Here is a 57,186-nt window from a genome sequence, read left to right as displayed (position 1 = left end):
GACGTTCGGCGGCCCGCAGGTGCGGCCGGTCGAGCATCTGCCCGTCCAGACTGGCGACGCCGGAGCCCGCGGCCTCCAGGGTTGCGATCACCTTGCGCGCCCAGGCGATCTCTTCCGCATCCGGTGTGAACTGTGTGTGGATCTCCGCGATCTGATCGGGATGGATCGCCATCTTGCCTTCGAAACCGACGGCGGCTGCCTGCCCGGCTTCCACGGCCAGCCCCTCCCCGTCCCTGAAATTCGTATAGACGGAGTCGATCGCCAGAACCCCGGACGCCTTTGCGGCAAAGAGCGTGAGATCGCGGGCAAGCGCGAACGGAGACAAATACGCGCCGTCCTGCGACCGGTTGCGCGACGCCCCCAGCTCCGCCTTCAGGTCTTCCCCGCCCCAGGTCAGCCCCACGAGTTGCGGATGCGACCAGTCCAGCCGCATCAGATTGCACACGCCCCGGACCGTTTCCGTTGCAATCGCCAGGATGCCGGGTTGCCGGTCCGCGGCATGCGATCTGATCATTGCCGCAAGGCGCTCGATATCGTCCGGCCCTTCGCATTTGGGCAGGACATAACCGTCCGGGCGCACTCCACACGTGCTTTCCACGTCCTGCCCGGTCAGCCCCGTCGTCAGATCGTTGACCCGGATATAGACCGCCGGTTCCCGAAGGCCCGACAAGCTTTCCGCAACAAGTGCGCGGGCCGTTTCCTTCCGGTCCGCGGCAACCGAGTCCTCCAGATCCAGAATGACCACATCGGCACCCGATTTGGACGCCTTGGCAATTTTTCTTGGATCGTCGGCCGGCACGAACAGCCACGAGCGGCAGGGATGAGCAGGCAACGGCATCAGGACGGCTCGATGTCGGGAAGCAGGCGGGCGACGGAAACGATGTAGTCCGAAACGCTGTCGCGCTTCGGGTCGAACCACTCAAGCGACCAGTTCAGCGCGCCGACCAGCGCATAGCGCAGATACCGCACCTGCCGGTCATCCGCGTCCTCGCCCAGATAGGCGCGAATGATGCCGTTCCAGACCCTGTCGTAGTCCCGGCGAACGCCTTTCAGTTCCGCTTGAACCGTATCGGGCACGAAGGGATAACAGCGGATATGGGCGGAGGAGAAGTCGCTTGCAGACAGCAGGGTTTCCAGATGGATCTGCAGTGCCTTGACCAGTTGCTCCTTCGGCGACAGGCCGCCCGCCCGTTTCAGGCCGTCGGTGACCGCATCCGACACGATCTCGACCCCGAGCCGCATTACTTCGGTTGCCAGAACCTCCTTCGAGGCGAAGTGGTAGTAAAGGCTTCCGGCCTTCATACCCACTTCCGCCGCCAGATCCCTAAGGGACGTTTCCGCATAGCCCCGCTCGCGCATCATCCGCGCGGCGACCATGAGGATCTCCTGACGGGAAACCGCAGCTTTGGGCTTTTGCTCGGCTTTCGGAGAGGAAACGGTCTTGCTCAACGGCCGGCCTCCTGCGCACAGGAAATGCAGGCATTGCCGAAACCGCCGCCCCTTTCGAGCACGCGGAAGGCGTCCGGCGCCTGATCGAAGGGGAAAACGGTATCCACGACTGGCCTGATCCGATGATGATCCAAGGCTCGATTAAGCGCCACGAAGGCCTGGCGAGAGCCGACCGAAACCGAATGCAGGGTCAGCCGGCGGGTCAGCAGCAAGGGCAGAAACACCTCCGCCGTGTTACCGGTCACGTTGCCGACCACAATGATCGTCCCGCCGGTTTTCGCCGCCTTGACCGACTCCATGAGGGTCGCCGCCCCGCCGAGTTCCACAACACGGTCGCACCCTGCGCCACCGGTAACCTCCCGAACCATTTTCGACCAATTGGGAACCTCGTTCCGATCGATCGCCAGATCCGCGCCAAGCTTTCGGACCTGCGCGGCCCTTTCCGCCGAAGAGGTGGTCACGATCACCCGCGCGCCGGCTGCCTTGGCAAGTGAGATTGCCAATAGCGCAACGCCACCGGTCCCGAGGATCAGTACGGTCTCTCCGGGACGTACAGGCGCGGGCTCGCTGAGAGCGCTCCAGGCGGTAACGCCGGCACACGGCAAGGTCGCCGCTTCCGCGTCCGTCAGGTATTCGGGTACGCGCACGAGCGCCCTCGCAGGAAAAACCCCGTGCGAGGTGAGCACGCCGTCCAGCGGACCACCGAGACGTCCGCTTTCCAGGCTCTGAGGCGGCGCGCCGCCCTCCCAGTGCTGGAAGAACGCAGGCGAGACGCGATCACCAACGGAGAAATCCCGGACCGCAGAGCCGGTTTCGATGATCTTGCCGACGCCGTCCGACAGCGGAATGAGCGGCGTTGTCACGGCCTTGCCGTGTTGCCCGCGCATGACCACGAGATCGCGGTAATTCAGGGAGGCCATGCTTAGTTCCAGCAAAACCTCATCCGGCCCCGGCTGGGACGCCTCGCCCTCGCAAGCCACCAGATTTTCCAGACCGAACCCGTCCCTGAACGACCAGTACCGCATGTCCCTCACATCCGCTTGGCGACTTCTTCCAGCATGACTTCCGTCGCACCGCCGCCGATCGCCTGCACCCGCGCGTCGCGCGACATGCGTTCGATCGTGCTCTCACTCATGAAGCCCATCCCGCCATGGAACTGGACACAGGCGTACATCACCTCGTTCACCAGTTCGCCGCAGTAGGCCTTGATCATCGATACCTCACGCACGAGCTGTTCGCCAGCCGCCGACCGCGCTGCGGTCGCATAGATCATCTGCCGGCCCATCTCCACCTTCGTCGTCAGCTCCGCAAGCCGCTGCCGGATCACCTGCTTGTCCCAGAGCGGCGCGCCGAATGCCTTGCGGTCCTTGACGTAATCGACCGTCAGTTCGAGGGCGGCCTGGGCCTCGCCCATGGACATGGCGCCCAGGACCAGCCGTTCGTTCTGGAAATTCTTCATGATTTCGTAGAAGCCGCGTCCTTCCTGCCCCAGAACCGCGTCCGCCGGCAGGCGCACGTCGACAAAGGACAGTTCCGCCGTATCCGAACTGCGCCAGCCATGCTTGTCCAGCGACCGCGACACGGAAAACCCGGGCGTTCCCTTTTCCACGATGAACATGGTCACAGACTGGCTCGCGGGACCGGAGGTATCCGTCTTGGCCGCCACGCAATAAACATCGCCCAGCACGCCATTGGTGATGAACATCTTGGAGCCGTTCAGCACGTAGTGACTGCCATCCCATCGTGCTGTGGTGCGGATGCCTTTCACATCAGACCCGGCATCCGGCTCGGTGACGCCGACCGCCGTGACGATCTCGCCGGAAATCACCTTGGGCAGATATTTCGCCTTCTGGGCGTCGTTGCCGGCATTGAAGATATGGACCGAGGCCATGTCGGTATGCACCAGCACGGTGATCGCGACCCCGGCATAGGTGGACCGACCCAGTTCCTCCGCCAGAACCACGGTCGCCAGTTCGTCCATGGCCGAACCGCCATATTCCTCCGGATAGCGAATGCCGAAGAAGCCGAGTTCCCCCATCTTGCGCAGGACATCGCGCGGGGTTGAGCCTTCTTTTTCCCATGCATCGGCGTAAGGCTTGATCTCCTCTTCGACGAACCGGCGGACCTGGTCCCGCAGCAAATGATGCTCTTCGCTGAAAAAGAAGTTGCTCGACGTGGTCGCGTCAAATCCCGAGCTTGCCATATTCCCTCCCACTGCTTTCTGCCTGCTACGGCTTATGGCCTGTAAACTTCGGACTGCGTTTTTCAACGAAGGCGGACGTGCCTTCGGTAAAATCCGCCCCGGCGCACAGGCGGCCGTTCGTATCCCGCTCATAGTCCAGCTGGCCTCCGAGATCCGAGACCAGGCTTCGGTCAACGGCGGCGCGAATTTCCGCGAAGGCTGCGACCGGACCGTCGGCCAGTTGGCGCGCCAATGCCATGGTTTCTTCGATCAGGGCATCGTCATCGACGCAGTGCGCGATCAGTCCCCAGGCCTCCGCGGTTTCCGCATCGAGGGGCTTTCCGGTCAGCATCAGCGACATGGCCCGCGCCCGGCCGATGGCCCGGGGCACGAACCATGTGCTGCCCACATCCGGCACCACGCCGAGCTTCGGACCGAATACCTGGATGAATTGCGCCGAGCGCGCCGCGAGTACGACATCCGCGGCCAGGGCCAGTCCGACGCCGCCGCCGGCGGCAATCCCCTGAACCGCAGCAATCACCGGCTTGGGCATGTCGCGGATCAGCCGCACCACCCGGTTCCAACCCTGGTCGAGCAACAGGGCAATCTCGCGCCCCTTGTCTTCAAAGCCGGCCATCTCACCGACATGGGCGCCCGTGCAAAAGGCCCGCCCGTTCGCGGCGATCACCAGGGCGCGGCAGGAGGAATCCGCCTGAACATCTTCAAGCACGCCGATCAGCTCGGTCATCATCTCGGCATGGATTGAATTGAGCTGCTTCGGCGCATTCAGCGTCACGACACAAACGGACCCTGAGCGTTCGAGGCAGATCCACGTCTCGCTGTCGCCCTGACTTCGCATGTTCCGGTCCGCATCGTTTTTGTTGACATATTTTCTAACGGTCGTTAGTCAGAATGTCAAACCGGATTTCCGACGAAGGAAACGCCATGACAGACATTGACGCATTGGTTTCAACGCTGCGCGAAACGCTGAGGGACGCATCTCAAGGCGGCGGCGAGAAGTTCCGCACCCGCCATACCGAACGTGGCAAGCTGTTCGTGCGGGACCGGATCGACCTCATCCTCGATGCGGAAACCGCCTTTCTGGAACTGTCCCCGCTCGCGGCCCATGATCTCTACGGTGGCGAAGTACCCGGCGCCGGCATCGTCACCGGCATCGGCATGATCCACGGCCACCCCTGCATGATCATCGCCAATGACGCGACGGTCAAAGGCGGCTCGTTCTTCGCCGAAACGGTGCGCAAGCATTCCCGCGCCCAGGAAATCGCCCAGGAACACCGCCTGCCCTGCATCTATCTCGTCGACTGCGGCGGAGCATTCCTCCCCGAGCAGGACCGGGTCTTTCCCGACAAGGACCACTTCGGCGGCGCCTTCTGGCGCCAGTGCCAGATGTCCGCCGAAGGCATTCCGCAGTTATCCGTCGTCTTCGGCGGCTGCACGGCCGGCGGGGCCTATATTCCCGCCCTCAGCGACCAGGTGATCATGGTGCGCGGCACGGGCCGCATCCATCTCGGCGGTCCGCCTATCGTCAAGGCCGCCATCAATGAAGTCGTCGACGGCGAGACCCTCGGCGGTGCCGACATGCAGACGACCGTTTCCGGCGTCAGCGACCATGCCGCACCGGACGAGATCACGGCACTTCAGAAGCTGCGAGAGATCGTCGCCAATCTGGGAGACGGCCGCCGGATCACCCCGCCGTTGAATGAACCTGTCCCGCCCAAGGCCGATCACGGCACGCCCCAGGATCACGCCCCCGTTGATCTCAAGCGGCCTACCAACATGCGCGCCCTGATCCGTTCCATGGTCGACGGCTCGGAGCTTTCGGAGTTCAAGCCCGACTACGGCTCCACGCTGATCACCGGGTTTGCCCGCATTCACGGCTACCCGGTCGGGATCCTCGCCAATGACGGCGCGCTGTTTTCCGAAAGCTCGGTCAAGGGCGCCCATTTCATTGAACTCTGTGACCAGCGCCAGATCCCGCTGATCTTCCTGCAGAACATTACCGGCTTCATGGTCGGCACCGAGGCGGAGCGCGGCGGCATCGCCAAACATTCCGCCAAGCTCGTCTATGCGGTCGCCAATGCCCGTGTGCCGAAATACACCGTCATCGTCGGCGGCTCTTACGGCGCCGGTAACTACGGCATGTGCGGCCGGGGCTTCCGCCCCCGTTTCCTGTTCTCCTGGCCCAACGCCCGAATTGCCACCATGAGCCCGGACGTCGCCTCGACGGTCGTAACCGAATTGCGCCGCGCCAGCCTCAAGGGCTCCGCCTCGGAACAGGACATCGCCGATCTCGACGCGAAAACCCGCGCGCAGTTCGAGGAGCAGTCCGACCCCTATTACGCAACCGCCCGGCTGTGGGACGACGGCATCATCGAGCCGAACCAGACCCGCGACGTGCTCGGCCTCTGCATCTCGCTCGGCGCGGGCCTGCAACAGGACAACGGCCCGCGCCCGGTCTACAGGATGTGAGATATGGCCATGTTCGACAGCGTTCTCATTGCAAACCGGGGCGAAATCGCCTGCCGCATCATCCGGACCGCGCGCCGCATGGGCCTGCGGACGATTGCCGTCTATTCGGATGCCGACCGTGACGCCCTTCACGTGCAAATGGCGGATCAGGCCGTTCCTATCGGCCCCGCCCCGGCAACGGAGAGCTACCTGCGTCCGGACCGGATCCTGGAAGCGGCAAAAGCGACGGGTGCCGCCGCCATCCATCCGGGCTACGGCTTTTTGTCCGAACAGCCCGATCTCGTCAACGGCTGCACGAAAAACGGCATCGTCTGGATCGGCCCGCACCTGGACGCGATCCTTTCCATGGGATCGAAGATCGAGGCCAAGGCAATTGCCGAGCGAAACGGCGTTCCCTGCATCCCGGGCTATTCCGGAGCGGACCAGTCCGATGAGGCTCTTATCGCCGCAGCCAGGGAGATCGGCTTCCCGGTCATGGTCAAGGCCAGCGCCGGCGGCGGCGGCAAGGGCATGCGCGCCGTCTTCGATCCGATCGACCTTGCCGGTGCGATTACCTCCGCCCGCACCGAGGCCGAAAGGTCTTTCGGCGACGGCCGCCTGCTGATCGAAAAACTGATCCTCAATCCGCGTCACATCGAGCTCCAGTTGCTGGGCGATAAACACGGCAACCTGATCCACCTGTTCGAGCGCGACTGTTCGGTTCAGCGCAATCATCAGAAGCTTCTGGAAGAGGCGCCAGCCCCCAATCTCGATGACGAGACCCGAACGCGCCTGTTCCGCTCGGCCATCAGTCTCGGCAAGGCGATCGGCTACGACAGTGCCGGCACGGTCGAATTCGTCATGAACGCCGAAACCGGGGACTTCTATTTCCTGGAAATGAACACCCGCCTCCAGGTGGAACACACGGTGACGGAGGAGATCACCGGCATCGACCTGGTGGAGATGCAGTTACGTATGGCGGCGGGCGAGACACTTCCTTTTTCGCAGGATGAGATCGCCTGCACCGGCCATGCCATCGAGGCGCGCCTGACGGCGGAAGACGCTGCCGACGGCTTCAGGCCGGAAACCGGCGAGGTCCTGCATTGGCGCATCGATCCCGGCTTAAGGTGCGATACCGGCATTCAGGCCGGCTCGACCATCGGCGCTTCCTATGATTCCATGATCGCCAAGCTGATCGCCCATGGGCCGGACCGTGAGGCCGCCTGCCGGAAACTGGTGTCCGGCCTCAACGGGCTCGAGATCGCCGGCCTGACCACGAACCGCCTGTTCCTGCGCGATGCGATCCGGAGTGAGCGGTTTGCATCCGGACGCGCCACCACGAATTTCCTCGTGCAGGAATGGCCGAACGGCTGGTCCCCGGAAACGACCGTGGACAGCCTCCCCTATGCGGCCCTTGCCTGCCATCTGCGTGACCGGCCGGCCGCATCTCCCTGGCAGAGCCTTGCCGGATTCCGCCTGCTGTCGCAGGCAGGCCATCCGGCAAGAACGACCTATGTCGATGCCGAAGCCCCCGAGCACCGCGTCGAAATCACTGGGCAATCCGGCGCGTACACTGTCACCTGCAACGGCACGACCGAAACCGTCTCGGCCGCTTGGCAGGACCCGGTCACCCTTCGCCTGACCCGCAACGGCGTCAGCGAAACGGTCGGCGCGATCCACCGTGACGGTGCGACATATGTCTGGGGCCCTGGTTTCGATGCCAAACATCGCATCGTTCCCGCCGGCGACTTCAACCCTGCCCATCACAACGGCACCGCGGCCGCGCCGGACCGCATCACCGCGCCGATCCCGGGACTGCTGGTCAACGTCAACGTCCGGCCGGGTGACACGGTTGCCGAAGGCGACACGCTTGTCGTGATGGAATCCATGAAACTGCTGATGGATCTCAAGGCCGCCGCCACAGGCACCGTCGCCACCGTCGGAGCGGTCCCGGGCACCACGGTCGAGGCCGGCGCCCTGCTCGTTCAACTCGATCTCACCGAGAGCTGAAAGGAGCCGACCCATGGCAGGTCTCTGGTTCGAAGAGTTCACCAAGGGCATGGTCATCGATCACGCCATCACCCGTACGATCACCGAAGCGGACAACACCTTCTTCTGCGCCCTGACGTTCAATTCCCAGCCGCTGCATATCGATCATCATTTCGCGGCGAAGACCGAATTCGGCCGGCCGCTGGTGAATTCGCTGTTCACACTGGGAGCGATGATCGGCATGAGTGTCAACGAGACGACGCTCGGCACCACCATCGCCAATCTCGGCATGTCCGAAGTCAATTTTCCCGCACCTGTCTTTCACGGAGATACCTTGCGTATCAGGACCACGGTCAAGGAGTGCCGCGAAAGCCGGTCGCGACCCGATGCCGGGATCGTCCATTTCCTGCACGAGGCGTTCAATCAGGACGGCACCCTCGTCGCCACGTGCAAACGCGCAGCGTTCATGCACAAGCGACCGGAGGAAGAGCGAACCCGATAATCTACGGCCCTGGAAACGCTCCGCGCCAGAGGCGGATGAACTGATCCCGTTTCTGCCGGTCCAGAGCAACGAGGAGAGAAGGCGACAGGCCGATAGGCCGCAGCGCCGTTTCGCTGATCCCTTCCCCGGCGTCCCCTGAGTCGTCGTCGAGACCCGGCGCGATCAGCAGCGCCTGACGCAGTTCCGTCCGGCCCTGCTGGGACAGGAGGAAGTCCAGGAACGCGCGCGCATCCGCGCTATTATGGGCCTGTTTCGGGATCATGAGTGCCCTTGAGAGGACAAGCGTATAATCCTGCGGCAGGACAATGCCGATCCGGTCGTCCTCGCGGGCGAAGCCCTCCGCGTAGGATCCGAGCACATTGTAGGCGAGCAGGTATTTCCCCGTCGCCACGCCCTCGATGATCTCCGCCGAACAGCAGGTCGCATCCGCACCGGTTCGGCCGAGGGATTCCAGCAGGGCGCCGAAGGTGGACGCTTCCTGGGAATCCATGAAAGCGAATAGAAACCCAAGACCGGAGGCTTCGATGTCGTAGGTCGCGACCTTCCCCGCGTAGGGCGTGTCTGCGGGACGCAGCAGATCGAGAAGATCGAAACGCGTCCTCGGCACGTCCGCCGGCGGCACGCTGGCCCGATTATAGACGATCACCGCCGGTTCCCGCGTGATCCCCCACACCTCATCGCGCCAGCGCAAGGCCTGCGGCAAAGCCCGGGTCAGGGTCGATTCGTATTTCGCCGCGCACGCGTCGTTGACGAGCTTGACCATCTGATGAACGCCGGAGCTGATCACCGCATCCGCCCCGACCTGTCCCGAGCGGCAATCCTGCAACGTGAGTGCGTAAAGGTCGTTCGATCCCCATTGCTCATAAAGGACCGAAACGCCCGCCCGCTCCGCCAGGAAAGCCTCCACCACGCCGGCGAAGACATCCGTGTCGGTGGTCGAGCGAATGACCAGACGCCGCGGCGCGTCTTCCGGCCCGAACAGATGGGTCATTTCCTGGGCGCTGACGGGGCTCATCTGCCAGAAGACCGAAACAAACAGCGCGCAAAACCTGACCATCGTCATGACACGCCCTCGACCAACGGAAACACAAGCGCGACCCGGAACCCCGACGGTTGGCCCTTTTGGAACGCGAGACGGCCGTTGAAGGCTTCGGCGACCGACTTGGCGATCGACAATCCAAGGCCGGCGCTTTTCCCATCCGAAGCAGCCGAGCGGACGAAGCGTTCGCCAAGAGAATTACGCACGGCCGCCGGCGGCCCCTCTCCCTGATCCTCAACCCAGAGCAATGCCGTTTCCCCGTCGCGGGACGCCCCGAGACGCACCGGGCCCCGGCCATGGCGAACCGCGTTGGTAAGAAGGTTCTTCGCTGCTTCGCAAAGGGAAGGGCTGTCGGCCAGAACCGGAACCGGCACGTCGCCGATCTCAAGCTGGATATCCGTTTCTGGCGCCAGCAGTTGCAGGTCGCCACTATCGAGCACTTCCAGCGCGACATCCCTCAGGTCGACCACCTCGCGCCGGGCGCTGTCGGTCCGGTGCAGCACAAGCGCGCGGCTGAGCATCTGGTCCAGCAGCTCTCCGAGACTGACGGAGCGGCGGTGGATCCGTTCCACGATGGCCCGCCGGCGCTCTTCGTCGGTTTCCTCCGCCGCGAGGTCCGCCTGCGCCCGAAGGGCCGCCACGGGCGTGCGCAACTGATGGGCCGTATCGGAGATCAGGTTCTGCATGGAGGAAAACTGCCGTTCCAGCCGCGCCATGAACCCATTCAGGGCCTGGATCATGACCGCGGCCTCCCGCGGCACCTGTGTGTCCATCGGCGTCAGGTCGTGCGGATCCCGCCTCGCGAACGCCTCGCCGATACGCCCCAGCGGCTTCAGGGCCGACCGGACAACGAGAACGGCGAGCAGCAGAAGCAGGGTTCCGGAAATGATCAGTCCGAACAGGACATTCCGCGTGATGTCCAGCGCCAGCGCGTTACGGGCGAGCAGCGTCTGGCCGACGATCACATGCACCGTGCCGTTCAGGCTGCGTTCGGCGAACCGGCGCGTGACGACCGCATAGCGGGCCGGCTCATCGAAAAACGCCGCGTTGAAGAAGGACGTATCGCCCCGGCCGCGCTTGTCCGGCAAGGCCAGATCGTCATATCCGGTCAGCGTCTCGCCGTTCACGCCGACGACCCGGTAGGCAATGCGGTCGTCGGGGGCAAGGGCAAGGAGCTGGAACGCGGACATGGGCAGATCGACCACCGGCGCACCGTCGACAATCGTGATCGATGCGGCGATGGCGTTTGCCGCGCCGACCAGCAGGCGATCGTAAGTCTCCCGCGCCGCCTCCCGGCCATAGGCAAAGGCGGCAAGCGACACCACAACGCCACCGATCAGAAGCAGGGACCCGACCGCGAGCGCGACACGCGCGGTCAAGGACAGGGCCGCCGTCGCTTCCCTTATTTTACGCATCGACGTCAAGCTTGTACCCCAGGCCTCTGAGCGTCTCGATATGCACCTTTGAACCGGCGAGCTTCTTGCGCAACCTGCCGATATAGAGCTCGATGGCATTGAGGCCGACCTCGGCATCGTTGAAGGAAAACAGCCCCTCGTAGAGCCGGTCCTTGCTCATCACGGACCCCCGGTTGCGGATCAGGAGTTCCAGCAGAGAAAATTCCCGCCGGGTCAATGTGACTGGCACGCCGTCCTTGCGCAGCACCTTGGCGGTCGGGTTGAATGTAAGCGTACCGAGCGTGATCTCGTTGCCCTTGTCGCCCTGCTCACGCCGGTAGAGTGCGCGCACCCGCGCTTCCAGCTCGCGCTGGTCGAAAGGTTTGACCAGGTAATCGTCGGCGCCGAGATTGAGCGTCGAGACCCGGTCGTCCACGGAAAACTGCGCCGTCAGCATCATGACCGGGGTGCGGTCGCCTTTGGCGCGCATGTCCCGCAGCAGATCAGTGCCGAGTCCGTCCGGCAGGTTGATATCGAGGACAATGACGTCATAGGGCTGCGCATCCAGAAAGCCCCTCGCCTCCTCGACGGTCCGGGCCAGATCGCAGGCGATCCCGGACCGTTCCAGCCGGATGATGACGGCCTCGGCCACATCGAGCGTGTCTTCCACCAGCAAGAGCCGCAAGTGCGCTTCCTCCAGGATTTTTTTGTCTTGTTGCCGTCCTCGATCGGACGGACCGCCACCGTGTGACAGGTCAGTGACAGATTCAAGGGCTAAGACTGCCGGGAGCCGCTCGGAGGACCTTGGGGGAGCCCGAAATTCCGGGAGAGCGGACGAACAAACCGGCGCAAATCCGAACCCGGTTTCATATTGGAGGAGATAAACTCATGGCGTTCAAAGCGACACGTCTTGCCCTTGCTGCCGCCTTCCTGGGCCTTTCGGCCCTCGGTGCGCAGGCACAGGGCTTCACCCCTGAAAATCCCGAATGCATCGCTCCGGCCAACCCCGGCGGCGGCTGGGATTTCACCTGCCGTCAGGTCGGTAAATCGCTTCAGGATCTTGGCCTTCTGAACAAGACCGTGCAGGTCGTCAATCTGGCCGGCGGCGGCGGAGGGGTCGCCTTTGCCGAAGTGGTCAACAAGCGCAATGACGACAACGATCTCATTGTTGCGGCCTCGTCGGCCACTGCAACCCGCCTCGCGCAGGGCGCCTATCCCGGCAACACCATGGATCAGGTCCGCTGGGTCGCCTCCGTAGGCGCCGACTACGGCGTGATCGCGGTGGCTGCCGACAGCCCGATCAAGACGCTTCCCGAACTGCTCGACAAGATCAAGAATGACCCGACGACGGTCTCCGTCGCAGGCGGGTCCGCGGTCGGCGGCTGGGACCACCTGAAGGTTCTGATTGCCGCAAATGCCTACGGCATCACGGATGTCCGCTCGGTGAAATACATCGCCTTCAACGGCGGCGGCGAGGCGGTCACCCAGCTTCTAGCCGGTTCGGTCCAGGCCTTCACCGGCGACATTTCCGAAGCCAAGGGATTTGTCGATAGCGGCGATATCCGGGTACTCGCGGTGCTGGCTCCCGAACGGCTGCCCGGCGAATTCTCCAAGTTCCCGACCGCCAAGGAACAGGGCGTCGATGCCATCGGCGCGAACTGGCGCGGCTTCTACGCACCGGGCGGCATGTCCGATGAGGCCTACAACACCTGGGTATCGAAGATCTCCGATCTCTACGCCTCCGACGAATGGAAGCAGGTGATGGCCAACAACGGCCTCGCACCGCTCGCCCTTCAGGGTGAGGACTTCCAGGCCTTCGTCGCAAAGTCGGTCGCCCAGATCCAGCAGATCTCCCGCGACATCGGCATCATCAAGTAAGCCCGACCGGATCGGCAACAGGCCGGAACGCATTTCACCTGCGTTCCGGCCTGCTCCGTTCCAGAACAATAAAGGCAGGCGCAAGCCTGTATCCGGGGAGGAATTAACGTCATGAGCGACCGTATTTTCGGGGTCGTCGGCCTGTTGCTGTCCATCGGCTACGCCTGGTCCGCCCTGATCATCCAGGAAAGCTTCTTGTCCGACGCGGTCGGGCCGAAGGCCTTTCCATTGATCATTGCCGGCGTCCTCGCGCTGGCCTCCATCGCCATCTTCCTGAAGCCCGATGCGGAACCGCACTGGCCGCCGCTCGGCCGGTTTCTGGAAATCGCCGCAGCCATTGGCGTCATGGTCGTCTACGCACTGGCCTTGCCCGAGATCGGCTTCGTGATCGCGACCGCCGTTGCCGCAAGCTACCTCACCTGGCGCCTGGGCACGTCACCGCTCGGATCGCTGGTGACAGGCACCCTGACCTCGCTCGGGATCTATGCCGTCTTCCATCTGGCCCTCGGCCTGTCCCTCGCCCGCGGACCGCTCGGGTTTTAACGGAGCACCGTCATGGATACCCTTTCTTCTCTCGCAGACGGTTTCGCGATTGCCCTGACGTGGCAGAACCTGCTGCTCGCCCTGCTCGGCTGCTTTCTCGGCACCATCATGGGCGCCCTCCCCGGCCTCGGGCCCTCCAACGGGGTCGCAATCCTGATCCCGCTCGCCTTCACGCTCGGGCTCGGCGCAACCCCGTCCCTGATCCTGCTGACGTCCGTCTATTACGGCGCCATGTACGGCGGCCGGATTTCCTCGATCCTCCTGAACATTCCCGGCGACGAACCCGCCATGATGACCTGTCTCGACGGCTATCCCATGGCCCAGAAGGGGCGCGCCGGCGAAGCTCTGTCGCTATCGGGTATCGCCTCCTTCGTCGGTGCGTTTCTGGCGACCTGGGGCCTGATCCTGCTGGCGCCGCAGCTCGTGAAGATCGCTCTGCTGTTCGGACCGGCGGAATATTTCGCCCTGTTCACGCTGGCCTTTGCGACACTCGGCGGCGTCGCCTCGACCAACCAGGCCAAGACCGCCTTCGCCGCCGCTCTCGGCCTCGGGCTCGCCATGGTCGGTGTCGACACCCAGACCGGCGTGCCGCGCTTCACATACGGCGAAGTCCATCTTTATGACGGCATCGACTTCCTGGTCGCCATCGTCGGCCTGTTCGCCCTGTCGGAAGTCTTCATCTTCCTGGAACACCGGCACGGCTCGGCGGATGCGGAAGGCAAGAAAATCGTGATCGGCCGGCTGGTCCCGTCGTTCGCGCTTTTGAAGCAATGCACGCCGACGATGCTGCGCAGCAGCGCGCTCGGCTTTCTTGCGGGCGTCCTGCCTGGTGCCGGCGCGTCGCTCGGATCGTTCATTTCCTATTCCATGGAAAAGAGGCTGGTCGACAAGGAAGGCACCTTCGGCACCGGTGATCCCCGCGGCGTCGCGGCTCCGGAAGCCGGCAACAATGCAGCGGCCGGCGGCGCGCTGGTGCCCATGCTTGCGCTCGGTGTGCCCGGCTCCGGCACCACCGCCGTTTTGCTCGCCGTCCTCCTGTCGCTGAACATCACACCCGGCCCGCTGCTCTTTGCCCAGCAGCCGGATGTGGTCTGGGGCCTCATCGCGGCGCTCTTCATCGCGAACTTCATGCTGCTCGCCATGAACATTCCGATGATCGGCCTGTTCACCCGCGTCCTGATGGTGCCGCCGCGCATCCTCATGCCGATTGTCGCCATGGTCAGCTTCGTCGGCATCTACGGCATCTCCGGCTCGTCCTTCGACCTGCTGGTGATGGTCGGCTTCGGCGTGATGGGCTGGGTGCTGCGCAAGCTGGACGTGCCGCTTGTCCCGGTGATCCTCGGAACGCTGCTCGGCAACGCCATGGAAAGCAACATGCGCCGGGCAATCACCATCGACAACGGCAACTGGCTGACCCTGATCGACAGTCCGCTATCGATCGCGCTGTGGAGCCTCGCCGTCATCGGCTTCGTGCTGCCCATGGTCTTGGGCAAGGTCCTCAAGGGCCGCATGAAAATGGCCAAGGAAGAAGAAGGCGCGGTCATAGACTGACGCCCGCAAGATGAGGGGCTTGAGGGACCACATCCCTCAGACCCTTTCTCAATTTTTTACCTGGACAGGCCTCAGCTGTGCGGCGCCGGATGCAGGAACGGCCAGGGCGACGTTTCCGAGCCGCGCTGAACGGGAACCTCGATCAGCGCCGGGCCACCCGAGGCAAGCGCCCTGGCAACAGCCGTCTCCAGCGCCTCCGGCGTTTCGGCCTTTTCCGCCGCCATGCCGAAGCTGCGCGCCAGCGCGACGAAATCCGGGTTGGTCAGGTCCGCACCCAGAAGCCTTCCATCGAAGACATTCATCTGGTCGCGGCGCACATTGCCGTAGGCGCTGTTGTTGAAGACGACCGCGACCACGCCGATGCCGTGATGCATCGCCGTCGCCAGCTCCTGGACGCCGAACATGAAACCACCGTCGCCGGAGACCGAAACCACCGGCTTGTCCGGATTGGCGATCTTGACGCCGAGCGCGGTGTTGTAGCCAAAGCCGAGATTGTCCTGGTAACCACAGGTCACATACTGGCGCGGCGCGTAGACCGGAAAGCCGAAGCGGGCGGTGAAACCCATCTGGCTGACTTCCTCGACGAAAAAGCCGTCGCGCGGCAGGGCGCGGCGGATTGCATCGAGATAGTCCATCTGTGGTTGGATCGCCTCCGAAGCTTCCCGGGCACGCTTGCTGATCGCCTGAAATTTCGCCGTCCGGTTCTCTGCTTTGTGCCCGGTCAGCGCCGCGGTCAGCGCTGCAGCCCCCTCGGCGGCATCCGCCACGATGCCGAGATCCGGCTTCAGGCGCACCATTTCGGTCGGGTCGATATCCAGCCGGATCACCTTCAGCCCCTGCGGCCGCCATTGCCAGCGCATGTACTGCAGCTCCAGGCGGCTACCGATCCCGATCAGCAGGTCGCATTCCCTGAAATAGTCATAAGCTGCAATCAGGTTGATCGCGTGGGGATTGTCGTCGGAGACAATGCCGCGGCCGCTGCGGTGGGAGGCGACCGGCGCCTGGATCTTTTCCGCAAGCGCAAGCACCTCGGCTGCGGCCTCAAGTGCGCCGCCGCCGACCATGATCATCGGGTTCTTTGCCGTCGCGATCATTTCCGCCGCAGCCTCGATGCTGTCCGGATCGACCGGCGGGCGGTGCGGCTCGGCCGGTTCGATTTCCGATGCCGGTCCCTTTTGGCCAAAGACATCCCAGGGCACTTCGACTGCGACCGGGCGCTGCCGGTCGGAGAGCATCTCCCGGAAGGCCCGGGTCATGATATCTCCAGCGCCGGACGGATGGTCGATCCGCTCCGTCCATTTCGTCAGCCCGCGCAGCGTCGCCAGCTGATCGGGAAGCTCGTGAAGCTGCCCGCGCCCCTGGCCGATCAGGTGGGACATGATATTGCCGGTGAGACACATCACCGGCGCATTGCCGCCATAGGCGGTGCACAGGGCCGCCCCGGCATTGAGAACCCCCGGCCCCGGCACGACGGAGAACACCCCCGGCTTGCCCGTCGACTTGGCGTAACCGTAGGCCATGTAGCCCGAGCCCTGCTCGTGGCGGGAATGGACAAAGCGGATATCGTTCGAGCGCCGTGCCAGCGCATCCGAAAGCTCGTAGCAATGGGCGCCGGGAATTCCGAACATGGTGTCGACACCATGGGCGACGAGTGCGTCCACCATGATGTCAGCGGTCGTCTTTCTCACGTCTATGTCCTCCGGGCTCGCCGCTCTCGGCGGAGTGGCTGCAGATGCATTTCAATTCGGATTACCGGCGGGCGGTCCGGCGCGGCGGCTCCGCCTCCTGATCGGCAAGTGCCGCGCGAAAGGCGTCGACCAGATGGCTCACATGCTCTTCGAGCAGCCGCACGGCCTCATCCGCATCGCCGGATCGGCAGGCATCCACGAGGCCCGCATGTTCCTCCATCGACCTGCCGAGCGTGGCATCCATGATCGTGAACAGATGGGTGCGCAAAGCCATCACCGGGCTGATGGTGCGTTCATAGGCCTGAGCGATAGACCGGTTTCCGCATGTCTCGATGATCGCCTTGTGAAACTGCAGGTCGCCGCGGGTGTAGCGGCGCACATCCTGCTTCTCCAGGGCCGCCCGCATCTCCGCGACACTCTTTGACATGCCCGAAACCAGCGCTTCCGGGTTGCGGGCAAGCGCCATGCGCAGGGCGGCCGCTTCCAGAACGGCGCGATATTCGCACAGATCGTCCACGTCCTTCAGGTCGGGCGTGAACACGAAAGACCCGCGCTTGGCGGAAATATTCACCAGCCCCTCGGTCTGAAGGGAGGCGAGCGCGTCCCTCACCGGTGACCGGCTGACGCCCAGGATATCGGCAAGGCGCTGCTCGGACAGCTTGGATCCGAGCGGCAATTCACCGGACACGATCGCTTCGCGGATCTGGTCGGCGGTGGCTTCCATCAGGGATTTCGGCTGCTCGATCGGTTTCAAGGTTCAGACACCTCTTTCTTCACTCGCCATCAAAACTAGTATGTTACATGGTTCTTGACAAGGCAATCTGACATGTTGAATGTTAGTTTTGATTTTCGAACGGCTCCGTCCGTACCCCCTTTCACCCCGGACAATGCATGGAGTGCGTTCCGACCATGTCGAACCCAACGGATTCAGCCACCTCGGACCTCCTGATTTTCCGGCTCCGGGATATCGTCGGAGCAGAAAATGTCCTGACGCAAGCGTCGGACACCGCCACCTACACCACGGATTGGACGCAGCAGCACACAGGTGACACCATCGCCGTTGTGCGTCCCGCAAGCACGAATGACGTTTCCGCCATCGTCAAACTGTGTGCGGCGGCGGGCGTCGCTGTCGTGCCGCAAGGCGGCCGGACGGGTCTGTGTGGCGGCGGCGTGCCGATTGCCGGTCAGCCTTCGGTTATCCTGTCTCTCACCCGCATGAACGCCATCCGCTCGCTCGACCCGGAAGGCCGCACTGTCGTAGCGGAAGCCGGCGTCGTCCTGGAAACCCTGCACGAACGCGCGCTGGAGCACGGCCTGATCTTCCCGCTCATGTTCGGCGCCAAGGGCAGCTGCACCATCGGCGGCAATCTTTCCACCAACGCGGGCGGCTCCAACGTCGTGCGCTACGGCAATACGCGCGAACTGTGTCTCGGCATCGAAGCCGTCCTGCCGGACGGGTCGGTCATCAACGCTCTGACGGGCCTGCGCAAGGACAACACCGGTTACGATCTCAAGGACCTGCTGATCGGCGCGGAAGGAACCCTCGGCATCATAACGGCGGCGGTGTTCAAACTGTTTCCCGAACCCGGCGCCCGCGCCACCGCCTTCCTGTCGGTCGCCTCGATGGAAGCCGCGATCAGGATCCTGAACACCATCCAGGACCGGACCGGCAGCGCGGTCGAAGCCTTCGAATACATGCCCAAGCAAACGGTCGACGCGATCCTGGCGGCCTTTCCCGACATGCGTCCGCCGCTTCAGGAGCCTGCGGAAACCGGAATTCTGCTGGAAGTGGCCTCCAGCCGGCCGGCCGATGCACAGGTCATGGAAGACGGCTCGATCCGCTTTCAGAACGACCTGATGGACATCCTTGCAGACCTGATCGAGGAAGGTCATGTCCTCGACGCCATGCTTGCGCGCTCAGAACAGCAGCGCCGGGACCTGTGGCGCATGCGCGAATCGACCCTTGAGGCGATTACCAGGTTCGGTCCGTCCTACCATCTCGACATTTCCCTGCCGCTGGCCAAGATCGCGGCCTTCGTCGAGGAGATCGACACGGCGACCCGGGAGATGGGCTTTCTGCCGCTGACCGTCGGCCATCTGGGCGACGGCAACCTGCACTACGCGCTGGCGGCGGCCGAAGGCTCCGTCTGGGAAGAGCTCCCGCTGGAAAAAGCCAGTACCATTGCCTACGCCGCCCTGAGCCGTCTGAACGGGTCCTTCAGCGCCGAACATGGAATCGGCCAGAGCAAGCTGAAAGTGATGAAAAAGCTCAAGGAACCCGCCCAGGTTTCCGTCATGCATGCGATAAAAAAGGCGCTAGATCCGCAAAATATTATGAATCCGGGAAAACTTCTTCCTCCGGAGATCTGACAATATTGCGCCGCAATACCGCAGAACTCCGCCATTGAACGCCGAAACGAAAATTTTCCGGCCGGGACCGCCACTGGCATGGCGGTTATTACTTCAGTATAGATTTCTTGTTTAAAATTGCGTTGGGATGGTTATCACGCCGGTAGGAAGCCGATTATCGGGCTTTGGCGAGATCAACGCATGTGTTTGGAGTTGCGTGTTCGACGGCATGAAACGTCTGCAGAGGCGTGCGCGTAAAAGCCGCGCCGACAAAACCTCTTCGGCGATTTTGGCCATCGCAGTGATTTTCTGCGGCGGATGGATAAGTGCGCCCTCCGCCCAGGCCTTCGAACTCTTCGGTTTCCGCTTCTTTGAGGGCGACAAGCCAGAAGTGGTCAACGAGGTTCCAGATCCGCTGCCCTATGCGGCCACGCTGACGGTTTCCGGCGGCGACAAGGACCTGGAAAAGGCCCTCATGGAAACCTCCCAGCTGATCCAGCAGCAGGACACGCCTCCATCGGGCTCGCCGGGCCTCATTTCCAGGGCTTTGGGCGACCAGCAACAGCTGATCGCGCTGCTTTACGTGAAGGGCCTCTACGGCGGCACTGTGAATATCGACATCGCCGGCAAGCCGCTTCAGGCGGCGGTCGAAGCGGGAGAGGTCAACCGGCGCGCGGGCACCCCGGTTCCGGTCGTCATCCATGTCATGACCGGACCGCAGTTCCATTTCGGCACCGTCTCCATCCGCCAGTTGGCCTCCGATGGCACCCCGGCGGCAACGCTCGATCCGACCAACTATGGTCTTGTGCCCGGCGCACCCGCCCTGTCGGACAAGATTCTTCAGGCCGAAAGCAGGATCGTTGCCGACCTGAAGGATCAGGGCTATCCGCTGGCGAAAATCGCCGACCGCTCCGTGATCGCCGACCACGCCAGCAACCGGCTCGACGTGACGATTTCGGCCAACCCCGGTTCGGCCGCGACCTTTGGCCATATCACGGTCCAGGGACAGAAAAAAACCAAGACGGATTTCATCATTCGCCAGGCGGAAATCGAACCGGGAAGCCGCTACGACCCGGCGATCCTGCGCCGGGCCGCCAAGCGCCTGCGCGATCTCGGCATCTTTGCCAGCGTCCGGGTGATCGAGGCGGACCGTCTCGACAGTGCCGGCAACCTGCCGATCACGATCGAGGTCGCCGAACGCAAACGCCACGTCATCGGCGGTGGCGGCACCATCTCGAGCGTTGACGGGATCGGCCTTGAAGCCTACTGGCGGCACAGAAACCTGTTCGGCGCCGGAGAAACGCTCAGCCTCGAGGGCTCCGTCGGGCGTATCGTCAACGGCGACTACGGCGACATGGAATATTCCACGCAGGTCGTCTTCACCAAGCCCGGCGTCTTTGGTCCGACCACCAGCTTCAGCGCAACCGTCGGCGCCAAGCGGGAAAATCCCGAGGCGTATGAAAGCCGCGCCGTCTTCGGCAGTATGAAACTGACGAACAGGCCGACCGACAAACTGACCTACGCTGTCGGAACGGAGTTCGAATACAGCCGGGAAACCGATGTGCTCGGGCCGAACCATTACGCCCTGTTCGGAGTTTTCGGAGACATTGCCTACGACAGCCGCGACAACATCCTGAACCCTACACGCGGCCTTCGCGCCACTTTCCATGCCGAACCTGCTTATGATGCGGAAACCGGCGGTTTCATGGCCTTCACCAAGGCGAGCCTGTCGACCTACTGGTCGTTCAACGGATCCGACCGCTTCGTCCTCGCCAACCGTATCGCCGGCGGCAGCATCCTGACGCCGAGCCTTTCCGATGTTGCACCGTCACGCCGCTACTATGTCGGTGGCGGCGGTTCCGTTCGCGGCTACGCCTATCGCAACGTCGGTCCGCGCGTTTCCGGCGAGGTCATCGGCGGACGCAGTTTCTTCGAAACATCCACCGAGATCAGAACCCGGATCACGGAAAGCTTCGGCGCCGTCGGTTTCGTTGATGCCGGGGCTGCCTACAGCAGCCAGTTCCCGGACTTTTCCGAAGAACTCAAGGTCGGAGTCGGCGTCGGCCTCCGGTACTTCTCGCCGATCGGGCCGTTGCGTCTCGACGTCGCCGTGCCGCTTGCGCCGGACAAGGACGATCCGGATTTCGCGATCTACGTGGGCCTGAGCCAGGCGTTTTGAACGGAATCCTTCAAGTACACGCTTTTTAACCGCAATTCTGGTTCAAACTTCAGGTCATGCGCCGATTCTTGAAAATCCTTGTCTGGAGCGTTGCCGGCATTGTCGTGTTGGCCATGGCAGCCGTTGCGTTTCTGCACACAGCCCCCGGCGGCCGTCTGATCGCCTCTGTAGCGAACAGCGCGCTCTCCGGTCCCGATATGACCGTCGAGCTCAGCCCGCCCAAGCTCGGCTGGGGCGGAGACCTGCGCCTGGACAGCGTCCGCGTCTCCGATAGCGAAGGTCCGTGGCTTCAGGTGACCGGCATCGATGCCAAGTGGCATCCGCTGGCGCTGCTGGGCGGGCGCCTCTCCATCGACAGCATCGGCATCGCCGGCGTGGCGGTCGACCGCAAACCCCGGCCTGCAACCTCTGAAACGGAGAAGGAGACATCCTCGGCCTCCGTGCCGGCCCTTCCCATCGACATCACACTGGGCAAGCTGCAGGTCCGGGAAATCAGCCTTGGTTCGGATATCGCCGGAACGCCGGTGCGCCTGACCGCCGACGGGTCCTTCGCGTTCGATGCCGCGACCATGAGCCTTGCAGCAAACGCGAACATCCGGCGAGACGACGATAAGGCAGGAAATCTGACGGCCACAGTCGGGTACCTGCCCGAAACGCAAAGCTTCAAACTGGACTTTTCCGCAAGCGAACCACGCGGCGGCCTGCTCGCGCGATTGCTAGACGTCAGCGAACTGCCGGCCCTTGACGTCTCCCTGAAAGGAGACGGTCCGCTTCAGAACTGGGCGGCGGATCTCGCCATTGCCCTGGATGGCGTTCAGACCGTAACCGGCAAGGCCGGGCTCACGGAAACCACAACCAACGGCGCCGTCACCCGCCACCTGGACTTCGACCTGAGCGGTCAACTGGAACCTTTGACGCCCGAAGCTGTCCGGCCGCTTTTTGCCGGCGCCGCGCAGGCGAAGGGAACCGTGGCCTTCGACCGGGATTTCAAGCCGCTGAACCTGCGTGTGAATGCCGAGACCGCGGCCTTCGCCCTGTCGGCGGATGGTTGGGAAACACCGGAAACCCTGTCCGCCAATGTCTCGGCCCGGTTGAAAACACCGGTGTCTCTGACGTTCGACGGCGATACGCTCTCCGCATCCGAACTGACCCTGACGGCCAAGGCGAGCGGCAAGCCGGAGAACGCCGACTGGAGCGCGGAGATCGACGGACGGAACCTCGCCAGCCGGCACGGCACCATGGCATCGCTAAGCCTCGACGCCAGAGGCCAGGAAGCCAACCTGGTCATGGAGACGCTGAAGGTTCCCGCCACCCTCGATCTTGTCGCCGACATCAGCTCCGTGAGCGATCCCCGCTTCGAGGCGTTCACCGGCTCGACCCGGGCAACGGCGGAACTCATAGCCGGGGCAGGCAACTGGGTCGACGTCCGCGCTCTCGCCATAAACAACCCGGCGCTGCAGGCCTCCCTGACCGGCCTCTTCGCACCCGAGGAAGCCAATGCGGACGCCAAGTTGATGCTCGGTGATATCGCCGCTTTGTCCGCGCTCGCTGGCCGGGATCTGTCAGGCTCCTTGTCGGCAGGTTTCAAGGTCCAGGCCGTACCGGAAGACGGATCCGCGACCGTGAAGATCGACGGCACCGGAATGGATCTCGCCCTTGGCGATCCCCGCGCAGACAAACTCCTGCAGGGACGCTCGTCCCTGACCGGCAGCCTCTCCAGGGACAAGGACGGCACGCTGTCCGCCGACGACCTGCATCTTGTTGCGACCGGGCTGGACCTAACCATCACCGGCACGTCCGATCTCAAGGACATCGAAGCGACGACCACCGCCGCCCTGGCAGACCTTGCCCTGATCGACCCCGCGCTGACCGGCAGCGCAAATCTCGAGGCTTCCGCCAACGGACCGATCGAGGCGCCGAAGGTGACCGCGCACCTGACAGCCAGGCAGCTCACCATGCAGGGCGAGCCTGTGAAGGAGCTGACAGTCTCCGCCGACCTGACCGCGTCGCTCACCAAACCGGCCGGCACCATCGACATCGGCGCGACCTTCCGGGATCAGCCGCTGACCGGCCATGCCGGATTTTCCTCCGATGAAACCGGCACCCGCCGCATCGAAGACATCCAACTCACGACCGGTCAGAGCCGGATTACCGGCGCGCTTGCCCTTGACGGCGATGGAAAGCCATCCGGATCGCTCGCGATCACCTTGCCGGATCTTGCCGAAATCGCGCCCCTGCTCCTGCAGAAGCTCGCAGGTGCGCTTGACGCGACCATCGATTTTTCCAGCGAAAGCGGTGTGCCGGTTGCCCGTGTGAGCGCCACCGGCAGGAAGATCGTCAGCGATGCCGCAACCCTCGGACAAGCGGATCTCAAGGCAACGATCGCCGACTTCCTGAACACACCGCATATCGGCGGCACGCTGACCGCCTCCAATATCGTTGCCGGCGGAACCACGGTGGAACAGCTCACCGCCAAGGCCTCCGGCACGGCCGACGGCACCGACTTCGAGACCGACGCCCTGCTGGACGGCGGCAAGCTGTCGCTCGCAGGACAGGTCGCCCAGATGCCGGATGGCATCGCCGTGACCCTGAACAAGGCCAAGGGCGTCTACCAGGGCCAGGAAACAAGCCTGGCATCGCCCGCGCGCGTGGTCCTGCCGAACGACGGTCCGATCACCCTGGACAAGGTGACGCTGCTGCTCGGCTCCGGCAAGGCGACCGTCGCCGGAACCGTCGGCGACAAGCTGGATATCAAGGTCGGCCTTGAGAAGGTCCCCGCCGAACTTGTGGACCTGGCGGCACCCGGCATGCGCTTTGGCGGCACGATCACCGGCAAGGTGGATGTCTCCGGCACGACCGCCGCCCCCGTCGCCGCGTGGTCGATGGCCTGGAACGGCCTCGAAACCTCCGCCCTCTCCGGCTTTGGCCTGCCGAATGCCGATCTCAAGAGCGACGGCCGATTTGCCAATTCGGCCGTGACCCATAAAAGTATCCTGAGCGTCGGTGCCGACGGCCGGCTGACCGCGGAAGGATCGGTTCAGATCGCCGGCTCAAAGGCCATGAATATGAGCGTGACCGGCAACCTGCCTTTCGCGCTTGCCCAGCGCGCCCTCACCCAATCGGGATTGCGCCTCGACGGCGCAGCAGCCGTCGACCTGAAGATCGGCGGCACGACCGCCAAGCCCGCGTTCAGCGGCCAGGTCACCACCCGCGACGCCACCGCGGTGAGCCTGAACACAGGCCTGGTGGTCAAGTCGATCGAGACCACGGCAAAGATCGACACGACCCGGATCGAGATCACCAGCCTCACCGGCACCATCGGCGCGGGCGGCACTCTGTCCGCCTCCGGCAGCATCGGGCTGGGAGGATCACTTCCGGCAAACCTCAACCTGAAAATCAACGACGGCACCTACACCGACGGCCGGATTGTCACCGCCAAACTGACCGCCGACCTGACCCTGAGCGGCGACCTCGCGGTCATGCCGAAAATCGGCGGCAGCATCCTCATCCAAAGGGCCGACGTCACCATCCCCAGTTCGCTCGCAACCACACTTGCCCCGGTCGACGTCAAGCATATCAACGCACCTCGGGACGTCGCCCGGCAGACGGCAAGCCTGACGGCCGACAACGGTAGCAAGTCTTCAGGCGGCGGCGTTGCGCTCGACCTCGACGTCAATGCACCGGGGCAGATCTTCGTACGCGGCCGCGGTCTTCAGGTGGAACTTGGTGGTCGCATCCGGATTTCGGGCACGTCCGCCAATCCGGTCACGACCGGTGCCTTCACGCTGAAGAACGGCACGCTTTCCATCCTGTCCCGCCTGCTGACGCTGACCAAAGGCCGGATCACCTTCCTCGGTAGCTTCGATCCGTTGCTCGATTTCGCCGCCACGACGACGGCAAGCAGTACGACGATCACGGTCGGCATCGAGGGGAACGCCTCCAATCCTGACGTCTCGTTCACATCCTCACCCGCCTATCCGCAGGAGGAGGTCCTGGCCCTGCTCCTCTTCGGCCAGAACCTCTCAAGCCTGTCGGCGGCGCAGGTGGCCCAGCTTGCAGGCGCGGTGGCGACCCTGGGAGGCGCGAGCCCGCTGGAAAACCTGCGCAAGAGCCTCGGGGTCGACAGCATCAACATCACCACCGATGAAGACAACAACACCACCGCTGAAGTGAGCAAGCGGCTTGGCGAGAAGGTCTCCGTCGGCGTCCAGCAGGGCACCCAGGAAGGGTCCAGCAGGGTGACCATCGACATCGACGTCACCAAGCATCTCCGCGCCCGCGGCGAGGCAGGCGCCGACGGCTCGTCCAAGGCCGGCATTTTCTTCGAAAAGGAATACTGACGGGTCGGACAGGCCGGACCGGTCGGACCTGTTACAGAAGCTTCCGGGTGGCGAGATTGCGCATCAGCGCCCGCGCACCGAAAGTCCATTCCGGACACTCCGTCGACAGCCGCACGGTGTTTTCCAGACAGCCGAGGCCCCGCGATGAAATCCGGACCACGTCGCCGAGCTTGTGGGTGAAGCCGCCACCCGGCTCGTTCCGGTCCTTGGTCGGCGCGAACAGGGTCCCGAGGAACAGCACCAGCCCGTCCGGATACTGGTGATGGCGGCCGATCGCCTGCGCCACCAGCTCCTCCGGATCCCGGCTGATTTCCTTCATCGACGAATAGCCATCCAGCACGAAACCGTCCTCACCGGTCACCGTCAGCTCCAGTTCCGCGGCGCGAACGTCGTCGAGGCTGAAACCCTGGTCGAACAGGCGGATCATCGGCCCGATGGCACAGCTCGCATTGTTGTCCTTGGCCTTGGACAGGAGCAGCGCGGAACGCCCCTCCACATCGCGCAGGTTGACGTCATTGCCAAGGGTCGCGCCTACGATCCGGCCGCGCGAGGAGACCGCCAGCACGATTTCCGGTTCCGGGTTGTTCCAGCGTGAGATCGGGTGCAGGCCGACATCGGCGCCTGGCCCCATGGACGACAGGGCCTGCGCCTTGGAGAACACCTCTGCATCCGGCCCGATGCCGACCTCCAGATACTGGCTCCACAGGCCCTCGGCGATCAGTGCCTCCTTGACCTTCGCCGCTTCTTCGGAGCCCGCCCTGACATCACGGAGGGAAACGCCGATCGCATTGCCGACGCGGTTGCGGATGTTGAGCGCCTTCGCCGGATCCCCGGCGGCCTTTTCCTCGATCACCCGTTCCACCATGGAGGAGGCAAAGGTCACGCCGCAGGCCTTGACCGCCTGCAGGTCGCACGGGGCGAGGAAATGCGGGCTCGACAGATCGCCCGGCCTGTTCGCCGCGATCTCGTCCAGTGCCCCAACGGCGGCACCTTTCGCCTGCCTAACATAAGTTGCCGGGTCCGCCATATCGCAGATATCGGAAACGAGCGGCGCCGCTTTCGACGTGATGTCCAGCACCATGCCGTCCCGGCTCGTCACGACGGAAGGCCCTTGGGCGTCCGGCGACCAGATACGCCCGACAAAGGTCCCGCCCTTGTCCTGCTCATGCGGAAAGAAAGTCATTCAGTTCTCCATAACACGCAGCCGGCCGGCTGCCGTAACCCGCATGATGGCTGCAGGCTGTACGGATCGGCGATGGCCTTGCTTCATTTGGTCGGACAAATAAGCGCAATTCAAAGTACCGGTCAACCGGTTCAACTTTAACAGGAATCCCCTCCTTCAGACATTTAAATGGATTTATATGTCTGAATTTCGAGATTTTGCACCGCATCAGAACTGTAATGTTCCAGAGTGTTGACAGGCTTGGGAAGCAGTCTTACGAATCTTGGTCCAACAAATAGGCTGAACTGGCCCAACAAGGGCAGCAAGGTATCGGGATGGCACTGAATACGGACGAGAGCATCGTGTCGCTGGGAACGACCCCGGAAAACGGGTCTGCCGTCGATGCCGTGGTCCGGCAAATACGCGGACTCATCGCGGAGGCCGGGCTGAAGGTTGGCGACAACCTGCCGACGGAGCGCGAACTCTGTGCGCAGTTCAACGCCAGCCGAAACACGGTGCGCGAGGCCATGCGCATCCTGAAGGCCTACGGCCTTGTGGACGTGCGTCCGAAAATCGGCGCGACCATCACCGACAACCGGATGTCGCGGGCTTTTGAGCTGTTTTCCTTCAACACCATGGAAGTGTCCCGCAAGACCTTCCGGGACGTCCAGGCGTTTCGCGATCTGCTGGAAGTCGGATCCGCGGAACAGATCTTCGACCGGCTGACAGATCTCGATCTCGAAGACCTGCACCGGATCAACGGGCAACTCGCCGAAAATCACGATCTGCAGGAAGCGTCCGAGATCGATTTCGCTTTTCATGTGCGGCTCGTTTCGATCCTCGACAATACCGCGATCCTGGATGTCTACACGGTCATGAAACCGGTCATTTTGAGGATCATGCAGAAGGGCAAGACCCGGCGGACGTTCAAGACCGAAACCTTTGCCGAACATGAGGGTGTTCTGGAGGCTCTGAGCACCCGGGACCGCCTGGCGTTCCAGTACCGGCTGCGGGGCCACCTCATGACCGGCTTCAGGAATTTCAACGACGAGATGGAGGCAACCGCCTGACGGTCGCGGAAGGCGGCCGAACTCACAACAGACTTGCAAACGCGGAAGCGGGTGGCGCCGGCCCCGCTGGAGGAAACCGCGAAACGGCGCGACACGTGGGAGGAATAGCGATGAAAGCACTACTGAAACTGTCCACGGCAGTGGCTGTGTTTGCCCTGTCTGCACATATGGCGTTTGCCGGTCCGAAGTCCGTCTCCGGCCCGGGCGCCGATCCGCAATGCTTCAAGCCCTGGTCCAGCGAGACGAAATTCTTTCAGTGGGATGCCAAGCCCGGTCCCTACCGTATCGCCGTGGTCAACGGCTTCGTCGGCAACACCTGGCGCATCCAGATGATCAAGACCGCGAAGGCTTTCGCGGAAGACCCCTCGATCAAGGACAAGATCAAGGAATTCAAGGTCGTCTCCACCGGCACCGATGCCCCGGCACAGCTCGGCGCCATCGAGGATTTCATCAACCAGGGCTACGACGCCATCGTCACCATCGCCGTCTCGCCTGACGGTTTCGACCGCGTCATCCGTCTGGCCGACAAGAACAACGTGGTCATCGTGCCCTTCGACAACGTGCTCGACACGGACAAGGTCATGCAGGTGAACGAGGACCAGCTGGCCATGGGTCACACCTGGGCGGAATTCGTGCTGAAGGAACTGAAGGCGGAAGGCAAGACTTCCGGCAAGATCCTGGAAGTCCGCGGCCTGCCGGGCAACTCGGTCGACCGGGACCGGTCGATCGGTATCCATGAAGCCCTCGATGCGTCCGGCGGCGACTGGGAAGTGATCCAGGTGGTCGGCAACTGGGACGACGGCACCGCGCAGAAAGTCAGCGCCGACGCCATTGCCGTCCATGGCAAGTTCGACGCGGTGATCGCCCAGGGCGGCACGACCGGCGTGGTCCAGGCGATGCTCGATGCGGAACATCCGATGGTGCCGATTGCCGGGGAATCTGAAAACGGCTACCGCAAGCTGGTCGCCAAATACGCCGACAAGGGCCTGAAGGGCATCTCCATCGGGCAGTCCCCGGGACTGGTGGCGATCTCCATGAAGGCGGCCATCTCCGCGCTGGAAGGCAACGTCATGCCGCAGCTCATCTCCGTGCCCCTGCCCGTTGCCGATTACACGGAACTCAAGGACGGCGTGAACTACTGGACCGACCTGCCGGACAACTTCTTCACCGTCAACGAATTCCCGCCCTGCGGCGTGAACATCTCCGGACCGGCGATCATGTCCCAGTCCGAAGCGGACGTGAAGTAAGCGGCGTTCCAGCCCAACCCGGCCCCGGAGTCATTCCCGGGGCCGTTTCTTCTCAAAGATCGGGAACCGGATCTGATCCGGTGAGAACGCACGCATGAGCGACGCCATTGTCGAATACCGCGGCATTTCGAAATTCTTCGCCGGAATCCGGGCGCTGGAGAATGTCGATTTCGCCTGCGCGCCCGGATCCATCCACGCCATCCTCGGCGAGAACGGAGCCGGAAAATCCACCCTCATCAAGATCATGTCGGGTGTGCTCCAGCCCGATGCGGGCGAGATCCGGCTGGACGGAAAGCCTGTCACCTTTCCAACGCCCGATACCGCAAACCGCGCCGGCATCGTCTGCATGTTTCAGGAACTGTCTTTGATCCCCGACCTGTCGGTGGCCGACAACATCTCCATTTCCGATCCTCCGCGCCGGTTCGGGCTGATCGACGGCCGCGCCCAGATCGCCCGCGCTGAGGAGCTGCTCGCCCGGGTTCGCTGCGAGGATGTCGATCCGCGTTCCCTCGTGCGCGAACTGTCCCTGTCGCGGCGCCAGATGGTGGAGATCGCCAAGGCGCTCGGGCGCAAGCCGAAGGTCCTGATCCTGGACGAGGCCACGTCGGCCCTTACCTCCCGCGACGTCCAGACCGTTTACGACCTGCTGGCGCAGCTCAGGGAAGAAGGCGTGGCGAGCCTGTTCATCTCCCACCGGATGCATGAGGTGGATGCGCTGTGCGACACCCTGTCCGTGTTCCGAAACGGACAGCACATCGAAACTTTCGCCAAGGGCGAAAAGACCGAACGCGAGATCGTCCACCTGATGATCGGCCGCGACGTCGAAGCCCAGTTCCCGCCCAAACCGCCGCTCAAGCCGGCGCAAGAGCGCGGCATCCCCCTGTTGAAGGTGCAAGGCCTCAAGTGGGAGAACAAGCTGAACGGCGTCGACCTCTCTGTCTGCAGGGGCGAGATCGTCGGCCTGGGCGGCCTCGACGGCCAGGGCCAGAAGGAACTGCTGCTCGCGCTCTTCGGCGCGCTCCGGGATGTGGACGGCGAGGTTACCATCGGCGATCGCAAGGGAATTCCCTCCTCTCCGGCCGGCGCCAAATCCGCGGCGACGCGCATGGCGCTCGTGCCCGAGGACCGCAAGACGGAGGGCCTGATGCTCGGCATGCCGATCTCGGACAATCTCCTTGCCGCGTCTTACGGGAAAATCTCGCGCGGACCGTTCATCGATCCCGCCCTTGCCCGCCACGCTGTCGAGGACGGTCTCAAGAAACTCCAGATCAAGATCGGATCCGCAGATGATCCGGTGATGACGCTGTCCGGCGGCAACCAGCAGAAAGTCGTCATCGCCAAGTGGCTGATGATCGATCCGGACATCATCCTGCTCAACGATCCGACCCGGGGCATCGATGTCGGCACCAAACAGGAGATCTACCGGCTGATGCGTGAGCTTGCGAATGAAGGCAAGGCGATCCTGTTCTACTCGTCCGACTACGCGGAACTGATCGGCTGCTGCGACCGGGTCTCCGTCCTCTACGGCGGGCGCGTCGTCAGCGAACAGGAAGGCGACAACATCACCGAGGAAAGCCTGGTCGCCGCCTCCCTCAACATCGACGTCGAGGCCGCATGATGGGCGTTGCGAACTGGAAAAGATGGCTGCTGCAGAATGTCGGTTTCGCCAGCGCATTGCTGCTGCTTGCCGTTCTGTTCATCAGCTACAACATGATGCACCCGCGGGGATTTTCCTCCGCCGTCGCGGTACAGAATGCCAACGAGACGGCGGCCATTGCCTTCGTCGCCATGGCGCAGACCCTGCCCGTGCTTCTGGGCGGGCTGGATCTTTCCGTCGGCGCGGTCATGACGCTGACGAGTTGCATTGCCTCGCATCTGGTTAGCGGCTCGCCGGCCGAAATCCTGTTCGGCATGATCGTGACGCTGCTGTCGGGAACCGCCTTCGGCCTGATGAACGGCCTGATCGTCGTCTACGGCCGCATTCAGCCGATCATCGCGACCCTTGCGACCGGCGCGATTGCCATCGGCCTCGCGCTTCTGGTGCGACCTAAACCGGGCGGCGACGTGGACGGCGATCTCAACTGGGCGCTGACCAACTCGGTCTTCGATTTTGCCGAAACCTATGGCCTTGCTGATGGCGGCAATGCGTGGTGGCTGCGCCCCATCGCGAATATCCCCGTGCCCGTCATCCTGGTGGCGCTGATCGCGATCCTGGTCTGGGTGCCGTTCCGCCGCTCCGTGACCGGGCGGACGGTCTATGCCATCGGTTCGGCGGAGGGCCCCGCCTTCATGTCCGGCCTCCCCATCCACCGCGCCAAGATCGCGGCCTTCACCATGGGCGGGTTCTTCGCCGCCTGCGGCGGTCTTTATCTCGCGATCCAGACGTCATCGGGCAATGCCGATATCCAGCAGGCCGGCGCCTATACGTTGAACTCGATCGCCGCTGTCGTGCTCGGAGGCACGTCCCTGCTCGGCGGTGTCGGCAGCGCCATCGGCAGCATCGTCGGCGCGATGATCCTGCGTATCATCTCGTTCTATTTCCGCATCCTCGACATCGATCCGCTGCTGCAGCCGCTGATCGAGGGGGTTGTCCTGCTTGTCGCCGTCTCCTTCGGTGCGTTCCGCACGCTGAGGGTGAAGAACAAGCTCGATCTGTTCAGGTAGGCTCGTCATGCGCATCTCCATCTCGGCCGAAAACCGCCCCATCGTGATCGCGTCGTTGTTCATCGGCGTCATCCTGCTGGCGGGCACCGCCTATACCCTGTCGACGACCGGCACCGCGCCACTGTTGTCGCCGAGATATCTGCTGCAGCTGCTGCAGACCGGATCCTTCCTCGGCATCTGCGCGGCGGGAATGATGATGGTCATTCTGCTCGGCCATATCGACCTGTCGATCCCCTGGACCCTGACGGCGGCCGCCATGACGGCCACCGCGGTCGGCGGCGACATGGCCCTGCCCACGGCCCTTGCCGTCGGGCTTGCCGTCGGCCTGCTGAATGGCTTCGGTGTCGCCTATCTGCGCATTCCCTCGATGATCTTCACCCTCGGCGTCGATACGGTGCTGCGCGGGCTGATGGTGGCGCAGACCGGTGGCTTCGCGCCGCAGGATTCAGCCACGCCCCTGATGCTGTTTCTGGCCAAGGAGCGGCTACTCGGCATTCCGGTGGCAATCTTTGTCTGGGCGGCTGTCTCCATCGCCATCGCGCTCATCCTGACCAGAACCGGTTTCGGCCGGTCGATCTACGCCACCGGCTCGCGGGAGGGAGCAGCCTTTCTATCGGGCATCCGCACAAGGTTCGTGATTGTCGGCGCCTTCGTCATGTCCAGCCTGTGCGCGTCGCTCGCCGGCGTTCTCCTGACCGGCTATTCCGCCAAGGCCTATCAGGGCATGGGCAATGCCTTCCTGTTGCCGGCGATTGCCGCCGTCGTGCTCGGCGGAACCCATATTCTCGGCGGGCGCGGGCGCTATGCGGGCACGCTGATCGGCGTGATCCTGATCGTCCTGCTCAACTCGGTCCTGTCGATCATGCAGATGCCGGAAGCCGGCCGACAGATCATCTACGGTGCCGTCATCATCGGCATGCTGCTGGTCTATGGCCGCAACCAGCGCGTCACGTCGTAAGGGAGGAAACGATGTCCGGAGAACTCTACGACATCCGCGACGACCGCTTCGCCAAGCTGATCCATCGCAACGCCAGGATGGACACGCTCTGGACCGGGGGCCGCTGGACCGAGGGTCCGGCCTATTTCGCAGCCGGTCGCTATCTGATCTGGTCCGACATTCCCAACGACAGGATCCTGCGCTGGGACGAAATGAACGGCGAGGTCTCCACCTTCGAACAGCCCTGCCGCAACCACAACGGCCACACGGTCGACCATGCGGGCCGATTGATTGCCTGCGAGCATCGCGGGCGCTGCGTCAGCCGATACGAGATCGACGGCACGAAGACGATCCTGGCGGACAGCTATGACGGCAAGCCTCTCAATTCCCCCAACGACGTTGTGGTGAAATCGGACGGGTCGATCTGGTTTACCGATCCCTCCTACGGCATCGACAGCGACTACGAGGGTGACGCCGCTCCGATGGAACAGGACGGCCGCCATGTCTACCGGATCGCGCCGGACAGCGGCATCACCCGCGTCATCGACGACATGAAACAGCCGAACGGCCTGGCCTTTTCCGCCGATGAAACCACGCTTTACGTGGCCGACACGGGCAAGACCCATTATCCCGATTGCAAGCCGAAAATCCGAAAGTACCCGGTGTCTGCGGACGGGAAGTCGGTCGGTTCGGGCGCTGATTTCATTTTCTGCGACACCGGCCTTTTTGACGGCTTCCGCCTGGACACCAATGGCAACATCTGGTCGTCGGCCGGCGACGGCGTCCACTGCTTTGCCGCCGACGGCACCCTCATCGGCAAGATCCGGATCGACGAGGTCGTCTCCAACCTCTGCTTCGGCGGCCCCAAACGCAACCGCCTGTTTATCTGCGCCACGACCTCGTTGCGATCCATCTACGTGAACGCGCGGGGACTCTAGAGGCTTCTAGTTTCGCACTTAGGGTATTGCAGTTTTGGGAGAAGCAGCCGTTTTCGCTCCCTCTCCCATGGGGAGAGGGACGGGGTGAGGGGAACCAAATTCTCGAGGATACGGATAGCCTGTAACCCCTCACCCGGGCCATTCGGCCCGACCTCTCCCCATGGGAGAGGTAACTTATGGCCAATGCTTTCGCACCGACCAAAGCCTTATTAACTCTTCGTGATCTTCGCCGTGGCCTCGATTTCCACCAGGGCTTCATCCTCGATGAGATCGGCGACGACGAGCATGGACATGGCCGGGAAGTGTTTGCCGAAGACGCGGCGGTAGGCTTCGCCGACCTCACGCTGGTGCGCCATATATTCCTTCTTGTCCTTCACGAACCAGGTCAGGCGGACCACGTCGGAAGCGGTACCGCCTGCCGCCTCGACGATGTCGAGAATGTTGCGCAGCACCTGCTCCATCTGACCGATGAAATCCTTGGCGACGAAAACCTGATCCTTGTTCCAGCCGATCTGGCCGCCGGTATAAAGCGTTCCGTCCTCGGTCAGGACCCCGTTGGCATAGCCTTTGGCTTGCACCCAGCCGTCCGGTTGAATGATCTGATGGGTCATGTCTGGCCTTTCTTGAATTCTTCTTATGTCGTGCGGGCCCCCTGCCGGGCCGTGTTAATCCGCCTTCAGCTTGAACCGCTGGATCTTGCCCGTTTCCGTCTTCGGCAAGGCATCGGTGAAGATGATCGACCGCGGATATTTGTAGGGAGCGATCTTCGCCTTCACATGGGCTTGCAGCTCTTCCGTGGTCTTGTCGTCCGCCTCGAAGCCTTCGGCCAGCACCACATGGGCCTGGACGATATGCCCACGGGCTTCGTCCGGCGCGCCGATGACCGCACATTCGGCAACGGCCGGATGGGCAAGCAAGGCCGCCTCGACCTCCGGTCCGGCGATGTTGTAGCCGGCGGAAATGATCATGTCGTCGTTGCGCGCGGCGAAGTGAAAATAGCCGTTATCGTCTTCGGAGAAGCTGTCGCCGGTGACGTTCCAGCCGTCCATGACGTAGTTCTTCTGCCGGTCGTCGTTGAGATAGCGGCAGCCGGTCGGACCGCGCACCGCCAGCCGGCCGACCGTGCCCTTCGGCACTTCGTTGCCGTCCTCGCCGATCACCTTGGCTTCGTAGCCGGTCACCGGCTTGCCGGTACAGGCCGGCCGGTGATCGGTGAAGCGATTGGAGATGAAGATATGCAGCATCTCGGTCGCGCCGATACCATCGAGCATCGGCTTGCCGGTCTTCTTCTGCCAGGCGTCATAGACCGGTGCCGGTAGCGTCTCGCCGGCCGAAACGGCGGCGCGCAGGCTGGAGAGATCCGCCCCGTCCTCCATCGCCTGCAGCATCACCCGATAGGCGGTGGGCGCGGTGAAGCATACGGTCGCCCGGTATTTCTCGATGATCTCGATCATGTTCTGCGGCGTGGCGCTTTCCAGAAGCGTCGCTGCGGCGCCGAAGCGTAGCGGGAAGATCGCAAGCCCGCCGAGCCCGAAGGTGAAGGCAAGCGGCGGCGAACCGATGAAGATATCCTCCGGCGTCACGCCCAGGACTTCCTTGGCATAACCGTCGGCGATAATCAGCAGGTCCCGGTGGAAATGCATCGTCGCCTTCGGCGTGCCGGTCGAACCTGATGTGAAACCGAGCAGTGCCACGTCGTCCCGGCCGGTCGGCACCGCCTCGAACTGCACGGTCTTTTCCAGCGCCAGCCGGTCGAGCTCGGCGTCGTGGTTGGAGGTGCCGTCAAAGCCGACGACCCGTTTCAGGAACGGGCTGTCCTTGGCGCAGAGTTCCATTTCCTCCATCAGCCGCGTGTCGCACAGGGCGAACTGGATCTCGGCCTTCTCGACGTATTTCGCCAGTTCGCCGGCGCGCAGCATCGGCATGGTATTGACGACCACGGCACCCGCCTTGGTCGCGGCCAGCCAGCAGGCGACCATCGCCGGGTTGTTGGCGGAGCGGATCAGGACCCGGTTGCCCGGCTTTACGCCCAGATCGTCGACCAGCACGTTTGCCAGCCGGTTGGTCCAGTCCGCCAGTTCCTTGTAGGTGCGCCGCCGTCCGTTGCCGATCAGCGCCGTATGATCGCCGAAGCCCTTGGCCACCATGCCGTCAGTCAGTTCGACACCGGCATTCAGCCGCTCCGGATACTCGAACCCGTCGAGCAGGAAATCCGGCCACTGGCTTTCCGGCGGGAGATTATCCCGGGAAAACGTATCAGTATGTGCGGAAGGGCTGAGCATCACGAACCTCCTTGGAATTCGGCAAGAGCCTGCCGTGCGATGACGACGCGCTGAACATCGGAAGCGCCTTCGTAAATGCGAAGGGCTCGGATTTCGCGGTAAAGCTTTTCGACGGTTTCACCCGACCTCACCCCGTCCCCGCCATGCAGCTGCACCGCCTTGTCGATCACGGCCTGGGCCTGGTCGGTGGCGAAGAGCTTGGCCATGGCGGCCTCGCGGGTGACACGGGGCGCGCCGCTGTCCTTGGTCCAGGCGGCGCGGTAGACGAGCAGCGCGCTGGCATCCACGTCCAGCGCCATGTCGGCGATATGTCCCTGCACCATCTGCAGGTCGAAGAGCGGCGCACCCTGGACCTTGCGCGAGGTGACCCGGGCAAGCGCCTCGTCGAGCGCGCGGCGGGCGAAGCCGAGTGCGGCCGCAGCGACCGAAGCGCGGAAAACGTCGAGCACGGACATGGCGATCTTGAAGCCCTGTCCCGGATCGCCGAGCATCGCGGAAGCCGGAAGGCGGCAATCGGTAAAGCGCAGTGTGGCGAGCGGATGCGGCGCGATCGTTTCCAGACGTTCGACCACCTCGAAACCCGGCAGTCCCGCCGGAAGGATGAAGGCCGACAGGCCCCTTGCCCCCGGCGCCTCGCCGGTTCGGGCGAACAGGGTGTAAACGTCGGCGATGCCGCCGTTGGAAATCCAGGTCTTCTCGCCGTTCAGAACATAGCTGTCGCCGTCGCGCGTGGCGGTCATGGTCGAGTTGGCGACATCGGAGCCCGATTGCGGTTCGGTCAGGGCGAAGGCGGAGATGGCCTGACCGGATCGGGTCAACGGCAACCACTCGGCCTTCTGTTCGGGCGTGCCGAAGAGCGAAATCGCACCGGTACCCAGCCCCTGCATGGCGAAAGCGAAATCCGCAAGGCCATCATGACGCGCAAGGGTTTCGCGCATCAGGCAGAGCGTGCGCACGTCGAGCCGTCCGTCTTCGGCGCCCGTGTGCTGCAGGTAACCGGCCTCGCCCATTGCCGCGACCAGCGCCCGGCAGGCGGCATCCGTATCGGAATGATCGATCGCCGCAAGCTTGACTTCGGCCCAGGCATCGGCCTGCTCCGCCAGCAAGCGGTGCCGCGCCTCGAAGAACGGCCAGTTCAGGAAGCTGCGGTCAGCCATCTCAATCTCCTTCGAACACCGGCTTCTGTTTGGCGACGAACGCCTCGTAGGCGCGGCGGAAGTCGTTGCCCTGCATGCAGATCGCCTGGGCCTGCGCCTCGGCCTCAATCGCCTGCTCCAGCGTCATCGACCATTCCTGCGCCAGCATGGTCTTGGTCATGGAATTGGCGAAGGTCGGCCCGGAAACGATCCGGCTTGCGAAGTCCATTGCGGTTTCTTCCAAAGCTGCCGCATCGACGACCCGGTTGAAGAAGCCCCAGTTCAGGCCTTCATCGGCGCTCATGGAGCGGCCCAGATAGAGAAGTTCCGACGCGCGGCCCTGACCGATGATCCGGGGCAGGATCGCGCAAGCGCCCATATCGCAGCCGGCAAGGCCGACCCGGTTGAACAGGAAGGCGACCTTTGCCTCCGGGGTCGCGACACGCAGATCCGATGCCATGGCCAGGATTGCGCCCGCACCGGCGCAGATACCGTCAACGGCAGACACGATCGGCTTGCCGCAATTGATCATCGCCTTGACCAGATCCCCGGTCATGCGGGTGAAGGCAAGCAGCTCCTTCATGTTCATCCGTGTCAGCGGGCCGATGATGTCGTGCACGTCGCCGCCGGAACTGAAATTGCCGCCGTTCGGCAGGATCACCACTGCGTGGACATCGTCCGCATAATGCAGGTCGCGGAACCAGTCGCGCATCTCCGCATAGCTGTCGAAGGTCAGCGGGTTCTTCCGCTCCGGACGGTCGAGCGAAATCCGGGCGATACCGCCTTCGATCTCGCATTTGAAATGGTTCACATCACTCCGCATTGGCTGCGCTCCCGGATTTTTCGTTTTTTTCGGCAGGGTGAAGTACCGCCTCCAGCAGATCGCTCAGGGTCTCGATCTGCTCGGGGCCGAACTCTCCCAGCATTTCGTTGATCCAGCCTTCGTGCTCGGCGGCCAGATCGGCAAAGGCCTTCGATCCGGCCGCCGTCAGCTTGACCCGGTTGGCCCGCCGGTCGCCGGGAACGGCCAGGCGCAGGGCGTGACCGTCTTCGACGAGGCGCTCGACAATGCCGGTGACATTGCCGTTCGAGACCTTCAGCAGGCTGGATATCTCGCTCATCTTCAGTCCCTCGGGCGTGCGTGCCAGCGCCGACATGACGTCGAAACGCGGCAGGGTCGAGCCGAACTGATCCCTGAGCCGGCGGCGCAGTTCCGCCTCGATGGACGACGAGGTCTTGAGCAGTTTCAGCCAGAGCCTCAACCGGTCCTTGGACAGGGAAGACGGGGGCGTCTCTTTCGTCATATCTCTCCTCCGGTCAGGCTGAGCGCGTGGCCGTTGACCGACCGGGCGGCATCCGAACACAGCCAGAGTGCGCTTCCGGCGACTTCGTCCGGCTGGATGAAACGGTCCTGCGGATTGCCGGCGCGCAACTGGGCGGCCGCCTCTTCGGCACTCATGCCGGTCTTGGCGATGATATTGTCGATAGACCGCTGCAGCATCGGCGTTTCGATATAGCCGGGACAGATCGCGTTGACGGTGATGCCGGTGCGCGCCAGTTCCTGGGCGAGCGACCGGGTCAGGCCGATCACGCCATGCTTGGCGGCGCAATAGGCGCTGACATAGGCAAAGCCCTTCAGCCCGGCGGTCGAGGCAACGGCAATCATCCGGCCCCAGCCTTCGGCCTTCATGTCGGCGAGTGCCGCCTGCCAGCAATTGACCACGCCGCCCAGATTGACCGCCAGCATGGAATTGAACATGTCCGGCGTCATTTTCGCGAAGGGAACGCTTTCCGCCGCCCCGGCATTGGCGACCACGACAGTGACCGGTCCGCGGGCAGAACGCGCCGCTTCGAACGCGGCAAAGACCGCATCCCGGTCGGTCACGTCGCAGGTCTCATACGGCAGTCCTTGCGCGGCAAGGGGCGCTTCGGAGCGCCCCATGATCGTGACCGTGGCGCCGGCGGACGCAAAGGCCTGCGCCGTCGCCGCCCCGACGCCGGTGCCGCCTCCGGTTACGACGATATGCTTGCCGGCGAGTGACGTCATACCTTGTCCACCGTTTCCGCTTCCCGGTCGGCCAGCCGCCAGAGCTGGTCCCGTCCGGCGAGATAAGGCAGGGGCCAGTCGGGTGCGTTCCGGTCGCCGATCTTTGCCGCCTCATGCAGCGTCCAGTAGGGATCCGACAGATGCGGACGGCCGACGGCCACCAGATCCGCGCGGCCCGCGAGCAGGATCGAGTTGGCGTGGTCAGCCTCGTAGATGTTGCCGACCGCCATGGTGCGGATGCCCGCATCGTTGCGGATCCGGTCGGAGAAAGGCGTCTGGAACATGCGGCCATAGACCGGTTTCGCGTCGATCGAGGTCTGCCCGGCGGACACGTCGATCAGGTCGGCACCAGCCTCCCAGAACAGGCGTGCGATCTCGACCGCTTCTTCCGGGGTGACGCCGTCGTCGCCGACCCAGTCGTTCGCGGAAATACGCACCGACATCGGCTTGTTCGCGGGCCAGACGGCACGCATGGCGGCAAACACCTCCAGCGGATAGCGCATCCGGTTTTCCAGGCTGCCGCCGTAGTCGTCGGTGCGCTGGTTCGACGTCGGCGAAATGAACGAGGAGATCAGATAGCCGTGGGCGGCATGCAGCTCGATCATGTCGAAGCCCGCACGTTCCGCCATTTCCGCGGATGCGACGAACTCGGCCTTCACCTGATCCATCTCGGCGCGCGTGATCTCGCGCGGCGTGTCGTTTTGTTCCGACCACGGAATGGCCGAAGCCGAAACCAGTTCCCAGTTGCCGTGGGCCAGAGGCTTGTCCATCCCCTCCCAGCCGATGTTGGTCGAGCCTTTGCGGCCGGAATGGCCGATCTGGCAACAGATCCGGGCATCGGTCTCGCCATGGACGAAATCGGTCAGCCGCTTCCAGGCCGCCTCGTGTTCCGGCGCATAGAGCCCCGGACAGCCCGGCGTGATCCGGCCCTCGGCGCTGACACAGGTCATTTCGGTATAGACCAGACCCGCGCCGCCCTTGGCCCGCTCGCCGTAATGGATGAAATGCCAGTCTGTCGGACAGCCATCGACGGCTTTATACTGGGCCATCGGCGAGACGACAGTGCGGTTCTTCAGCTCCATGTCGCGCAGCTTGAACGGCGCGAACATGGGCGCGCGCGTCGGCGCGGCTGCCAGCGCGCCGGCCTGATCCATGAACCAGCGCTCGGCGGAAGCCAGCCACTTCGCGTCGCGCAGGCGCAGGTTCTCATGGCTGATGCGCTGGGAGCGGGTGAGCAGGGAATAGTTGAACTGGACCGGATCCAGATCGAGATAGCGCTCGACCTCCTCGAACCACTCCAGCGAGTTGCGGGCGGCCGACTGCAGCCGCAGCACTTCCAGACGCCGCTCTTCCTGGTAGCGGCTGAAGGCGGCCTGCATGTCCGGCTCGGATTGGAGGTAATCGGCCAGCGCGATCGCGCTGTCGAATGCGAGACGCGAACCGGAGCCGATGGAAAAATGCGCCGTTGCCGAGGCATCGCCCAGCAGCACGACATTGTCGTGATACCAGCGCTCGCACAGCACCCGCGGGAAATTCATCCAGACGGCAGAACCGCGCAGATGGGCGGCATTCGACATGAGCTCGTGACCGCCCAGGTGATCGGCGAAGACCTTTTCGCAGGTCTCGATGATCTCTTCCTTGGACATACCCTCGAAACCGAAGTTGTTCCAGGTGTCCTCGGAGCACTCCACGATGAACGTCGCGGTATCGGCATCGAACTGGTAGACATGCGCCCAGATCCAGCCGTGCTCCGTCTTCTCGAAGATGAAGGTGAAGGCGTCGTTGAATTTCTGATGCGTGCCGAGCCAGATGAACTTGCACTTGCGGATGTCGATCTGCGGCTTGAAATAGTCTTCGTACTGGCTACGGACCCGGGAGTTGATGCCGTCGCAGGCGACCACGAGGTCGTAGTTCTTGCGGTATTCCTCTACATCGTCGAATTCGGTCTCAAAACGCAGATCCACGCCGAGTTCGCGTGCCCGCTCCTGCAGCAGGACGAGCATCTTCTTGCGGCCGATACCGGCGAAGCCATGACCGCCGGAAACGGTGCGCACGCCCTTGTGGACGACGGCGATGTCGTCCCAGTAGGCGAAGTTGCCGCGGATCGCCTCGGCGCTTTTCGGATCGTTCTTCTGGAGGTTTTCCAGAGCATCGTCGGAGAGCACCACACCCCAGCCGAACGTGTCGTTCGCTCGGTTGCGCTCGATCACGACGATCTCATGCGACGGATCCCGAAGTTTCATCGAGATCGCGAAATAGAGCCCTGCCGGCCCGCCTCCCAGACACGCAATCCGCACGGCGACAATCTCCTCTTGGTTTGTTGCAAAGATGGTCGCGCGTTCCGCAAACTATTTCAAGCTTAAAATTTCAGGCTTAAAGTTTTTTTCAGTCGGACTTCAGGCCATTGAGAATTTGCGACGGGCCTTTGCGCCTGTGCCCGCTCCATGATCTAGTGCGCTGCAACGCGTCGTCACGTCTTTCGGAAGGTCTTCATGCGGATTTGTATTTTCGGCGCCGGTGCCATCGGCAGTCATTTTGCCGTCAAGCTGGCCGGAGCCGGGCACGATGTCTCTGTAATCGCCCGCGGCCCGCAGCTTGAGGCGATTCGCACAAGAGGACTGACCCTCAAGGTCGGTGACCAGTCCTGGAGCGTCGACCTGCCGGCCCATTCGGATGCGGCCGAACCGGGACCGCAGGACCTCGTCATCGTCACCGCAAAAGCAACCGGACTGGCGGCCATCGTGGACCCGCTAAAGCCGCTGATCGGACCGGAAACCGGCGTCGTCTTCCCGCAAAACGGCATGCCCTGGTGGTATCCGCTCGGGCTGACCGACAAGCCGGAACCGCCGGTATTGCCGTTCTTCCGGTTGGCCGACAGGTTCCTGTCCTATCTGGCGCCGGAACAGATCATCGGCGGCAGCGTCTATTCCGCCAACGCCATCCTTGAGCCTGGCGTCGTGCAGAACAATTCGCCCAACCGAAACCAGATGTCCATCGACGGCGTCACGCCGGATTGCCGGTTCGATGTCACCGGTTTACGCGCCCTGCTGGAGGAAGCCGGAATCTCCTCCCCGACACCGGAAGGCGGCATTCGTTCCGTCATGTGGTCGAAGCTCCTGCTCAATATGAGCATCTCCGGCCTTGCGCTCGTGACCCGGAACGAAGCGTCGATTTCGCGGGTGGATCCGGATCTCAAGGTGGTTCTGCGCCGCATTCTGGCAGAAGGCCTGTCGATATCCAAAGCCCACGGCTACCCGCTCGACGACAAGATCGACCCGGAGGCCACCATTGCCCAGATCCCGGATCACAAGCCGTCCATCCTGCAGGACTACGAACTGGGCCGGCCTATGGAAATCGACGAGATCATCCGCGCACCCCAGGCGTTCGCCCGCGCCGCCGGAGTGGACACCCCCTCCCTCGACGTGCTCGGCGCCATCGCCACGCGTCAGGCACGGGACCGGGGGCTTTATACCGGTTAAGCACGCCGGTGCAGCGCGATCGGCGCGACTAAGTAGTTCGGCTATGTTGTCGCAGAACCTTGATCCTTTAGGGTTATGGGTGTGAACTGTGCATTGCACCAAAACGATCTTCCAATGTCTTAGCGGGATAGCCGGACATGACAGCACGTACTGGAGGCAGCTTCGTTCTCGATGATCCGGCACCGATCGTCGACGCGCTGCGCGCGGACGGCTGGCGCGTGATCGGCCCACGCCTGGGCGACGGCGCAATCGTCTATGACGAGATCGAGACGGCGGACGATCTGCCGCGCGGGGTCGTCGACGAACAGGACGGCGGTCACTACCGGCTGCGGGAAAGCGGAAACGACCGCTGGTTCGACTATGTGGTCGGGCCGCAGAACTGGAAGAAATGGCTGTTCCCGGCCCGGCAGAAACTCTGGTCCGCATCCCGGACCGAGGACGGCTTTGCCATCGAACCGCATCGGGTCGATTTCCCGAAAACGGCGATCTTCGGTGCGCGCGCCTGCGAGATCGCCGCCATCGAAATTCAGGACCGCGTCTTCGACAACGGCGACTTCGCCGACGCCGGTTACAGGCACCGGCGGGACAACACGCTCATCGTCGCCGTCCAATGCGCCCGATCGGCACCGACCTGCTTCTGTTCGTCCATGAACACGGGACCGCGCGCCGAGGCAGGTTTCGACATCGCTCTGACCGAACTTGAAGACGGCGGATTTCTTGTCGAATGCGGCAGCGACCGAGGGGCTGAAATTCTGGAGCGGATCGATGCGCCAGCAGCCGGTACGGCGGCCGTTGCAGCGGCCAAAGAGGCGGCCCGGGCGGTCACCGAACAAGCCGCCCGGATGCAGATGCGGTCGATGCCGGAGAACATTGCCGGCCTGTTGAAGGACAATCTCGAACACCCCCGCTGGGCGGAGGTCGCGGACCGGTGCCTCTCCTGCGCCAATTGCACGCTCGCCTGCCCGACCTGCTTCTGTTCCGACGTAGAAGACGTCAACGATCTGTCCGGCGACCACACCGAGCGCTGGCGTGTCTGGGACAGCTGTTTCAGCCTCGACTTCAGCTACATTCACGGCGGGGCGGTGCGCCGCTCCACCCTGTCGCGCTACCGCCAGTGGATGACCCACAAGCTGTCAAGCTGGCACGACCAGTTCGACACATCCGGCTGCGTCGGCTGCGGCCGCTGCATCACCTGGTGCCCGGTCGGCATCGATATCACCGAAGAAGCCGCCGCCTTCGCGGCGGAACCCGCTGACGCAGGAGGGGTGGAAACATGAAAATTCATGGCTTTGAGGAAATCCTGGCTCAGCACCCGGTCTTCAAGGATTGCGGCCAGGACACGGTCGATCTGCTGTCCGGCTGCGCGCGCAACGAGCATTTCCGCGCCGGCGAAACGATCTTCTCCGAAGGAGACGATGCGGAAAAGGTCTTCCTCCTCCGCGAGGGCGATGTCGCCATCGAGATCTCCGCACCGCAGCACGAGCCGCTGATCGTCGAGACCCTGCATGCCGGCGATGTGCTCGGCTGGTCCTGGCTGATGCCGCCGTTCAAACACATGTCGGATGCCCGCGCCCTGAACAGCGTGCGCGCCGTCAGTCTCGACGCCAACTGCCTGCGCACCAAATGCGGACAGAACCCCGAACTCGGCTATCAGATGTACCAGCATTTCGTGCCGCACCTGGCCGCGCGCTTCCGCGCGCTCCGGATGCAGCTGCTCGATGTCTACGGAACGCGGAAGGGCTGACCGGTGGAGGCTCTGCTCGCCCAGGACCCGATGCTGCCGCGCCGCTACCGCGTCAAACGCGTGTGGAAGGAGCTTGGCGACGTCGCCACGATGGAACTGGAACCCCTCGATGGCTACCCGGTGCCGTTTCAGCCCGGCCAGTTCAACATGCTCTACGTCTTCGGCATCGGCGAGGTGGCGATCTCCATTTCCGGCGATCCGGCCGACGGCACGAACCTGGTGCACACCATCCGTAATGTCGGAGCCGTGTCGAAAGCTTTGACGAGCGTTTCCGAAGGCGATGTCATCGGCGTGCGCGGCCCGTTCGGCACCGCCTGGCCGGTGGCGCAGGAAACCGGCCGCAACATCGTCTTCGTCGCTGGCGGCCTCGGCCTAGCGCCGCTACGTCCGGCGATCTATCACGTGCTGGAAAACCGCGCAGATTATTCCGGCATGACGCTGATCTATGGCGCACGCTCGCCCGAGGATCTGCTCTTTGCAGACGAAATCAAGTCCTGGAAATCGCGATTCGACACGGAAGTCGAAGTCACCGTCGACCATGCCGCTCCCGGCTGGACCGGTCAGGTCGGCGTGGTCACCATCGGTCTCGACCGGGCGCTGGCCGGGATCGACAAGGCGGATGTCTCCGCCTTCCTGTGCGGACCGGAAATCATGATGCGGTTTTCGGTGATGAGCCTGACCGCCGCCGGTGTTCCGGAAGAGCGCATCTGGATCTCCATGGAGCGCAACATGAAATGCGCCGTCGGCTTTTGCGGCCATTGCCAGTTCGGGCCCGATTTCATCTGCCGCAACGGCCCGGTGTTCCGCCACGACCAGGTCTCGCGGCTGATTTCCAAGAAGGAGGTGTGACGATGGCCAAGCCGAAACTCGCCGTCTGGAAATTCGCCTCCTGCGACGGCTGCCAGCTCACCCTGCTCGATTGCGAGGACGAGCTTCTGGAAATCGCCGGCGCGCTGGAAATCGCCCAGTTCCTGGAAGCGACCAGCGCCATCGACGACGGGCCTTACGACATCTCGCTGGTGGAAGGCTCGATCACCACCGCCCATGATGCCGAGCGTATCCGCGCGATCCGCGAGAAATCGGATGTGCTGATCACCATCGGCGCCTGCGCGACGGCGGGCGGCATCCAATCCTTACGCAACTTCGCCGACGTGGAAGCCTTCACCAGCGCGGTTTATGCCCATCCGGAATTCATCTCCACGCTGGAAACCTCGACGGCGATCTCCGATCATGTCACGGTCGACTTCGAACTGCGCGGCTGCCCGGTCTCCAAGCACCAGCTTCTGGAACTGATCACGGCGACACTCGCCGGACGCGTGCCCCGGGTGCCGAAGGTTTCCCAATGCACCGAATGCAAGCTCAATGGCACGGTCTGCGTCATGGTCGCCAAGGGCACGCCCTGCCTCGGCCCGGTGACCCAGGCAGGCTGCGGCAACCTGTGTCCGTCCCATGGGCGCGGTTGCTACGGCTGTTTCGGACCGAAGGAAAATCCGAACCCGCAAGCGCTTTCCGCGCAGCTTGCCGATCTCGGCATGGAGCCACGCGAATTGCGCGACATCTACCGCACCTTCAACGCCGGCGCGCCGGCCTTTGCCGAGGAGAGCAAGTCGCATGAGTGAGCGCATTCTCCAGGTCGACGCACTGGCTCGCGTGGAAGGCGAAGGCGCGCTATACGTGCGTCTCAAGGGCGATGAGATCGAGAAGGTCGAGTTCCGCATCTTCGAACCGCCCCGTTTTTTCGAGGCCTTCCTGCAAGGCCGCGACGCCCACGAAACGCCCGACATCACCTCACGCATCTGCGGCATCTGCCCGATCGCCTACATCATGAGCGCAAGCCAGGCGGTGGAACAGGCGGCCGGCGTTTCGGTAACGCCCGAAATCCATGAGCTGCGCCGGCTGATCTATTGCGGAGAATGGATCCAGAGCCATGTGCTCCACGCCGCCATGCTGCACGCGCCGGACTTTCTCGGCCTGCACGACGCGATCAAGATCGCCGAAGTCAATCCGGACCTGGTCAAGACCGCGCTCCGGCTGAAGAAGATCGGCAACAGCCTGATGGAGGTGGTCGGCGGACGTTCGGTCCATCCGGTCAATACCCGTGTCGGCGGCTTCTATTCCGCACCGGACAAAGCCAAGATCAAGGCGCTGCTGCCCGAGCTGGAATGGGGCATTGCCGCCGCCCGCGAGGTCGCCGTCGCGTTCTCGAAATTCGATTTCCCCGACGACGAATACGACTACCACTTCGTCTCGCTGAAGGATCCCGACACCTACGCCATCTGCGAAGGCCGGCTTGCTTCCAACCGCGGGCTCGATATCGCCGTGTCGGAGTTCAACGACCACTTCTTCGAAGAGCACGTGGCCCGGTCCAATGCCCTGCACGGGCGCATGCGCGATGGCTCAGCCTATCTGGTCGGGCCCCTGGCCCGTTATGCCAACAACTACGCGCAACTGACCGACGGCGCCAAGGAAACGGCGGCCCTTAGCGGCCTCGGCGAAGTGGTGCGCAATCCGTTCAAGTCGATCCTGGTGCGCATGGTCGAGACCCAATACGCCCTCGAGGAAGCCGCCCGGATCGTGCGCGGCTACGACGAACCGCGTCCCGCCTTCGTGCCCGTCCCGCCGAAAGCCGGCGAAGGCCACGGCTGCACGGAAGCGCCACGCGGCATCTGCTATCACACCTACAAGGTGGACGACGATGGCCGCATCACCCATGCCCAGATCGTGCCGCCGACCTCGCAGAACCAGCCGCAGATCGAGGAAGACCTGACCCGCGTCGTCGCCGCGAACATGGGCATGACCGACGCGGACCTGAAATGGCGCTGCGAACAGACCATCCGCAACTACGACCCCTGCATCTCCTGCGCGACCCACTTCCTCAAACTGACGGTGGAACGTGTCTGACGTGGGATTTTCCTATGGCAATGCCCGGCCCCCTCTTCCATGGGGAGAGGGAACCTTGAGCCTATCTGAGGCTCTTTTTCATCCGACGGTCTGCCCCATGCTCCCGTCTCCCCGACTGAAACGCAGCAAGAGACCGGGATCCAGGCCCCCCGGTATCGATTTAAACCGCAGAGGCATGTGTCAACCATGTCTCCGAACACCTGTCAGCTATGTCCCCGGTCTGTGTACTGGCAGGGATGACACAGAGGGACTGGCAAGGCCTTCCCCATACACGCCGGGAACGTAACAAGTGCCCGGCACCTCTCAGCCGCTGATCGTCGGCGTCGGAAATGACTTGCGCGGGGACGACGGTGTCGGACCGTTCGTCGCCGAGGCACTCGCCGCAGAAGGTCTTGCCGCACACGTCCATGCCGGTGACGGCACGGGGATAATGGATCTGTTCGAGGCCCATGACGCGATTATCCTGATCGATGCGACGCGGAGCGGTTCCGCCCCCGGAACGCTGATCGTCCTCGATGCGATCGCGGACAGGTTACCGGCCGACCTGTTTCACTATTCCACCCACCGTTTCGGACTGGCGGAAGCGGTCGAGACGGCCCGCGCCCTCAGCACCCTGCCGAAGAGCCTCCAAGTCTACGGCATCGAAGGTGCGGATTTCAGCGCCGGCGACCGCCTGTCTCCGGCCGTGCGGGAAACGGCGGAAAAGCTCATCGCCCGGATCGCCGAAACGCTTCCGAAAAACTGCTGAGATCCCGTTCCAGCCTGGAAGCACGCTTTCCAGTTCGGCTGGAAAGCTGCCAGCCGGCTTCCGCCCGCCATCGGCCCGCATCAGTCTAAAAACCTCATAACCCACTGAAATATCACAAATCAAACCGTCTGGCACAGCGGTTGCTTTGTTCCTTCCGGACGCGTGCGAGCTCATCGCACATTTTTGGGGCCAAAAGAGGCGAGCGCCCGAAAGGCCAGTGCCGGAAGAGGCAAGTGGAGGAGATGCCCGAATGACAGAAACCTTTTACGACGTGATGCGTCGGCAGGGGATTACCCGCCGAAGTTTCCTGAAATTCTGTTCGCTGACGGCGGCAGCACTCGGGCTGGGCCCGAGCTTCGCGCCAAAGATCGCCGAGGCGATGGAAACCAAGCCGCGCATTCCGGTGCTGTGGCTGCACGGGCTGGAATGCACCTGCTGCTCGGAGAGCTTCATCCGCTCCGCCCATCCGCTGGCCAAGGACGTCATCCTGTCGATGATCTCGCTCGACTATGACGACACGATCATGGCGGCCGCCGGTCATCAGGCGGAAGCGATCATCGACGAAACAATCGAGAAATACAACGGCAACTACATTCTCGCCTGCGAGGGCAACCCGCCGCTCAACCAGGACGGCATGAGCTGCATCATCGCCGGCAAGCCTTATCTGGAACAGCTGAAGAAGGCCGCCGACCACTGCAAGGCGATCATCTCCTGGGGTTCCTGCGCCTCCTGGGGCTGCGTCCAGGCGGCCCGGCCGAACCCGACCCAGGCGACCCCGATCCACAAGGTGCCGGGACTGGCGCCGAAGCCGATCATCAAGGTGCCCGGCTGCCCGCCGATCGCCGAGGTGATGACCGCGGTGATCACCTACATCCTGACCTTCGAACGGTTCCCGGAACTCGACCGGCAGGGCCGGCCGAAAATGTTCTATTCCCAGCGTATCCACGACAAGTGCTACCGCCGGCCCCATTTCGACGCCGGCCAGTTCGTGGAAGCCTTCGACGACGAAGGCGCACGCAAGGGCTACTGCCTCTACAAGGTCGGCTGCAAGGGACCGACCACCTACAACGCCTGCTCCACCGTGCGCTGGAACGGCGGCCTGTCCTTCCCGATCCAGTCCGGCCATCCCTGCTTCGGCTGTTCGGAAGACGGCTTCTGGGACAAGGGCTCCTTCTATGACCGCCTGACCGATATCCACGGCTTCGGCATCGAGGCCAACGCCGACAAGATCGGCGGCACCGCCGCTGTTGTCGTCGGTGCGGCCGCAGCCGCTCATGCCGGGATCAGCGCCATCAAGCGCGCGCGTCACAAGGGGGGAGACGAATAATGACGACCATGCAGACACCCAACGGGTTCAATCTCGACACCTCCGGACAGCGCGTCGTCGTCGATCCGGTAACCCGCATCGAAGGTCACATGCGGTGCGAGGTGAACATCGACGAGGAAAACATCATCCGCAACGCGGTCTCGACCGGCACCATGTGGCGCGGTCTGGAAGTGATCCTGAAGGGCCGCGACCCGCGTGATGCCTGGGCCTTCACCCAGCGCATCTGCGGCGTGTGCACCGGCACCCACGCGCTCACCTCGGTGCGCGCCGTGGAGGATGCGCTCAAGATCGACATCCCGGAAAACGCCAACTCGATCCGCAACATCATGCAGCTGTCGCTGCAAGTGCACGATCACCTGGTCCACTTCTATCACCTGCACGCGCTCGACTGGGTCAACCCGGTCAACGCGCTCAAGGCCGATCCGAAGGCAACCTCGCAGCTGCAGCAGACGATTTCGCCGCATCATCCCAAGTCGTCGCCGGGCTATTTCCGCGACGTCCAGAACCGGCTGAAGAAATTCGTCGAATCCGGCCAGCTCGGTCCGTTCAAGAACGGCTACTGGACCAATCCGGCCTATCTCTTACCGCCGGAAGCCGACCTGATGGCCGTGACCCATTACCTGGAAGCCCTCGACTTCCAGAAGGAGATCATGACCACGCGCACGATCTTCGGCGGCAAGGACACCCATCCGAACTGGCTCGTCGGCGGCGTGCCCTGCGCCATCAACATGGACGGCGACATGGCCGCCGGAGCGCCGATCAATATGGACCGGCTGAACTATGTCTCCGGGGTCATCGACCGCACCCTGGACTTCGTGAAGAACGTCTACCTCCCCGACCTGTTCGCCATCGCCCAGTTCTATAAGGGCTGGCTCTACGGCGGCGGCCTGTCGGGCCAGAGCGTGCTCGCCTATGGCGACATCCCGGACAAGGCCAACGACTATTCGGCCGGCAACCTGATGATGCCGCAAGGCGCGATCATCGACGGCAACCTCAAGGAAGTGCACGAGATCGATCTCCGCGATCCGGACCAGATCCAGGAATTCGTGCCCCACTCCTGGTACGCCTATCCGGACGAAAAGAAGGGTCTGCACCCCTGGGACGGTATCACCGAGCCGAACTACGCGCTCGGGCCCAACCTGATCGGCACGAAGACCAATATCGTCAACATCGACGAGAGCGCGAAATATTCCTGGATCAAGGCGCCGCGCTGGCGCGGTCACGCGATGGAAGTCGGGCCGCTCGCCCGGTACGTCGTCGGCTACGCCCAGGGCCACGAATATTTCACCGATCAGATCAACCGGACGCTGAAGACGCTCGACGTGCCGGTCACCGCCCTGTTCTCCACCCTCGGCCGCACCGCGGCCCGGGCGCTGGAATGCGAGTGGGCTGCGGAAATGCAACGCTACTTCATGGACAAGCTGATCGCCAACATCAAGGCCGGCGACTCCGCCACCGCCAACGTGGAGAAGTTCGATCCCGCAACCTGGCCGACAGAGGTCAAGGGCGTCGGCTTCACCGAAGCGCCGCGCGGCGCCCTGGCGCACTGGATCAAGATCAAGGACACCAAGATCGACAATTACCAGTGCGTCGTGCCGACCACGTGGAACGGCAGCCCGCGCGACAACGACGGCAACATCGGCGCCTTCGAGGCCTCGCTCATGAACACCAAGGTGGAGCGGCCGGAAGAACCCGTCGAAATCCTGCGCACGTTGCATTCCTTCGACCCGTGCCTTGCCTGCTCAACCCATGTCATGGGTCCGGACGGCGAGGAACTGGCCGAGGTCAAGGTCCGTTGAGGGAGGAAAATCCATGTCGAACACAATGAAAACAGCACTCGCCTCCCTCGGGATCGCCGCGGCCGCCGTTTCGCCGGCGCTGGCGCATACCGGAGGTGTCGTCACGGGCTTCGGGGCCGGGGTGTCTCACCCCGTCCTCGGCGCCGATCACCTGCTGGCCATGGTCGCCGTCGGGCTCTGGTCGGCGGCACAGCCAAGGGAAAAGGCCTGGCAGGCTCCGGTCCTGTTCATGCTCCTGCTCGCCGCCGGTGCGGGCCTCGGCCTTGCCGCCATACCGCTCCCGTTTGTCGAGCCGGGTATCCTCGTCTCGATCTTCGGGCTCTCGGTCCTGCTCATAGCCGGCCGCAGGATTCCGTCGGCACTCGCGCTGACAGTCATCGGCATCTTCGCGCTGCTTCACGGCCATGCCCATGGCTCTGAAGCGGCCGGTGCGATCGGCGCCTATATGTCCGGTTTCCTGGTCGCAAGCGCCACCCTGCACCTGACCGGCTATGGCATCGGGCGCATCGTCTCCACCACACGGCACGGCCTCGCCGCATCGGGCCTGGCGGTTCTCACCGCCGGCCTCGTGCTCGCCGGCGGATAGGAGGGCGCGATGACCGTTGAGACCACCGCCCACAAGGAAGAGGCCGTCTATGTCTATGAGGCCCCGGTGCGCATCTGGCACTGGGTCAATGCCCTGGCGATCCTCGTCCTCGGCGTCACCGGCTATCTGATCGGATCGCCGCTGCCGTCGATCCATGGCGAACCCTCGTTTCACTACCTGTTCGGCTGGATCCGGTTCCTTCATTTTGCGGCCGGCTACATCCTGGCCGTCGGCATTCTGCTCCGGATCTACTGGGCCTTCGTCGGCAACAAACATGCCCGCCAGATCTTCCTGCCGCCGGTCTGGCGTAGGAGCTTCTGGAAGGAACTCGTCCACGAGGTCAAGTGGTACGCCATGATCACCCGAGCGCCGATGAAATACGCCGGCCACAACCCGCTCGCGACCATCGTCATGCACGTCATGTTCGTCTGGACGATCGTCTTCATGATCGTCACCGGCTTCGCGCTTTATGGCGAAGGCACAGGCATGGGATCCTGGCAGTACACGATGTTTTCAAGCTGGGTCATTCCCCTGTTCGGCCAGAGCCAGGACGTCCATACCTGGCATCACCTGGGCCTGTGGGTGATCGTGAGCTTCGTGATCGTTCATATCTATGCCGCGGTCCGCGAGGACATCATGTCCCGGCAGTCGATTATCTCGTCTATGTTCTCCGGCTGGCGGACCTTCCGGGACGACAAACCGGCAGACGATCGACACTAGTTTCATCAGACTGTGCACATCACAGTTCACCTCGGCGGGACCTGACCGGTTCCGCCTTTTTTATTCCGAATTGGCTTCTCCGCTTCCAGTCGGAACCCTCGAGCCGGCTCCGCACCTTTGACCGGAAATAAGGAATGGAAACTTACTTTCCATTTTTTATCCATTTCGGATGTTATATGATCATATAAGTACTGCCACTTAATAAAAGACCTCGTAAAAACAAGAACATACGCGCTTCAGAAATCTGGCACGGCTCTTGCGAAACCAATTCCAACCCGCACACCGACAAAGCGCTCGGACCACGCGGCGGGACTGAGAATTGCATCGCTCCTTGGAGGGACGCGACTGCAAGAGGGAGGAATGCATTGTGACGTCTGACGCTCCGGCCGTGCTCGTGCTCGGCATTGGCAACCTGTTGTGGGCCGACGAAGGTTTCGGCGTACGCGCGGTCGAGGAATTCCATCGCCGCTACGAAGCTTCCGAAAATGTCCGCGTCATGGACGGCGGCACGCAAGGGGTCTATCTCGTCCAGCACATCCGCGACGCCGACATCCTGATCGTCTTCGACGCGGTTGACTACGGCTTAGCCCCTGGAACCCTGAAGCGGGTGGAAGGCTCGGAAGTTCCGAAATTCCTCGGCGCGAAGAAGATCTCCCTGCACCAGACCGGTTTCCAGGAAGTGCTCGCCATGGCGGAGATGCTGGGCGACTACCCCGACCATCTGCTGCTCATCGGCGTCCAGCCGGTGGAGCTGGAGGATTACGGCGGCAGTCTCAGGCCCGCGGTTAAGGCGCAGATCGATCCTGCCATCGATCTTGCCCTTTCCTTCCTCAAGGAACACGGCGTTTCCGTTTCCCCGCGCAGCCGCCCGCTTGACGAAGACGACACCATCGCCTCCCTTGAAATGACCCTTGGCCGCTACGAGACCGGGCGCCCGGACGAAACCCTGGCCGTCCGTCATGGAGACAGCCGCGTGCTCGCCGATGACCGCTGGCGCGGACCGGAGGATTTCGAGGCGGAAATGGAACGGCTCGTCAACACCACGGCGGGATCGAACGGATGTGCATAGGCGTCCCCATGCAGGTGCTTTCCGTGTCCGGGCTGACCGCCCGGTGCCGGAGCCGGACGGCGGAACAGGTGATCGACCTCAGCCTCGTCGGTGAAGTTGCGCCCGGCACGTGGCTGATGGTGTTTCTGGGCGCCGCCCGCGAGATTCTCACCGAGGAAGCGGCCCGGCAGTCTGCCGACGCACTGGAAGCACTGGAAATGGCCATGCGCGGAGAAACGGATTTCGACCATCTCTTCGCCGACCTGATCGACCGGGAACCGACCCTGCCCGACTTCCTTCAGCCTGCCGGCGCAAAACCCTCCAACCCTTGAGGCAAACCCCATGTTTTCACCGCTTTTGCAATCGATCATCGACCGGGAAGGCTATGAGGTCGTCACCCATGACACCCTGGACGAAGTGGCCCGGGCCCGTGACTTCGTCATGCTGTTCTTCGCCGGCGATGCGGCGCGTCTTGCTGAAAGCAACGATGTCGCCGTCGTCCTGCCGGAACTCGACAAGGCGCTCGGCGGGAATGTCACACCCCTGATCGTCTCCCGCGACAGCGAGCGGGAACTGCAGCGCCGTTACCTGTTCAACGCCTTTCCGGCGATCGTGTTCCTGCGCCGCGGCGACTATCTCGGCGTCCTGCAAGGCATTCTCGACTGGGCGGACTACCAGATCCAGATCCCGGAAATCCTCGCGCGCGAGCCGAGCGACCCGCCGCCGTTCAAATTCCCCGACGGCTGCGGCGCGGCGCCCGAGGGCCTGACCCACTGATCTGTAGGCGCACAATTTTATTTTGAGGGAGAGGACGGAAAATGAGCAATCCAATCGGATCGATGGTCGGACCGGGCAGCCAGCCGGCGGATGAGGACGGCGGCGTTCTGGATTACATGTCCATGCCGTCCGGCATGATGATTTTCGCGGCGCCCGACCTGCCGGAGCCGGAAGACACGGAAGATCTCGCCGCGAGCAAGGCCGCTTTGGAGGACTTGCTGCAACGGCTCGAAGGCTATGACCCGTCCGCCGCGGCCGGCCGTGCGGACTTCAGCAAGCTCGATGCCGCCAATCTCGAACTGGTCAACCAGGTGCTTGGCGAAGGCGAGGTGTCGGTGATCGACGGCGCGGCCCTGCAGGCGCAGGAAGCCGTTCTCGCAGGCGTCTGGCGGGTCCGCGAAGCCGATGCGGACGGACGACTCGTCGCTGATTACGCGGAAGTCTCGCCCTTCCCCGAAGCCGTTCTGAAAAGAGCCTTCGACGGCGCGCAGGCGCAGATCGCAATGCCCGACCGCTTCGGCCCCAACATCTTCAATGCCCCGCCGCTGCTGCCGGAAATCAACGACTATGTCGCCCGCTCCGACGAGGCGACCCTGCCGCACGTCATCAACCTGTCGCTGCTGCCCCATACGGAAGAGGATCTCGGTCTTCTCAACGACCTTCTCGGCCGGGGTGAAATCACCATCCTGTCGCGCGGCTACGGCAACTGCCGGATCACGGCGACAGCCACGAAGAACGCATGGTGGGTCCAGTTCTACAATTCGCAGGACACGCTGATCCTGAACACGATCGAGATCTGCCGCATTCCGGAAGTGGCCTGCGCCGCGCCGGAGGACATCGCCGACTCAGCAGACCGCCTGAACGAGATTCTCGAGGTCTACCGATGACAGCCGGCTTTTTCGCAGGCTCCTACGGGGGCGATGCCAGCAAGATCGGGCCGAAGACGAAGCTCGAATGCAAGATCTGCTGGCACGTCTACGATCCGGTCGAAGGCGACGACTACTGGCAGATCCCGGCTGGTACGCCCTTCGCCGCCCTTCCGGATCACTGGACCTGCCCGGAATGCGATGCCGGCAAGGACGGCTTCATGGTGATCGGGGAAAGCTGACATGGGTGATGCCGCAGCCATTTCTGAGCATCTGGAAGCCTGCTTCCGGCTGGTGCACACCGAGCGCATGGACGGGGTCCCGATCCTGAACGATGCGCTGGAAGTGCGCGCCGTCGGGACGCATGCCTGGAACGGCTTCTGGCTGAGCATCCTGATCACGCCCTGGTTCATCAACGTGGTGCTGTTGCCGCAGGAACCGGACGGCGAGGCGATCCGCACCGGTGAAAAGCGGATGTTCGGCTTTCCCGCCGGTTCCTTCGAATTCATCCGCGGTCATGAGCACAATCTCGGCCCCTTCTGGATGTGCTCGCTGTTCTCGCCGGTGTTCGAGTTCGTTGACATGGAAACGGCGGAAGCCGCCGCCCACGCCGCCCTGACGGAATTGTTCGAAGCCGAGGAAGAAAACACCGAAGCCGACCGGGATATGCAGACAATCTGGCGCGGCGAATGGCCGGATGCCGAAACCGATGTCCAGGAGGAGATCGATGCGGACGCCGAACCTGTGGCGGCCTTGGAAGATGAAGACGAAGCCGCCGCGCCATCCGCCTTCAGCCGGCGCGGCCTTTTGACCGGAAAACTCCGGGAGACGAACTTGTGAGCGCCGAAGGGAAAGTCCTGATCGAGCTTCCGGCCAGGCCCGGCACACCGGTTGGCGTGACTTTCCGCCCTCCCGCCGATGTCACACGTCTCTTTATCGGCAAGACGCCGGAAGAGGTGCTGACGCTGGTGCCCGCGCTTCACGGCGTTTGCGCGACCGCCCAGACTCATGCCGCGGTTCTGGCCCTGGAAGGCGCGCTCGATATAACGGTGACTGACGAGACGGCCCGTGCACGGCAGGCGTTGACGATGATGGAGTGTCTGCGGGAACATGGGCTTCGGGCAATCATGGACTGGCCAAGGCTCATGGGAGAGACGGCGGACAATCTGGCGGCACGGCAGGCAATGACCTTCCTGCCAGGGTTTCAAGCCGCACTGTCGGGAGCATCGGCCCCGTTTTCAGTAGGGGCGAAGGTCTCCATGCCCATGGAGCCGCTGGTCCGGATCATTGCGGAAACCGCGGAGTTCCTGAAGACGACGGTCTTCGGCGAGCCGCTCGAGTGCTGGCTGTCACGCCGTGGCGCGGACGCGCTCCGCGACTGGGCGGAAAACGCGAAAACCGCGGCCGGTCGGTTCATCTCGTGGCTGTTTGCGACCGACCGCTTCGCCGTCGCCGCCTTCCCGCCGGTCCGCCTTCCGGAGTTCGACCCCGGCACACTGCCGGCCTGGCTTTCAAGCGAGAGCCAAAACGGACTGGCGGAAGCGACATCCTACATCCGCCGCGCCGGCGATCCGCTTCTGACCGGTCTCGGCACGCCGGGTCTAGGTGTCCGCTTTGCCGCCCGCCTGGTCGAACTGGCGCGGCTTCCGGGCGAAATGCTCGCCGTCCTGACCGGCGAAACCCGGCCGCCGTCGGCAATCCGGGACGAAACCGGCACGGGATACGGAACAGTGCAGGCCGCGCGCGGCGCGCTGATCCATACCGCAAAGGTCGAGCAGGATCGTGTCTCGGCCTATCGGATGCTGCCGCCAACGGAGCGGAATTTCGCGAGCCGCGGCATCGCCGCCCGGTGCCTGGATGACCTTCATACCGCGAACGAAGCCGAACGGCGCCTGCGCGCCAACCTGGTCGTCAACGCCATCGACCCCTGCGTCGCCTGTGAAGTGAGGGCAGGCTGATGCATGAGATGTCCATATGTGAGAGTATCCTCGGGCTTCTTAGGGACCAGGCGCAGGCTCAGAGCTTTTCAAAGGTGAAGCGCGTTTGCCTCGAGATCGGGCCCCTGTCCGGCGTGGAAATCGAGGCTCTGAAATTCGGCTTCGACGTGGTGATGCGCGACACGCTTGCCGACGGTGCCCGACTGGAAATTATCGAAA

Annotated in this window: 51 protein-coding genes and 1 pseudogene (2 of these 52 only partly in view); 34 read left to right on the top strand and 18 right to left on the bottom strand. The window is 63.3% G+C overall.

Going from position 1 to position 57,186, the window contains the following annotated elements:
• The 5 genes and pseudogenes from ACN0SO_RS19570 to ACN0SO_RS19550 all read right to left on the bottom strand — a co-directional run.
• Positions 1-838, bottom strand: partial view of an HpcH/HpaI aldolase/citrate lyase family protein gene (locus ACN0SO_RS19570; protein WP_417680409.1) — the 5' portion only. It extends 26 nt beyond the left edge of the window; 838 of the gene's 864 nt are visible here — the first part of the coding sequence; the start codon lies at positions 836-838; its stop codon lies beyond the left edge, outside the window.
• Positions 838-1,449, bottom strand: coding sequence for a TetR/AcrR family transcriptional regulator (locus ACN0SO_RS19565; protein ID WP_417680408.1), 612 nt, complete (start codon positions 1,447-1,449; stop codon positions 838-840). Before ACN0SO_RS19565 ends, ACN0SO_RS19570 begins: the two co-directional genes overlap by 1 nt.
• Before the next feature lie 47 nt (positions 1,450-1,496).
• Positions 1,497-2,474 (bottom strand): annotated as a pseudogene (locus tag ACN0SO_RS19560) (zinc-dependent alcohol dehydrogenase family protein); the annotation flags it as partial.
• Positions 2,475-2,479: 5 nt separating this feature from the next.
• On the bottom strand, positions 2,480-3,652 hold the full coding sequence (locus ACN0SO_RS19555) for an acyl-CoA dehydrogenase family protein (protein ID WP_417680407.1): 1,173 nt from the start codon (positions 3,650-3,652) through the stop codon (positions 2,480-2,482).
• Positions 3,653-3,677: 25 nt separating this feature from the next.
• Positions 3,678-4,490, bottom strand: coding sequence for an enoyl-CoA hydratase-related protein (locus ACN0SO_RS19550; RefSeq protein ID WP_417680406.1), 813 nt, complete (start codon positions 4,488-4,490; stop codon positions 3,678-3,680).
• An 86-nt stretch (positions 4,491-4,576) separates the two neighbouring features.
• Between ACN0SO_RS19550 and ACN0SO_RS19545 the strand changes: the two genes are divergently transcribed.
• The 3 genes from ACN0SO_RS19545 to ACN0SO_RS19535 are packed head-to-tail and all read left to right on the top strand — an operon-like array spanning position 4,577 to position 8,591.
• Positions 4,577-6,121 carry an acyl-CoA carboxylase subunit beta gene (locus ACN0SO_RS19545; RefSeq protein WP_417680405.1) on the top strand — a complete coding sequence of 515 codons (1,545 nt, stop codon included), beginning with the start codon at positions 4,577-4,579 and terminating at the stop codon, positions 6,119-6,121.
• A gap of 3 nt (positions 6,122-6,124) precedes the next feature.
• A complete protein-coding gene (locus ACN0SO_RS19540) occupies positions 6,125-8,110 on the top strand; it encodes an acetyl/propionyl/methylcrotonyl-CoA carboxylase subunit alpha (protein ID WP_417680404.1) in 1,986 nt (661 codons plus the stop codon).
• Between the two features lie 13 nt (positions 8,111-8,123).
• Positions 8,124-8,591 carry a MaoC family dehydratase gene (locus ACN0SO_RS19535; protein ID WP_417680403.1) on the top strand — a complete coding sequence of 156 codons (468 nt, stop codon included), beginning with the start codon at positions 8,124-8,126 and terminating at the stop codon, positions 8,589-8,591.
• Position 8,592: 1 nt separating this feature from the next.
• Here the strand turns inward: ACN0SO_RS19535 and ACN0SO_RS19530 are convergent, their stop codons facing one another.
• Genes ACN0SO_RS19530 through ACN0SO_RS19520 form a run of 3 tightly spaced genes read right to left on the bottom strand, consistent with a single transcriptional unit; the run spans position 8,593 to position 11,709 of the window.
• A complete protein-coding gene (locus ACN0SO_RS19530) occupies positions 8,593-9,654 on the bottom strand; it encodes an ABC transporter substrate-binding protein (protein WP_417680402.1) in 1,062 nt (353 codons plus the stop codon).
• Positions 9,651-11,045: a sensor histidine kinase gene (locus ACN0SO_RS19525; RefSeq protein WP_417680401.1), complete on the bottom strand. Its 1,395-nt coding sequence runs from the start codon at positions 11,043-11,045 to the stop codon at positions 9,651-9,653. Before ACN0SO_RS19525 ends, ACN0SO_RS19530 begins: the two co-directional genes overlap by 4 nt.
• Complete coding sequence (locus ACN0SO_RS19520) at positions 11,038-11,709, bottom strand: response regulator (protein ID WP_417680400.1); 672 nt, start codon at positions 11,707-11,709, stop codon at positions 11,038-11,040. Before ACN0SO_RS19520 ends, ACN0SO_RS19525 begins: the two co-directional genes overlap by 8 nt.
• A 203-nt stretch (positions 11,710-11,912) precedes the next feature.
• On the opposite strand from ACN0SO_RS19520, the gene ACN0SO_RS19515 reads away from it, so the two are divergent.
• The 3 genes from ACN0SO_RS19515 (at position 11,913) to ACN0SO_RS19505 (ending at position 14,996) form a co-directional block, all read left to right on the top strand.
• Positions 11,913-12,902, top strand: coding sequence for a Bug family tripartite tricarboxylate transporter substrate binding protein (locus tag ACN0SO_RS19515; protein ID WP_417680399.1), 990 nt, complete (start codon positions 11,913-11,915; stop codon positions 12,900-12,902).
• Positions 12,903-13,013: 111 nt separating this feature from the next.
• Entirely contained in the window at positions 13,014-13,445 is a 432-nt protein-coding gene (locus ACN0SO_RS19510; protein WP_417680398.1) for a tripartite tricarboxylate transporter TctB family protein, read from the top strand.
• 12 nt (positions 13,446-13,457) lie between these two features.
• Complete coding sequence (locus tag ACN0SO_RS19505; protein ID WP_417680397.1) at positions 13,458-14,996, top strand: tripartite tricarboxylate transporter permease; 1,539 nt, start codon at positions 13,458-13,460, stop codon at positions 14,994-14,996.
• A gap of 71 nt (positions 14,997-15,067) precedes the next feature.
• Here the strand turns inward: ACN0SO_RS19505 and ACN0SO_RS19500 are convergent, their stop codons facing one another.
• A complete protein-coding gene (locus ACN0SO_RS19500; RefSeq protein WP_417680428.1) occupies positions 15,068-16,690 on the bottom strand; it encodes a thiamine pyrophosphate-dependent enzyme in 1,623 nt (540 codons plus the stop codon).
• 55 nt (positions 16,691-16,745) lie between these two features.
• Positions 16,746-17,438 carry a GntR family transcriptional regulator gene (locus ACN0SO_RS19495; protein ID WP_417680396.1) on the bottom strand — a complete coding sequence of 231 codons (693 nt, stop codon included), beginning with the start codon at positions 17,436-17,438 and terminating at the stop codon, positions 16,746-16,748.
• Between the two features lie 155 nt (positions 17,439-17,593).
• On the opposite strand from ACN0SO_RS19495, the gene ACN0SO_RS19490 reads away from it, so the two are divergent.
• The 3 genes from ACN0SO_RS19490 to ACN0SO_RS19480 all read left to right on the top strand — a co-directional run bounded on the left by ACN0SO_RS19490 (position 17,594) and on the right by ACN0SO_RS19480 (position 25,552).
• A complete protein-coding gene (locus ACN0SO_RS19490; RefSeq protein ID WP_417680395.1) occupies positions 17,594-19,054 on the top strand; it encodes an FAD-binding oxidoreductase in 1,461 nt (486 codons plus the stop codon).
• 208 nt (positions 19,055-19,262) lie between these two features.
• The gene (locus ACN0SO_RS19485) at positions 19,263-21,212 is read left to right on the top strand and encodes an autotransporter assembly complex protein TamA (RefSeq protein ID WP_417680394.1); all 1,950 of its coding nucleotides are present in this window, start codon (positions 19,263-19,265) and stop codon (positions 21,210-21,212) included.
• A gap of 68 nt (positions 21,213-21,280) precedes the next feature.
• Positions 21,281-25,552, top strand: a complete 4,272-nt coding sequence (locus ACN0SO_RS19480; protein ID WP_417680393.1) for a translocation/assembly module TamB domain-containing protein — start codon at positions 21,281-21,283, stop codon at positions 25,550-25,552.
• A gap of 31 nt (positions 25,553-25,583) precedes the next feature.
• Here the strand turns inward: ACN0SO_RS19480 and ACN0SO_RS19475 are convergent, their stop codons facing one another.
• Entirely contained in the window at positions 25,584-26,735 is a 1,152-nt protein-coding gene (locus tag ACN0SO_RS19475) for a fumarylacetoacetate hydrolase family protein (protein WP_417680392.1), read from the bottom strand.
• Between the two features lie 314 nt (positions 26,736-27,049).
• Here ACN0SO_RS19475 and ACN0SO_RS19470 point away from each other — a divergent pair, with 314 nt between their 5' ends.
• From ACN0SO_RS19470 to ACN0SO_RS19445, 6 genes are all read left to right on the top strand, one after another.
• A complete protein-coding gene (locus tag ACN0SO_RS19470; RefSeq protein WP_417680391.1) occupies positions 27,050-27,784 on the top strand; it encodes a FadR/GntR family transcriptional regulator in 735 nt (244 codons plus the stop codon).
• A 110-nt stretch (positions 27,785-27,894) separates the two neighbouring features.
• Positions 27,895-29,031 carry a sugar ABC transporter substrate-binding protein gene (locus ACN0SO_RS19465; protein ID WP_417680390.1) on the top strand — a complete coding sequence of 379 codons (1,137 nt, stop codon included), beginning with the start codon at positions 27,895-27,897 and terminating at the stop codon, positions 29,029-29,031.
• A 94-nt stretch (positions 29,032-29,125) separates the two neighbouring features.
• A complete protein-coding gene (locus ACN0SO_RS19460; protein ID WP_417680389.1) occupies positions 29,126-30,649 on the top strand; it encodes a sugar ABC transporter ATP-binding protein in 1,524 nt (507 codons plus the stop codon).
• On the top strand, positions 30,646-31,695 hold the full coding sequence (locus tag ACN0SO_RS19455) for an ABC transporter permease (protein WP_417680388.1): 1,050 nt from the start codon (positions 30,646-30,648) through the stop codon (positions 31,693-31,695). Before ACN0SO_RS19460 ends, ACN0SO_RS19455 begins: the two co-directional genes overlap by 4 nt.
• Positions 31,696-31,702: 7 nt before the next feature.
• Positions 31,703-32,653 carry an ABC transporter permease gene (locus ACN0SO_RS19450; RefSeq protein WP_417680387.1) on the top strand — a complete coding sequence of 317 codons (951 nt, stop codon included), beginning with the start codon at positions 31,703-31,705 and terminating at the stop codon, positions 32,651-32,653.
• An 11-nt stretch (positions 32,654-32,664) separates the two neighbouring features.
• Positions 32,665-33,570 (top strand): SMP-30/gluconolactonase/LRE family protein, encoded by a 906-nt coding sequence (locus ACN0SO_RS19445; protein ID WP_417680386.1) that lies wholly within the window; start codon positions 32,665-32,667, stop codon positions 33,568-33,570.
• A 209-nt stretch (positions 33,571-33,779) separates the two neighbouring features.
• Here ACN0SO_RS19445 and ACN0SO_RS19440 read toward each other — a convergent pair whose 3' ends face one another.
• From ACN0SO_RS19440 to ACN0SO_RS19410, 7 genes are read right to left on the bottom strand one after another with little or no spacing between them, the layout of a single operon-like run.
• Positions 33,780-34,181 carry a RidA family protein gene (locus ACN0SO_RS19440; RefSeq protein WP_417680385.1) on the bottom strand — a complete coding sequence of 134 codons (402 nt, stop codon included), beginning with the start codon at positions 34,179-34,181 and terminating at the stop codon, positions 33,780-33,782.
• 54 nt (positions 34,182-34,235) lie between these two features.
• Positions 34,236-35,852, bottom strand: coding sequence for a benzoate-CoA ligase family protein (locus ACN0SO_RS19435; RefSeq protein WP_417680384.1), 1,617 nt, complete (start codon positions 35,850-35,852; stop codon positions 34,236-34,238).
• Entirely contained in the window at positions 35,852-37,009 is a 1,158-nt protein-coding gene (locus tag ACN0SO_RS19430) for an acyl-CoA dehydrogenase family protein (RefSeq protein ID WP_417680383.1), read from the bottom strand. Before ACN0SO_RS19430 ends, ACN0SO_RS19435 begins: the two co-directional genes overlap by 1 nt.
• Before the next feature lies 1 nt (position 37,010).
• Positions 37,011-37,811, bottom strand: coding sequence for an enoyl-CoA hydratase family protein (locus tag ACN0SO_RS19425; protein WP_417680382.1), 801 nt, complete (start codon positions 37,809-37,811; stop codon positions 37,011-37,013).
• Positions 37,801-38,292 (bottom strand): MarR family winged helix-turn-helix transcriptional regulator, encoded by a 492-nt coding sequence (locus tag ACN0SO_RS19420; RefSeq protein WP_417680381.1) that lies wholly within the window; start codon positions 38,290-38,292, stop codon positions 37,801-37,803. The genes ACN0SO_RS19425 and ACN0SO_RS19420 overlap by 11 nt, the downstream gene beginning before the upstream one ends.
• Positions 38,289-39,035: an SDR family NAD(P)-dependent oxidoreductase gene (locus tag ACN0SO_RS19415; protein ID WP_417680380.1), complete on the bottom strand. Its 747-nt coding sequence runs from the start codon at positions 39,033-39,035 to the stop codon at positions 38,289-38,291. Before ACN0SO_RS19415 ends, ACN0SO_RS19420 begins: the two co-directional genes overlap by 4 nt.
• A complete protein-coding gene (locus tag ACN0SO_RS19410; RefSeq protein WP_417680379.1) occupies positions 39,032-41,332 on the bottom strand; it encodes a bifunctional salicylyl-CoA 5-hydroxylase/oxidoreductase in 2,301 nt (766 codons plus the stop codon). The genes ACN0SO_RS19415 and ACN0SO_RS19410 overlap by 4 nt, the downstream gene beginning before the upstream one ends.
• A gap of 195 nt (positions 41,333-41,527) precedes the next feature.
• Here ACN0SO_RS19410 and ACN0SO_RS19405 point away from each other — a divergent pair, with 195 nt between their 5' ends.
• The 19 genes from ACN0SO_RS19405 to hypA all read left to right on the top strand — a co-directional run.
• Positions 41,528-42,514 carry a ketopantoate reductase family protein gene (locus ACN0SO_RS19405; RefSeq protein WP_417680378.1) on the top strand — a complete coding sequence of 329 codons (987 nt, stop codon included), beginning with the start codon at positions 41,528-41,530 and terminating at the stop codon, positions 42,512-42,514.
• A 137-nt stretch (positions 42,515-42,651) separates the two neighbouring features.
• Positions 42,652-43,791 carry a 4Fe-4S dicluster domain-containing protein gene (locus tag ACN0SO_RS19400; protein ID WP_417680377.1) on the top strand — a complete coding sequence of 380 codons (1,140 nt, stop codon included), beginning with the start codon at positions 42,652-42,654 and terminating at the stop codon, positions 43,789-43,791.
• Positions 43,788-44,258, top strand: a complete 471-nt coding sequence (locus tag ACN0SO_RS19395) for a cyclic nucleotide-binding domain-containing protein (protein WP_417680376.1) — start codon at positions 43,788-43,790, stop codon at positions 44,256-44,258. Before ACN0SO_RS19400 ends, ACN0SO_RS19395 begins: the two co-directional genes overlap by 4 nt.
• Before the next feature lie 3 nt (positions 44,259-44,261).
• Entirely contained in the window at positions 44,262-45,107 is an 846-nt protein-coding gene (locus ACN0SO_RS19390) for an FAD/NAD(P)-binding protein (RefSeq protein WP_417680375.1), read from the top strand.
• 2 nt (positions 45,108-45,109) lie between these two features.
• Positions 45,110-45,877: an oxidoreductase gene (locus ACN0SO_RS19385; RefSeq protein ID WP_417680374.1), complete on the top strand. Its 768-nt coding sequence runs from the start codon at positions 45,110-45,112 to the stop codon at positions 45,875-45,877.
• Positions 45,870-47,159, top strand: a complete 1,290-nt coding sequence (locus tag ACN0SO_RS19380; RefSeq protein WP_417680373.1) for a Ni/Fe hydrogenase subunit alpha — start codon at positions 45,870-45,872, stop codon at positions 47,157-47,159. Before ACN0SO_RS19385 ends, ACN0SO_RS19380 begins: the two co-directional genes overlap by 8 nt.
• 289 nt (positions 47,160-47,448) lie before the next feature.
• A complete protein-coding gene (locus ACN0SO_RS19375; protein ID WP_417680372.1) occupies positions 47,449-47,907 on the top strand; it encodes a hydrogenase maturation protease in 459 nt (152 codons plus the stop codon).
• A 250-nt stretch (positions 47,908-48,157) separates the two neighbouring features.
• Complete coding sequence (locus ACN0SO_RS19370) at positions 48,158-49,234, top strand: hydrogenase small subunit (protein WP_417680371.1); 1,077 nt, start codon at positions 48,158-48,160, stop codon at positions 49,232-49,234.
• Positions 49,234-51,033, top strand: coding sequence for a nickel-dependent hydrogenase large subunit (locus tag ACN0SO_RS19365; protein WP_417680370.1), 1,800 nt, complete (start codon positions 49,234-49,236; stop codon positions 51,031-51,033). Before ACN0SO_RS19370 ends, ACN0SO_RS19365 begins: the two co-directional genes overlap by 1 nt.
• Before the next feature lie 13 nt (positions 51,034-51,046).
• Positions 51,047-51,619 (top strand): HupE/UreJ family protein, encoded by a 573-nt coding sequence (locus ACN0SO_RS19360; protein ID WP_417680369.1) that lies wholly within the window; start codon positions 51,047-51,049, stop codon positions 51,617-51,619.
• A 9-nt stretch (positions 51,620-51,628) separates the two neighbouring features.
• Positions 51,629-52,339 (top strand): Ni/Fe-hydrogenase, b-type cytochrome subunit, encoded by a 711-nt coding sequence (cybH, locus tag ACN0SO_RS19355; protein ID WP_417680368.1) that lies wholly within the window; start codon positions 51,629-51,631, stop codon positions 52,337-52,339.
• 364 nt (positions 52,340-52,703) lie between these two features.
• Positions 52,704-53,408: a HyaD/HybD family hydrogenase maturation endopeptidase gene (locus ACN0SO_RS19350; protein WP_417680427.1), complete on the top strand. Its 705-nt coding sequence runs from the start codon at positions 52,704-52,706 to the stop codon at positions 53,406-53,408.
• Complete coding sequence (locus ACN0SO_RS19345) at positions 53,399-53,719, top strand: HypC/HybG/HupF family hydrogenase formation chaperone (protein ID WP_417680367.1); 321 nt, start codon at positions 53,399-53,401, stop codon at positions 53,717-53,719. The genes ACN0SO_RS19350 and ACN0SO_RS19345 overlap by 10 nt, the downstream gene beginning before the upstream one ends.
• A gap of 10 nt (positions 53,720-53,729) precedes the next feature.
• Positions 53,730-54,164, top strand: coding sequence for a hydrogenase-1 expression HyaE (locus ACN0SO_RS19340; RefSeq protein WP_417680366.1), 435 nt, complete (start codon positions 53,730-53,732; stop codon positions 54,162-54,164).
• Between the two features lie 41 nt (positions 54,165-54,205).
• A complete protein-coding gene (locus ACN0SO_RS19335; RefSeq protein WP_417680365.1) occupies positions 54,206-55,051 on the top strand; it encodes a hydrogenase expression/formation protein in 846 nt (281 codons plus the stop codon).
• Entirely contained in the window at positions 55,048-55,272 is a 225-nt protein-coding gene (locus ACN0SO_RS19330; protein WP_190290134.1) for a rubredoxin, read from the top strand. Before ACN0SO_RS19335 ends, ACN0SO_RS19330 begins: the two co-directional genes overlap by 4 nt.
• Position 55,273: 1 nt before the next feature.
• Positions 55,274-55,870: a [NiFe]-hydrogenase assembly chaperone HybE gene (gene hybE, locus ACN0SO_RS19325; RefSeq protein ID WP_417680364.1), complete on the top strand. Its 597-nt coding sequence runs from the start codon at positions 55,274-55,276 to the stop codon at positions 55,868-55,870.
• Positions 55,867-56,988: a nickel-dependent hydrogenase large subunit gene (locus ACN0SO_RS19320; RefSeq protein WP_417680363.1), complete on the top strand. Its 1,122-nt coding sequence runs from the start codon at positions 55,867-55,869 to the stop codon at positions 56,986-56,988. Before hybE ends, ACN0SO_RS19320 begins: the two co-directional genes overlap by 4 nt.
• On the top strand, positions 56,988-57,186 hold the 5' portion of the coding sequence (gene hypA / locus ACN0SO_RS19315) for a hydrogenase maturation nickel metallochaperone HypA (RefSeq protein WP_417680362.1). It continues 143 nt past the right edge of the window; the window shows 199 of its 342 coding nt (coding positions 1-199); the start codon lies at positions 56,988-56,990; the stop codon falls past the right edge of the window. The genes ACN0SO_RS19320 and hypA overlap by 1 nt, the downstream gene beginning before the upstream one ends.

Source organism: Roseibium sp. (assembly GCF_048260565.1).
Classification (GTDB): Bacteria; Pseudomonadota; Alphaproteobacteria; order Rhizobiales; family Stappiaceae; genus Roseibium.
Note: the sequence above shows the minus strand (reverse complement) of the source record. Positions and strands in the feature narration are given on the sequence as shown.

Excerpts from the sequence above, each read along its gene's own strand:
- ACN0SO_RS19380 (WP_417680373.1), top strand. The coding sequence starts at position 45,870 with ATGAGTGAGCGCATTCTCCAGGTCGACGCACTGGCTCGCGTGGAAGGC.
- ACN0SO_RS19505 (WP_417680397.1), top strand. The coding sequence starts at position 13,458 with ATGGATACCCTTTCTTCTCTCGCAGACGGTTTCGCGATTGCCCTGACG.
- ACN0SO_RS19450 (WP_417680387.1), top strand. The coding sequence starts at position 31,703 with ATGCGCATCTCCATCTCGGCCGAAAACCGCCCCATCGTGATCGCGTCG.
- ACN0SO_RS19360 (WP_417680369.1), top strand. The coding sequence starts at position 51,047 with ATGTCGAACACAATGAAAACAGCACTCGCCTCCCTCGGGATCGCCGCG.
- ACN0SO_RS19415 (WP_417680380.1), bottom strand. The coding sequence starts at position 39,035 with ATGACGTCACTCGCCGGCAAGCATATCGTCGTAACCGGAGGCGGCACC.
- ACN0SO_RS19330 (WP_190290134.1), top strand. The coding sequence starts at position 55,048 with ATGACAGCCGGCTTTTTCGCAGGCTCCTACGGGGGCGATGCCAGCAAG.
- ACN0SO_RS19345 (WP_417680367.1), top strand. The coding sequence starts at position 53,399 with ATGTGCATAGGCGTCCCCATGCAGGTGCTTTCCGTGTCCGGGCTGACC.
- ACN0SO_RS19435 (WP_417680384.1), bottom strand. The coding sequence starts at position 35,852 with ATGCTCAGCCCTTCCGCACATACTGATACGTTTTCCCGGGATAATCTC.
- ACN0SO_RS19365 (WP_417680370.1), top strand. The coding sequence starts at position 49,234 with ATGACGACCATGCAGACACCCAACGGGTTCAATCTCGACACCTCCGGA.
- ACN0SO_RS19455 (WP_417680388.1), top strand. The coding sequence starts at position 30,646 with ATGATGGGCGTTGCGAACTGGAAAAGATGGCTGCTGCAGAATGTCGGT.
- ACN0SO_RS19545 (WP_417680405.1), top strand. The coding sequence starts at position 4,577 with ATGACAGACATTGACGCATTGGTTTCAACGCTGCGCGAAACGCTGAGG.
- ACN0SO_RS19400 (WP_417680377.1), top strand. The coding sequence starts at position 42,652 with ATGACAGCACGTACTGGAGGCAGCTTCGTTCTCGATGATCCGGCACCG.
- ACN0SO_RS19430 (WP_417680383.1), bottom strand. The coding sequence starts at position 37,009 with ATGGCTGACCGCAGCTTCCTGAACTGGCCGTTCTTCGAGGCGCGGCAC.
- ACN0SO_RS19485 (WP_417680394.1), top strand. The coding sequence starts at position 19,263 with ATGAAACGTCTGCAGAGGCGTGCGCGTAAAAGCCGCGCCGACAAAACC.
- ACN0SO_RS19490 (WP_417680395.1), top strand. The coding sequence starts at position 17,594 with ATGTCGAACCCAACGGATTCAGCCACCTCGGACCTCCTGATTTTCCGG.
- ACN0SO_RS19470 (WP_417680391.1), top strand. The coding sequence starts at position 27,050 with ATGGCACTGAATACGGACGAGAGCATCGTGTCGCTGGGAACGACCCCG.
- ACN0SO_RS19340 (WP_417680366.1), top strand. The coding sequence starts at position 53,730 with ATGTTTTCACCGCTTTTGCAATCGATCATCGACCGGGAAGGCTATGAG.
- ACN0SO_RS19510 (WP_417680398.1), top strand. The coding sequence starts at position 13,014 with ATGAGCGACCGTATTTTCGGGGTCGTCGGCCTGTTGCTGTCCATCGGC.
- ACN0SO_RS19515 (WP_417680399.1), top strand. The coding sequence starts at position 11,913 with ATGGCGTTCAAAGCGACACGTCTTGCCCTTGCTGCCGCCTTCCTGGGC.
- ACN0SO_RS19445 (WP_417680386.1), top strand. The coding sequence starts at position 32,665 with ATGTCCGGAGAACTCTACGACATCCGCGACGACCGCTTCGCCAAGCTG.
- ACN0SO_RS19535 (WP_417680403.1), top strand. The coding sequence starts at position 8,124 with ATGGCAGGTCTCTGGTTCGAAGAGTTCACCAAGGGCATGGTCATCGAT.
- cybH (WP_417680368.1), top strand. The coding sequence starts at position 51,629 with ATGACCGTTGAGACCACCGCCCACAAGGAAGAGGCCGTCTATGTCTAT.
- ACN0SO_RS19335 (WP_417680365.1), top strand. The coding sequence starts at position 54,206 with ATGAGCAATCCAATCGGATCGATGGTCGGACCGGGCAGCCAGCCGGCG.
- ACN0SO_RS19550 (WP_417680406.1), bottom strand. The coding sequence starts at position 4,490 with ATGCGAAGTCAGGGCGACAGCGAGACGTGGATCTGCCTCGAACGCTCA.
- ACN0SO_RS19385 (WP_417680374.1), top strand. The coding sequence starts at position 45,110 with ATGGCCAAGCCGAAACTCGCCGTCTGGAAATTCGCCTCCTGCGACGGC.
- ACN0SO_RS19540 (WP_417680404.1), top strand. The coding sequence starts at position 6,125 with ATGGCCATGTTCGACAGCGTTCTCATTGCAAACCGGGGCGAAATCGCC.
- ACN0SO_RS19530 (WP_417680402.1), bottom strand. The coding sequence starts at position 9,654 with ATGACGATGGTCAGGTTTTGCGCGCTGTTTGTTTCGGTCTTCTGGCAG.
- hybE (WP_417680364.1), top strand. The coding sequence starts at position 55,274 with ATGGGTGATGCCGCAGCCATTTCTGAGCATCTGGAAGCCTGCTTCCGG.
- ACN0SO_RS19525 (WP_417680401.1), bottom strand. The coding sequence starts at position 11,045 with ATGCGTAAAATAAGGGAAGCGACGGCGGCCCTGTCCTTGACCGCGCGT.
- ACN0SO_RS19440 (WP_417680385.1), bottom strand. The coding sequence starts at position 34,181 with ATGACCCATCAGATCATTCAACCGGACGGCTGGGTGCAAGCCAAAGGC.
- ACN0SO_RS19425 (WP_417680382.1), bottom strand. The coding sequence starts at position 37,811 with ATGCGGAGTGATGTGAACCATTTCAAATGCGAGATCGAAGGCGGTATC.
- ACN0SO_RS19555 (WP_417680407.1), bottom strand. The coding sequence starts at position 3,652 with ATGGCAAGCTCGGGATTTGACGCGACCACGTCGAGCAACTTCTTTTTC.
- ACN0SO_RS19460 (WP_417680389.1), top strand. The coding sequence starts at position 29,126 with ATGAGCGACGCCATTGTCGAATACCGCGGCATTTCGAAATTCTTCGCC.
- ACN0SO_RS19395 (WP_417680376.1), top strand. The coding sequence starts at position 43,788 with ATGAAAATTCATGGCTTTGAGGAAATCCTGGCTCAGCACCCGGTCTTC.
- ACN0SO_RS19465 (WP_417680390.1), top strand. The coding sequence starts at position 27,895 with ATGAAAGCACTACTGAAACTGTCCACGGCAGTGGCTGTGTTTGCCCTG.
- ACN0SO_RS19405 (WP_417680378.1), top strand. The coding sequence starts at position 41,528 with ATGCGGATTTGTATTTTCGGCGCCGGTGCCATCGGCAGTCATTTTGCC.
- ACN0SO_RS19420 (WP_417680381.1), bottom strand. The coding sequence starts at position 38,292 with ATGACGAAAGAGACGCCCCCGTCTTCCCTGTCCAAGGACCGGTTGAGG.
- ACN0SO_RS19475 (WP_417680392.1), bottom strand. The coding sequence starts at position 26,735 with ATGACTTTCTTTCCGCATGAGCAGGACAAGGGCGGGACCTTTGTCGGG.
- ACN0SO_RS19370 (WP_417680371.1), top strand. The coding sequence starts at position 48,158 with ATGACAGAAACCTTTTACGACGTGATGCGTCGGCAGGGGATTACCCGC.